Raw genomic sequence first — 57,372 nt, forward strand, 5'->3', positions numbered from 1 at the left:
TCGTCATTACTTAGACAATGCCACAAAAGGAGAAAAGCTGATTGTTATTTGATGGATAAAGGATATGATTCTGAAAAGATACATACTCTAATCAATGAAGAATTGAAAGCAGAAGCCATCATACCTGTAAGATACAGAAAAAGGAAGAAGATCAAAGGAAAATACCGTCGTAAAATGAGAGATGAGTTTGATGAAGATATCTACCATTATAGAAACCTAGTAGAGACGATGTTTTCTGTTTTGAAAAGGAAATATGGGGAAGAACTGAGGGCAACAAAATACAGAAATCAGGTAAAAGAGGTCAAGTTCAAATTATTAATCCATAATATAGACAGGGCAACTTCTATTTCAGTGGTTATTCAAATGAGGATTTCTACAGAGCCAATAATTGATATATTAAAAAAGTATGAGGAAGATTGGGGCTTTATTCAATATTTAGATTTCATCAAATGATTACTCTGTATTTCACTCATTTTTGCCATAAATACCATATACTACTGCCATTCCTCTGGAACTTATATGGTATCATCTCTGATGCGGTCTATTGAGATAAAACAACTAGAACAGCGCATTATATCTCTTTTTGACAGAACTTTCAACAAGGCTGCGAATGTCAGTACACTGGATTATCGGGACGAATTGCTACGGAACACACGAAGGTGGTTCCAATCAAAAACCTTTGAAATCCAGTTCGATCTCCTGCTGACTGAAATAATAAGACTCGCACTGTCACATGCCGATGCGAACCTGCAGGAGGCACAGGTTGCTGCCTCTATTCCCCATATAAGCAAATCTGCAGCCGATAAACCATATCCCCTGACAGCCGAAGCGGTCCGGCTCTCCACCGATCTGACTGGTAAAGTCGCAAAAAGCATTATTGCTATGCTGGACAATGAGGAGATCTAATACAGGAATTCCAACCAACTGGCCAACAACATCAAGAAATACTGGATAAACGAACCCTTTCCTACAGTCAGGTTTGCCAGGACATTTACAGCAGATGTAGCATTTAATTCGGAATTATACAGGTATTCTAAGCGTGGCGTGCAGGTTGAGTTCTTTGCAGAGATCGATGACCGGACTTCACCACAGTGCAGGGCCCTGCATGGCACGGTTTTCGATGCCAATTCTGGTGAAGCAAGCAGAATGAGACTGCCGCTGTATCACAACTGCCGCAGTGATCTGTTGCCTGTGCCTGTCAGTAGTTCTGTTGATACGGACAGAAACCTATGCGCTAAGGCTTAAGCCTACAGTGGCTAGGAAGATTACAGAGGAAGTTAATCAATGGTTAAATAAACGTGCTAAATACAGGGATAAACAGCATACATGGAGTGCTATATTGCTCCTGAAGACAAGAGAAATGGCTCAATACCTTGTTGGCAAACGCAAAACTATTGATTTCGTATCTCATGTATATGAAATTGAAAGACAGGACAACATGGAAATCAGGCAGTTGTTACTTTATATTTTCTATTTTTAGTGGAAAAATTGGTTTTCTCAAAGGGTACCCTACATGATTTGAAACGTGGAACCAGGATATGCTTTGTGTCGAGCAGGCGCAGAACGTTATCGTTGACTGGCTTGAAGAACACAGGTACCTGTCAGAGAACGAGGATATCGCTGCAGTCGGGCTTGGTATCAAGACACTGGACGCAAACGGCAGTCTTGATGTGCAGGATTCCCGCAGGAAGGCGAGCAGTGATATAAGAAATAATTGAAATATTGTAACTCGATTACTGGAAATCAAAATATTTCAAATAGATAACATCTTCTAAGGAAGTATTGGCCACTATCAACTTTTTTCTTGAAACAATATCCCTGTAATCACCAGTAATAAAAAACATCTGTTCAACATTCAAGCCAACATGATGTGCGTCGATAATAATTTCAAGGTCCATAAATTCTTCTTCTGCCAAACCATCTGCTTCCAATAACCTATAAATGTCGTTATAGGGATTATCACGGGCACATACTTTACTAATTTATTTATATTCTGATAATTATCAAGACATCTTTTTTCCATGTCTCGCTGGAGATTTCTCAAATGATTTTTGGCTTCTTTTATATTTTCTACGGGGTTATTTTTAAAATACTCAATTAAGCAATCCCCGATCTGGTATCTTTTTAATACAGATGATGCTTTTTTTAAGCTGAATGATTGTTTTCTGTTAAATTCTCGGATAATGTGTTTAAATTCTTTCTTTATAGTTCCCAAGTTCTTTTTGTATATATCCCTACATTCCTGACAAACGGTATTACTTGAATATCGATCTAAGGAGCAACGCATCACATCTAGAGATTTTAGATTCCAGTTATCGGTTTCAAAAATATAACCAATTAACACATTGTTATCAAGAAAAAGATTCATCCATGCGCTTCCCCCTTATGATTTTCGTATGCGCATTTCAGTAGTTTCTTAACAGTATCTTCGTTTTTATTTGAAAATTCATAATTGTCAGAAAGAATCTCTTCTCTTAGATCTTCCAGTTCATGATAAAAAGCAGGAATTGATTGTTCATATTTTCTCTCCCATTCATCAATGATGCTTTTTTCATCAGGAATATTTTGGTGATGTATTATTCTGACACAATTTGAAAAGACATCCCAGAATTTGTCCCTTAGGTCAACAATAAGACCATATTGTTTTTCGGAAGATGTACAATCCAAAATAAGACGTACAGTGTCATCCCATTCGAGATACAAATCAAATAGTTCAGGGAAATCATCTTCAGGAAAATTGTTGAGTAAATCATCCAACAACGGTTCCAGCTGATCCTTTCTTGAACCAAATCCCCTTTCTTTACGATTCACAACATCAATATAATCCTGAAAAATAGTATTGAAATCATATGGACTGTTTATTTGATATGAATCTCTTTTGACCTTTTTACCGTAATCTGATTTGTATCCATATTGTTTCCAAAGATAACGAACTATTGAATCGATCGTTTTTTTTATATCTGCTTTAAGTCCATAATCTCTTTTTGGGTGCATGGGTGGAACGACTGTGTCGTCTAAAGTATAATATTCAGTAAATTTTCTGGGAAGGGCACTATCCAGAAATCGGGGTTCTATATAAAACCCATATTTATACCAGTATCCTGGTAGTTCCATATCAATTCCTTGTTTTCTCAATCTCGTGTCAAGTAAATTCATCAATTTAGAAAAATGAGAATGATTTAAGACCGGTTTTCTATAAGTATTGAAGGCTTTTAACAGGGAATCTATACTATACTCCAATATTGGATTCGGTTTTGTTACCATCTTTCACCACAAAAAAAGTATTTCGTCTAATTGTTATCAATACTCACATGTGAGTATTGAGAGCATTTGGTATAAACCTTTTGAATTAATTTCATAATCGATTTTTGCCATAAACCCTATATTCCCCTGTCATTCATCCGCCAACACTATATGGCAACTTCCCTGCTGCAGGCAGTCGAAATCAATCAACTCGAGCAGCGTATAATATCTCTTTTTGACTGGACCTTTATCAAGGCAGCAAATATAAGATCACTGAACTACAGTTAGGATCTGCCTAATGAATTCATGGGAATGATCAGACAACACAACCAAAGCAATAATATAAAAAGACCCTCCAAAATGTGTATCAGTATCTCATAAGGGAATTAATATGATCAAAAAGGATATTATTCTGGGAAGACTTGATGAGCTGCTTTTGGAATTGAAAAAGAACTATAAAGTAAAGGAAATAGGCCTTTTTGGGTCGGTGGTGAGGAATGAATACAAAACCGGCAGCGATATTGATTTCCTTGTTGAGTTTGAGAAAGGTGCGGATCTTTTTGATCTCGCAGCTCTTGGAATTTTTCTTGAAGACGAGTTCGGGACAAAGGTAGATATCATCTCGAAACGTGCCGTAAGGGATGAATTGAAGAGCAGGATTTTTTCAGAAGTGGTTTATGTGCATGCATGAGGTGGTTTTCATGCGTGAGTACAGGTTCTTTTTAACTGACATTGTTGAAGCGATTGATGAGATTGAAGATTTCACTTCAGGGATGGACTTCACTGAATTTCTCAACGATAGGAAAACCCAGAAGGCAGTTGTGAAGAATATCGAAATCATTGGTGAAGCCGGCTACGAATGTGCCGGCTGAGATAAAGGCAAGTTATCCTGGCATTCCGTGGCGGGTGATTGCCGGTATGCGGGACCGCTTAGCTCATGGTTATTTCGGAATCGATTATGTGATTGTGTGGGATGTTGTTGGCAATCGTCTGATTGGTTTAAGGGATTCTATCCAGGCAATTCTGGTTGAGATAGATTGAGCAGGAAATAACTTAACCCATCCTACCGAAAATCAGGCGTTAATGCTAACACTAACGGAGCAACAACCAAAAACGTCACACTCGTAAATGCGAATATTACTGCAGATGTGGCGGTCAATAATAAGTATCATATCGATAAGTTCATCCTTGATTCGGATCTGGAGAGGAGGATTGCCGGGGAAAAGGGTTTGCTGGATTCACTTAGCATTTCCCGGACACCTGCAAGGGGGAACATCGATGACATAATCAGGAAATATGAATCACAAATACGTGATATGCCATATGAAAACTGATATGCTTTCTCATCAAATGGCAATGTTCTGTTTAGAAAGTCAGGAAGTAAGAGTGCGATTACAATTACAATGGAAGAAAGCAAAAAACTAAAAGGATCCGTTTTCACGCACAATCACCCGGACAGCAGTTCATTTTCCCCCGCAGATATCCTTACTGCCTGCAATCTGGAGATGAAGGAAATCAGGATAACAGCGACAAAAAAACTCCTACACCATGAAAATGAAAGATGGTTCCAACTTTGAAAGTAAGATGTGGAATGAAAAAATAGAGAAATCTATGAAATACCATAATCGCAATGTTAGAAAAGAGTTTGAAAACAAAATCTTCTCAGGTGAACTTTCTACAGATGATGCTAATTTAATGCATTGGCATGAAGTCTGGTCCCGGGTCGTAAAGGATATACCCCAGTTAGAATATATCAGGAGATAAGAACAAATGATTGATATGGTAAACGCAGAAGGAGATATCGTAATCGACGACAGTACCGATTCAGAAATAATCTATAGTCCTGTCTGTATACACTGCAAACATCTCCGTAAGTCGCAGTTGAATCCCAACGGGACCCATCATAATACATGTGATGCTTTTCCTGAAGGAATTCCCGATGAGATCTGGAGAGGGGACAATGACCATCGTGCTTCGTATCCTGGAGATCATGGGATCCGGTTTGAGAAAAAAGAATGATTGAAGATTTCAACAATATTTCTTATACATGCTCAAATGGCACAATTCAAGTGAACAAGATTTACAGAATTCAGGCAGTATCCTCTTCAGTAATTGCCCGATAGACGTTGTTGAATAACTTCTCCTTGATAATCTCGGCAAATTCTTCCTCATTCTTGATCTTGGAGAACAGTTCAAAATTCACATCGATCAACTTGTTCAATTCTTCTCCAAAAATCTCGTTATATATAAGTTTGACATCCTTCTTTTCGTTCACTTCAGAAGATGAAGCCTGACGCATCCGCTGGTTTGCGATCATGTTGGATTGCATGTTTCCCAGTACCTGGGCAACCTTGTCCTCGTCTGTCAGCATCTCTGCACCACTGGCTTCATTGATCTCTTTCACAATCTCCGAAAGCGGTGTCATCTCATCCTCTGGATTCATGATTGCTCCTGGCTCGGGTACAGGTTCCAGGTTTCCTTCGTCATCTGACAGATATATTTGTCCATTGCTGGTCTCCTGCAATCTGAACGAACTCATCTTGACCTTGTCGGTGACCTCCTTTGGCAGACGGTCATATTCTATATGCAACTCTTTAATGAGGAACCTGGAGAACTGATAGAATTTCTCAAGTTCGTCATCAAAGAAGGATATTATCTGGGACAGGAAGGCATACTGGCGTACAAAAACGGTCATTTTCTTCTTGAAATCCCGCCTTTCATCTTCCTCAAGTTTTCCCCATCTCCTGATTGGCTGGTGCAGGGCTGTATAGAGATTTGCCTGTTTTCCTTTAGAAGAAAAGTACTCTGCAGCGAAGTTGTTGATATCTGTATCATCAAAAACACCGAAGTCCCGCAATTGATTCTCATAATCATAGAGTTTGTTGGGATCTGTGGCTTCAGTGAGAGTGGTTTTGACATGATATTTTTCGAAAGATTCCTTGATCTTTTCTGCCTCGTTGACAAAGTCCAGCACCATCGTATCTGATTTATCGGGATGGATACGGTTCAAGCGACTCAGTGTCTGTACTGCATCCACTCCACCGAGTTTCTTGTCCACATACATGGTGTGCAGCAGGGGTTGATCGAATCCCGTCTGGAATTTGTTGGCCACGATCATTATCCTGTATTCGTCTTCATTGAACTTCTCGGCAGTCTGAGAATCGGGGAAACCGTTCTCTCCAGATTCGGTGAATTCCTTGCCCGTGTATTTCTTGTACACATCTTCTCCTTGCACAACTCCCGAGAATGCGACCAGTACAGCGAAGGGATAGCCCTTTTCTGCGATCTGTTTCTTGAATTCCAGTTCGTATCGGACTGCATTGGCCCTGGAACCTGTCACCAGCATGGCTTTTGCTTTGCCGCCGATCCTGTTTATGGTATTGGTTGCAAAATGATTGAGCATCAGTTCGGTCTTCTGCCTGATAGCATACTCACTTGAGCCCACATAGTTTTTCAGGAGGGATTTGGCAGCCATCTTCTGGTACCTGGGATCGTCCTCGATGCTTTTCATCAGTTCAAAATAGGTGGTGTATGTGGTGTAGTTCTGCAGTACATCCATGATGAAGCCTTCCTCGATTGCCTGCTTCATCGAATACAGGTGGAAGGGTTCGAAAGTACCATCTGCCTGCTCTTCCCCAAACATCTCCATGGTCTTGTTCTTGGGAGTGGCGGTGAAAGCATAGAAACTGATGTTTTTGGGCTGGAGCTTGAGATCGGTGGTGATCTCATCCATCTTTTCATTGATGGTATCCTCCACATCCCTGACCTGCTCGTCCTCATACTCCACGGTATCCTCGGTCACCAGCACCTTTCTGACATCTCTGGCGGTATTGCCTGTCTGGGAGGAATGGGCTTCATCGATCACCACGGCAAACCGTTTACCAGGGGTCTTGTGGAACAGTTCGATTGCAAAGGGAAATGTCTGCAGGGTTACGATTATGATCTTCTTGCCTGCTTCGATGGCTTCAGCCAATCTTTTTGACTTGTCCCTGTCAATGGCTTCCACCGTTCCCCTGACCTGCTCATGTGCCATTATGGTGTTTCGCAGTTGTTCATCAAGTACCCGCCTGTCGGTTATCACTATAATGGAATCGAAGATGTTCTCATTGTTTTCGTCATGTAATCCAGCAAGTTTGTTGCACAGCCAGGCAATGGAATTGCTTTTCCCGCTTCCTGCACTGTGCTGGATGAGATATTTTCGACCGACACCATTGATCCTGGTATTTTCCACAAGCAGATTGACTGCACCCAGTTGGTGATAGCGAGGGAAGATCAACTGGCGGGATACATTGCCTTGTTCATCCCTTTTGTCCACTATCTGCAGGAAGTTCTGTATGATATCCAGCAACAGATCCTTGCTCCAGATCTCCTGCCAGAGATAGGATGTATCGTAATCGTCATACATGGGCGGGTTGCCTGCACCATTTTGATATCCCCTGTTGAAAGGTAAAAATACCGTAGACTCATCCTGCAGTTTGGTGGTCATGTATACCAGATGCGGATCGACTGCGAAGTGCCCGAAACACCTGCCAAACTGCAGCAGGGGTTCTGCTGGATCCCTGTTGGTCCTGTACTGTTTGATCGCATTATCCACATCCTGCCCGTTCAGGGTATCCTTGAGTTCGGAGGTGATGATGGGAATTCCGTTGATGAACAGACACAGGTCTATAGATTTATTGGGATTTTTCCTGCTGTAGTGAAGTTGACGGATTACGGAGAACCTGTTGTTCCTGTACTTTTTCTGGTGGGCTTCATTGAGTGCAGTCTCGGGCTTGAAATATATCAGATCGAAATGACAGCCCGTATCCTTGACACCTTTCCTGAGTACATCCAGTGTACCCTGTTTCTGGAGGACCCTGGTCAACCTGTTCAGGAATTTGTCCTTTACCCTGTCATCACCATGCCTGGCTTTGAGTTTCTGCCATTCCTCGGACTGGGTGGAGCGGATGAAATCAAAGAGCATATCAGCATCCAGACAGAGTTCCTTATCGTAGTCCTGATTTGCACGCTGGATATACTTCTGGTCTCTTACAAGCGATTCCACTATATCGGTTTCGAATTTTTCTTCGGCTGGATCAGTCACTTACAGTCCCCCTGACGTCAATCTTCCCCGTGACAGCACTGGATATGAGTGCAGTACGATATTCCTTCAGGTATTCAATGGATTGTTTCGTTTTTTCGATTAAGTTGTCAATCTGTGATGTTTCTCTGTCGAGATAATTGGCTATGGCTTGTTGTTCTTGGAGAGGTGGAACTAAAAATGGCACTTCTTTCAGTCTCTCTCTTGTTAAATGAGCAATACTAACTCGATTTACAATTGAATCAAAATATCCAATTTTTCCTTGAGATATAAATTGATAAAGAAAATAAATTGGATTATGAGGGTCTTTTAAGGTTACTTTATGAACTGAATTTTGTATATAACATTCATCTAATTCATCTAACCATATTGCAGTTCTCCCAACTTCTCCTCCCTCACTTACAAGTAAATCATTTGCATAAAGTCGGTATTGATTAATTTCATTGTCAGAAAACCACATTTCTTTTACATCATTAACATCTACTTTACCCCATCGTATATTTTTGGCTCTTAAATAATTCTTTTTATTATATCCTCCTTTATCCTTGGGTGTTAACATTTTTCCTAATACAATTTTTCCAATTTGTTTCAGTTTCGTAACATCCCAGTGTTCGGGAATCTCCCCTATCCACTCAATCCCCGAATCCTTCATCGGCACATCTGGATCGAGTCCCCTCGTGACCGCATGGCTGATCAGTGCCGAACGCCTCTCTTCCAGCAGTTCGATGAATTGCTGTTTCTTCTCCACAAGGGCATCGATGCGGGATGTTTCACGGTCGAGGAAGGTGGCTATGGCTTTTTGATCCGACAATGGAGGTAATATGATGTTAATTCTTAGAAATTCGTCAGGATACAAGCGCAATCTTGAATCAATAATGCCTGTAGAATGGCACTTAAATTCCGTAATGTATTTATCAGTTCTTAAAAGGTAGTGCAAGTAACGTGCATCATTTTCAATCATAGGTTTAAAGACGGCATATGAAGGGCTTACTATTCCATCATATGCAGTAACACCTAAACCACGTTTCCAGGCAAGCATTATGTTCATAACTAAATCGTCTGGTTTACATTTTTTGTAGCCTTCCAATGTTTTTGCACGAGTTACAAACTCGCCCTCTTCCATTACTTCAAGTCGAGGCTTAATTCCATAATACTCAGATACAGACAATAAATTTTCAGAACCATTTATTGACCTGTCATTTCTTTCTTGATAGACATATTTGGATCTTCGAACATCCCAATGCTCTGGAATCTCCCCTATCCACTCTACTCCCGAATCCTTGTACTCGGTGTATGGTTCCATCCCCGAAGAGTCCATATATTTGACATGGGATGAACTCATTGCTTCATCACTTCCAATATCTCCAGGATCTCGTTTTCCAGTTTGTTGATGTCGTCCTCGATCTCCTGCAGGGGACGTGGGGGCTGGTATTCATAGAAATACTGGTTAAAATTGATCGTGTATCCGACCTTACCAATCTCTCCGTCCTTTTCATCGGTCATGGATTCATTGATCCATGCATCAGGAACGTAGGGCTGTACTTCTCTCTCGAAATACTCCTGGATGTCCTCATCCAGCGGTACATTCTCATAATCCCTCAACTGGGTATCAGCCTCGATATTGCCTTTATTGTCCCTGCAGATCTCGCCATTTTCATCCTGTTCGGACATCACAGCCAGTATAGCCTTTCTTACAGGTGCTTTTATCGACACCTTTGCCCGCTTGAGAGATGACTCGAGGTCTTTGAGAAACTCATCGCGGCTCATGTATATCTTATCATGATCCATTCCTGCAAGCACGTCAATAACTAAGTCCTGCAACTTCCTGCCTGCAGCCTCTTCCCTCTCCTTCTCTGCAGTATCCTTGCGTTTTTTGCTTGTAGCAAGACTCTGGAAAGCCTTCTGCTCCTTCAACTCCTCGATACGTTCCTCGGTGATCTGACATTTCAGGCGCAGGGGTCGCTCAATTGTGATCTTGCGATAACCAAACGCAGTATTATCAAAGATCTGGGAAGATTCATTTTCCTCAAACCTGGCATGCAGGCGTGTCAGGGTCTCGATCTGTTCCTGAGATATTTCATGTCTTTTATCCCCGAGACTCTTCCGCATATTAATATAACAGGAAGTCCCGTCGATCAGCTGGACCTTGCCCTTCCTGACTTCATCCTTACGGTTTGTGCATATCCAGACATAGGTATTGATTCCCGTATTGTAGAACAATTGGTCAGGTAATGCCACGATCGCTTCCAGCATATCATTCTCCAGAATCCAGCGTCGAATTTCACTTTCACCCGAACCTGCATCTCCCGTAAACAGCGGCGAACCATTCATGACAATTCCCATTCTGCCTCCTCCTTCCCCAAGAGGACGCATCTTTGAAATCATATGCATCAAAAACAGCATCTGACCGTCACTTGATCTGGGCAGTCCTGCACCGAACCTGCCACTGAATCCCCTGTTCGCTTCAGCCTCCACTATCTTCTTATCCTTCTTCCAGTCCTTCCCAAAGGGTGGATTGGAAAGCTGGTAGTGGAAGGTCATGTCAGCATGCTGGTCATTGGATAACGTTGACCCCAGCATAATATTCTCTGAATCCCTGCCATTACCCTTGAGCAACAGTTCTGCCTTGGCAATCGCATAGGTCTCGGGATTGACCTCCTGTCCGTACAGGTGCATATCAACATTGGGATTGATCTCCTCATGTACATAATCCCTGGATACGGTCAGCATCCCTCCAGTACCACATGCAGGATCGTAAACCGTCCGCACAGGATGATTGTGACCGATGATATCCATATCCTGATGGAACAGCAGATGCACCATCATGGTTATCACCTCACGCGGGGTGAAATGCTCTCCAGGATTCTCATTCATGTTCTCATTGAACCGCCTCAGCAATTCCTCGAAAATATATCCCATTTCCATATTGCTGACAGCATCGGGATGCAGGTCCACATTCCCAAACTTCTCCACAAGCATGTAGAGCAGATTGTTCTCATCCAGGAAATCGATGTAATTGTCAATATTAAATTTGGACAGGATCTCCTTGACATTATCCGAAAATGAGTCCATGTATGCCAGGAAATTCTTCTTTATATTCTTCGGATCATCAAGCAGTTTTTTCAGATCATACTGAGAAGTATTGTAGAATCGGCAGTCTGCTACATCACACAGGGCACTGTACTTGTCCTTGACCTTCCCTTCCAGTATTTTATTTCTCTCAAGTACATCCTCCTTAGTGGGTTCAAGGACGCATTCAATCCGTCTGATTACGGTAAAGGGTAAGATGAGGTCCCTGTATTTCCCTGCCTTCAGGTCGTCCCTAAGAACCTCGTCCGCCACACTCCAAATGAAATTCGCTTTTTCCTGGAAATTGCTCACATTATCACTGCTCTTCAGTATGTATTTGTTTATTATATATTTGATGATTTTATTTTGTTGAAATCTATGAACAAAGGCAAGTAATTTGTTGTTGGGTGGTAGTGTACGAAAATGAAAAAATATGCAGTAACACGAATATGTGACAAGTTTTGCGATTAAGAATAGGGTGGGAATATAGGTAAGTCTAAAAATGGAATTGTTGGTAAAATAATTCACTGTATACGTGGCTCATATAAATTATTTAAATTAGGAAATCTATTAATAATATTTACATCTAATAAATTGTAATATGATTTATTTTAATGGTGTCATACTATCTTTTCTGGATTTACATCTCGATAACTTATATAGCAACATCATAAACATATTCCATAGTATACCTCCATATTCACAATATTTTAATTCTATAGTTTTGTCATTAATTTATGCATTGGCGATTATAGGTGGTCTTTTTTTATTTGCTCTAAAGAAAAATCAATACAAACTAGAGAAAAACTCAGAACCAGAATTCATTCAAGATCTGATACAAAGAGGATTAGGGATTATAAAGCCATTTAGAGAGATATTAAGAACTATTAAACCTTCTTTAATTATTGTAACATTTGTGCTGGCTGTTCTATTGGCAGCTGGCACTTTATTATTTAAATTGCCTCTTGAAGCAATTGAAGTCTTATGCGTGCACATTCTATTTTTAGATGTAATTATATTACTAAAATTAAGTACATTATTATCTAATATACAAACAAGATTAGCACAAAAAAATAATAATTATTTATCTCCTTACTTAATTCTTAAATCTTTAAATGAGTTAATTAATTATTTAATAAGCAAATTTAGCCTTAGATCTTTCACAAGTAATAGTATCAAATATGTATTACTGCCTCTCTTTATAGCTTTTTTTTGGCAAGAATTATTTTATGTTACTATTTTTTTTCTTGTCGGATGGAATGTGCTAATCTATATTTTTAATTCCATTAAATCTAAACCGATGATGAGCCGACCTAAATGGGTTTCAGTAGAATATTTATCAGGGTTAGAAGTACATGATTTAATTCTATATCAATCAACAGCAATGGATTATAGGTTTAAATATATTGATAACGATGATGAGCTAATAATACCAGTTACTGCTATCAAAAAAATAGTTTATGATTATAATTTTGAATTAACCCAGTGGAAAAAACTTTCTGAATATGAATTTGAAATACCCTACCTTACATCTGATTTTGCTACTAAAATTATAAACATGTCCTATAAATTAACTGGATTGAATATTTATAAACAGTTAGCATTATATAATTGCACAAAAATATATTCAAAATATGATCAAAAAAGAGAAGCAGAGGATTGCTTTAAGGACTTAGTACAGGTAACAGATGGAAATGTCATAAAATTTAACTTTGAATCCACTGATTTTGATAATATCCGAAATGAAGAATGGTTTCAAAAAAATACATGTAACTGATAAAGGATGAACAAGCGACACGATACGAGGAATTCAAACCCTCAAACTCCTTCCAAAAACAGATCTCAACTGAAGTAAGAAATATCAAAGGCAAAGTTGGGTCGGGTGGATTCAGCAGTTCGGGTTTCTCAAGTGCTATATTTTTTGATCGAAACACCAGCATTGAAAGGTAAGTAAAAATTATGCCAGTGCCAGGGTGGTTGACCCCGGGGATAAATTCATCTCGTTGTTACCTGTAACGGAAACAGTCTTTGCAACGGGATGGTTCCTTTTTACAAAAGTCATTTTCAGATTGAGAGTAAGTTTACTGTCTTCTACTTCAAAATTAACATTCAGTTCCACAGGTTCACGCATCTCATATTTACTGATATTGAATTTCCTGGATGCGTCAAGTATCTCAATGCCGACAAACTTGTTATTTTCGTCCACGTCAAGGATGATATCATCTAACATCAATGAGGATTTGTATTTGCGGTCCTGAGGATAGATGTACATACTGTCATTTATCCAATCGTAATCAAAATGGCTATGTTCATAATGGACTACATCGCCGCTCATTTACTTTATCCTCCTTTCAACTTCCTGTGGAAAACATGTCACCAATGAAATATTTTTAATTATATTAATCAATTAATGCTTTATCTATAATTCCCTGTATTGTGTGATGGCAACATTTACCTGACGGATTATTTATTTGACAATTTGGATTAGTCATTGCTCCTGTGATTTCTAAAACTTCTTTCATATTAGTTGCCTTATCATTAATCACAGCATTTATAACTTGTTCTTCTGTTACTTTACTACAATAACAGGCATATTTCGGGTTTGCACCTTTTTTAAACCATATTGGTACTTTTACATCACTTTTTTCGAATTTAACTCTGAAATCATTGTTATAATAAGAAATCTTGCAATCTTCATTCATACATAAATAATAGTCAAAATCACCTATATTTTCTAACAGATCATCACATATCATATGTCTTACAGTAATATTTTTTACAAAACCACCTGGAACGTTACAAACTGGACAGGGACTACCATTGTCCTTAATATTGGTTTTTAAATTTGTTTCACATGGTATGACATTAAGGTTGATTCCGTTCATTTCTGTGTGTCTCCTTTTGTACCTGTCATTATCATTCTTCCCACATCTCCAACCTTTCCTTAACATGAGTATTAAGAGTAAATGGCTTATCAATTTTAGCATTCTTCTTCATGCAATGTAAAGTACCCTTAGAGAACCATCCAGAACATAAGTTTGAGGTGAGATTGGTATTCTTGCAAGGAAGCATATTGATGTTGACGGAGCGATTTACCTTGGCAAAGAAGCCAATGGAATTGATGAGCAGGAATTGGATGTGAGAAAGACACAAAAGTTCATTGATGAAAAAACAGTGGAGAAGTTTAATCTTGATTTAACTCCAGAAAAAGCAAGAGAGATTGGAATTAAGCATAGAAGTGCTTTGGCTTACTTGAAGAAAAAAGCAAAGGAAACAGAGTTGAATTTTAAAGTTAGAAATGTGGAAAGAATTATTAATTAGCCGAGGTGATGATAAACTAAACATTCGTATTTTGTCGACCATTCTTAGAAGTGCGGATGTGCTTATATATTTAGATCTTGCAAATATTTTCTACGCCACTTGCAATAAATAGAGTTCATGTTCTCTATATTTTCACTACTTAAAGATTTCTTTTTTATAGTACCGTCATATAAACCATTTATATTATCTTTGCAAGTTGAAATCACATAGCCGATGAAGATTTCAATATAAGTATCTTCAATGGCTGAATTTTGTATAAAACGAAAAACATTGTCCAAATTAAAAAAAGGACTTTCACAAACGTCGGTGGCTAAAGAGAACATTATCCGTGATTTTGAATAATCGTCTAGGGTACCATCGTCGTCTAGGGTGCCATCCAAACTTTTTAAATCTTCAATAACATTTCTTAACCTTAGCATTGAACAAGGAACACATTCCGGGGGGGATTTTTTTAGGATTTCTTTTTCTAATATGTTATATTTTTCATCTTCTTGTTTCAAAAGTAATAAACCAGTCTTAAGTAAAAGATCTGTTTCACGTTGACGTGATTTCTCTGTGTTTGAAAAAAAACTAGTTCCGAAATCAATTATTTTTATACTATTATCTGGTTTTATTAGTACATTCCGGTCATGCAGATCACCATGATAAATTCCCATTTTATGTACATTTCTCATTTCATGATATATTTGTTCTAAAATGGAACAACGTAACCAAAATTGCTGTCCTTTTTCTAACCATTGTCTCAAAGTTTCTCCTTGGACAAATTCATATACAGCATAAAAATAAGTATCATCTATTGCACCAGCATGATGAATTCTGACAATTTTGTCACTATCCAATTGGGCAATTTTTTGAATTTCATTGCGGAATCTATCTAAATCTGGTTTTCTCTGGTTTTTATAAGGTAGCCAAAATTTGATTGCCACTGTTCTCTCCAAAAGGGGATCCTTGCCTTCTAAAACAATACCGTTAGCACCTTGGCCTATTTCCTTGTTAAGTTCATAACTCAAATCTGCTATGTTGATTTTCTCGCCAGAAATAAATAATTCTTTTGTATTTTCATCAAAGTGATATTTAGTCATTGTACCCCTCTGCTTGTTCATTGATAGTAACAAAGCAATATATGTAATATATTTTATCAATTATATTTTGTAGAGACCTTTAATTTTTATTTTTTAAAGCCTACTCATGATTGTTCACTCTATTACAGAAAACTAATATACACATATACAATTAATATTGCTTGGCTATAAAAAATATATTATTTATTCCCACAAATTAGCGTACAAAAAATTAGAGATACCTATATCCCAAAAAAGCGATGCGAGGGGAGGGATTCGAACCCTCGAATTCCTTCGAAACCGGATCTTAAGTCCGGCGCCTTTGACCGGGCTGGGCAACCCTCGCAGGAAGATGTGTAGAATTAGCCTTTGCCGGTTGGTTGGATGAATGAGCTTTATAAAGCCATTCGGAATCCATAATTAGAGTTAAGTTACTTAAACCTTATTATGGTAGGCATGAAAATACAATTCCTTGGTAGCGGTGTGGCAATCCCCCGGCCCGGCAGGGTGCAGTCCGGGATTGCAGTTGAGACTGAAAACGGCCGTTTATTACTTTTTGACTGCGGGGCCGGGGTGCTGCAGCGCCTCTTTGAGAGCGGGCGTGATCCCCGGGATGTTGATGCAATCATCCTGACCCACCTGCACCTGGATCATGTGGCCGATGTCCTGCCCCTGCTCAAAAGCCGCTGGTTGTGTGAGAAAAGCGATTGTGTCATCTACGGGCCACAGGGCACCCGGGAATGGCTGGACGGCCTGTTCGGGCTGTATCCCTATTTACAGGCCAGGTTTGACCTCTCCGTCACCGAACTCAAACCCGGCCGGCAAATCGCACTTGAAGGTGGTGATTGCCGGCTCAGCTGTGCCGCAGGAGTGCACAGCGTACTCTCCCTGGGTTACAGACTCGAGGACGGAGGGAAAATAATGGTATATGCCGGGGACACCGAACCCTGTGACTCCCTCATGGAACTGGCACAGGGAGCCGATATTCTCATCCACGAATGTTCGTTTCCCCCAGGCTTTGACATCGACTGCCACACCACACCGGATATGCTGGGCCCCTATCTCGAAAAACTTGATGCAGGCAAACTCTACCTGACCCATCTCTACCCGCAAATGCAGGGCCATGAACAGGAATCACTGGAATACCTGCGCAGCCGATTCAAAGGTGAAGTGCACATCGCCTCGGACCTGCTGGAAATCGACCCCTGAGATCAGACCTGCAGCATCTCGATATCCAGTTTGCCCGATTTTTCATCCAGTTCGATAAGGGCAGCCGATCCTTCCGAAGCCATACCGGTGTTCACGACAGTTGTACCGGCCACTTCCATGACTCCCTTGTCCTCATGGATATGGCCACAGACGATCAGGTCCACCTTGCCCAGCATGTCGGCTACAGCTTTACAGCCCACATTACCGGCTTCGATGCGATCCAGTGTGCAGTAAGGGGGTGAATGGGATAGCAGCACCAGGTAATCGCCCTTCTGTCTTCCTTCAGCAGCCAGTTTGTCCAGGGTTGTTGCAATTTCCTCTTCTTCGATTTCATAGGGAGTTTTGAAGGGTGTGGGGTTGGATCCACCCATCCCTATGAAAGCCACATTTTCCATGATCCACAAACGCTCGTGGAGATTTATGGCCTTTGACTCATCCAGAAGATTGCAGATACTTTGCAGGTCACAGTTGCCCGGAATGGCCAGGGTTGTTTTGTCAAACATTCTCATCATCTCCAGGGCCTGCTCATCCGGCCCGAAGTTGGTGATATCTCCTGCAACCAGTATCAAATCCACATCCTCTGCCCTGTCAAGTATGGCAGGGATGCGTGTAAAATTCCCGTGTGCATCGGACATTGCAAGTATACGCATCATTTATGCTCCTTAGAAGTTCTTATCGCCGCCGAGGATACCGCTCAAACCGCCACCGGTTGAGGCCTGCATTTTGATATCCTGGGCCATATACATCATGGCACCAACCTCTGCCCTCACACTTTCGGAAGGATCAATTTCGATCTCCACAAGCTGCATCTCATTCCCAATGATATCATAATCGATTTCGTCTGTCATTTGTGTGACTCCTGTTGAATTTACAATAATTTAATATTCTTTAAATTTATATACCTGCTTCATTGGCAAAATACATAATCAAATTTAAATAGTACTGCACATTTTATCGGCATCAGAAATTGAAAGGATAACCACTATGAAACACTTTCTCATTATTGCCCATAAGGCGCATACCGCCGATGATTTTTCCCTGAATGACCTGCCTGGTTCTGCCGGCAGGATGGATATACTGTGCAGGTGCGTAAATTCAGCCCTTTTTCTCTCCCATGACCTGCGCCGGGACGTACAGATTCACCTCCTGCTCCTCGGAGAACCCGACCCTGGCAGGGTTATCAAATTTGACGGGGAGACCGTACGTTACCTGAATCCGGATGAACGAAGTAGTGGCTCTCTTATCAAAAAAGCCCTGGATAAGGATTCTTCTGACTTTGAGATTCGCTCCACACCCGGTGTCACCGTGCGTGATGCAAACCTATCCACTCTCCTTTCGGAATTCAAGCAGCAGGGTTGCTCTCTTTATTATCTGCTTGAAGACGGCAAGGAAATCCGTGAAGAAACCCTTCCCAGAGGGGATATGGTCTTTATTCTGGGTGATCACAGCGGTGTTACCGAAGAAGAAGAGGCAGAGATAGAAAAAGCCGGTGCAATAAAACTTAATATAGGCCCGATCTCGCTTCATTCGGACCATTGTATTACAATTTTACACAACGAACTTGACCGCAGGGAAAAAGAATATTAACCTTTTTGCTATTGGAAGTGAATACATGACCATAATGCAAACAGCAGCCCGAATCATTGAGGAAGGTCCAATATGCGACAATTGTATGGGCAGGCAATTTGCCCGCTTGCTTACCGGCCTGACAAATGCTGAAAGAGGAGAGGCTATCAAACTATCCCTCTCATTAGAAGCTGCACGCCTGATGAAAGAAGAAGGCTATAAGGATTTACTTGAAAAACTCGCTCTTTCCAACTCCTACGCATGTAAGACACTGGATGCCTCCTGTAAAGAAGAGGAATGCTGGGTATGCATTGGGCTTTTTGACAATCTGGATGAATGGGTGGATAGAGCTATAAAGGCTCTTGAAGGAATCGAGTATTCCACTTTTGTCGTGGGTACAAAGGTTAGCGGACTGCTGGCTGAGAATGAAGAGATCCTCTGGGCTGAATGCGGGGCTGATTATGCCGAGCAGCTGAAAACCGAACTTAACAGGGAGATCGGAAAACGCCTGGCAGCCCGCAGCGGCAAAGAAGTAGACATCAAAATGCCCGATGTTGTTGTTATTCTTGACATAGCAAAAGAAGATATTATACTGGAAATCCGCTCGGTTTATGTTGAAGGTCGCTATCGCAAACTTGTGCGTGGCATACCCCAGACCCGATGGCCCTGCCGCAAATGCAAGGGAAAGGGATGTCAGAGCTGTGATAATACAGGAAAACAATATCCCGAATCCGTGGATGAATTGGTTAGTGAACCTGTAATTGAAGCATTTGACAGTGATGATACTAAATTCCACGGTGCTGGAAGGGAAGACATAGACGCCTTAATGCTCGGTGCAGGTCGCCCATTTGTAGTTGAAGCTATAAATCCGGGTAAGCGTAACTACAATCTTTCTGATCTGGAAGAGCAAATAAACAGTAAAGCTGACGGGAAAATTGAAGTTGAAGGTCTCAAATTTGCGGACAAGGCCAGAGTTCAGACCCTCAAGAACTCTACGGCGGATAAAGTTTATAAGCTTAAAGTTACATTCAATGCCCCTGTTACGGAAGACGCCATCAGGACTGCTCTTGAGGACCTCCAGGGTAATCTAATCGAACAGCGCACGCCTCAAAGGGTGTCGCATCGAAGGGCTGATCTTGTAAGGAAACGTCAGGTGCATTCGATAGAACTTCTCGAATATCATCAGGATCATGCAATAATCAGGGTTGATTGTGAAGGCGGGCTTTATGTGAAAGAGCTTATATCCAGTGACGAGGGACGCACGACTCCGAGCCTCACCGGTCTGCTTGGAATTGATGCAGTGGTTGAAGAACTTGATGTGGTCGATGTGAAGATTTAACCGGATTATAATTTATATATCATCAACGGAGGAACATTATGCCAAAATCAAATGGTGAAAGATACTGTACAAGATACAAGCTTAAAAAGTCAATCAGGGAAAGAGGACTCTCTCCTGTGAGCAAAGCCATCCAGAGTTTCAGTGAAGGACAGAGAGTCCATATAGATATTGATCCCAGTGTCCAGAAAGGAATGCCAAATCCCAGATACCAGGGTAAAACCGGTAAGGTACTCTCTCAGCGCGGGCGTGCCTATATCCTTGAAGTACGTGAAGGAAATGCCAATAAGCAGGTAATTGTCCTGCCACAGCACCTTAAACCCCAGAAATACTGATTTCTGGTAAGAAATATAAATATCAGAGGCAAAGCAGAAATAGCTATATCTGCTTTGCCTCTGATAGTTGTCTGTTGCATTATTCCTGCCTTAAAGGCAGGTTAACTTAAGGCAGAATGGATGAGTGCTTTCCAATGATAGTTAAAAAAGTTCTTGATGAAGAATTACTTACGTTACCTGAGGTCAGGGGAATTCTCCACCAGATTCTGGAAGAACGTGTCAATAACGAAGAAGAGCTTGGATATGAGCTGCGTAAAGCCATAAACCATGCAGACATGTTCTCAAGGACAAGTGCTGAAAAAGCACGCGAGTTTGTCAACAAATTGCTTGAAGTGGAGAAAATGAAACCGGAGATTGCAATTCGGATAGTGGACACAATGCCACTTTCCAGGGATGAACTCCGTACCCTTTATGCCAAAGAGAGATACACTCTCTCAGATGAAGAGCTTGACACCATCCTTGAACTCGTAATGGATTATATGGAATAAATTTATATTCCATATACGACTTTTTCTTTTAGATAATATCAATAGTCTTACGTGCACCATGGAGGATATAATGACTACAAAGGGGAATAAAACTGAAAGAGAAGAGTACGCATGGGTTCTGGATTATCTTCCTTATGGAAATCCTAATGATCCACGTCCCACATACCAGAAAACACCCTTAGCCCAGGCAGTAGGTGATTCTAAATTCGTACTCATGGAACTTGTCCCCAAGGAAAAAGTCACTCCTCAGATACAGTCCAGAGTTTATATCGGAGAGGGTGACAGGGAAGTAATTGATCATGTCAAGCATCGGATTCATTACAATGATCTTACAAGTGGTGCACAACTTGAGCTTCCGTATGTACTGGAGCAATCGGTAAAACATCATGAGGAGCGTTTTGTAAAGTTTTTCAATGAAGCTCATCCCATAACGACTCGCCAGCACATGCTAGAGCTTTTACCCGGTATTGGCAAAAAACTCATGTGGGCGATAATCGATGAACGTAAGAAGGGTGAGTTCAAAAGTCTTGAAGAACTCCATGAACGTGTGGGAGGAGTACATACGCCCCAGAAGGCTATTGTCAATCGTATCATGGAAGAACTTAAAGATGATAATATCAAGTACAGACTCTTCACAAGACCACATCGCCGCCCCCACAATGAATAAAGGGTATAGATGTGGTATACTCTATTCTTAAAAAATATGGGATCAGGGGTGGTTCCCTTGACCAACATTTTTTGGTAAATGAACCTATACTGGACTCAATAGCAGAAGCTGCAGACCTGCAAGGTGATGATGTCGTTCTTGAGATAGGCGGCGGTATCGGAAATCTGACAGAGCGTCTGGTAGCCAGGGCAGGCAGGGTTATTGTTATAGAACGGGATCCCCGTCTGGTGACAGTGTTGCAGGACAGGTTCCACGACGTATCCAATATTGATATAATTAAAGGGGATACAATGAAAGTTGAACTCCCTGCCTTCAATAAAGTTGTAGCAAATTTACCTTATTCAATCTCTTCTCCCATAACATTCCGTCTTCTTAACCACGGTTTTGAAAAAGGGATTTTAATGTATCAGTACGAGTTTGCCAGAAGAATGGTAGAAGTGCCGGGCTCTAAGAATTATGGTCGGCTTTCAGTGGACACACAGTATTTTGCTGATGTCAGGCTCCTTCGCAAAATTTCTCCCTCTGCTTTTACTCCTGCTCCAAAAGTCTGGTCTGCAGTAGTTGAAGTGGTACCCAGGCCACCGGCTTTTGAGGTGAAGAATGAGCAACTCTTTTTCAGGGTTGTCGAGGCTGCATTTGGCCAGAGGCGCAAGAAAATGAAAAATGCTCTTACGAAATTCAATCCGCCCCTGGCAAACCAGGAATCCATTCTTCGTTTAATTCCTGAAGATTTCCTGGGAAAACGTGCTGAACAGCTTTTTCCTGAAGATTTTGCAACCATATCCAATATTCTCTATGAAGCAAGGGATGACTAATGGCTCCCATTTCATATCGCAATGCTTATGTTAACATTGAAAAAGATGTTTATGAACCTGCGGAAGATTCTTTCCTGCTTGCAGATGTTGCGATAGACCGTATCAGTGACGGTATGCATGTGCTGGAAATGGGTGTGGGAAGTGGCTTTGTTTCTGCAGTGGTTGCTGCTAATAAGAATGTAGAACCCATAGGTTGTGACATAAATCCTGATGCTCTTGAATGCGCATATAAAAACGGCATCCAGGTTTTCCGCAGTAACCTTTTCGCAGGGCTCAGGAAAAAAGCATATTTTGATGTCATACTGTTCAATCCTCCCTATCTCCCGACCTCCGAAGACGAAAAGTTAGAGGGTTGGCTCAATTATGCTTTTGATGGAGGAGTTGAGGGAAGGGATACTATAGCAACCTTTTTTGCTGAAGTATCTGACTATCTCAAACCCGAAGGGAGTGTTCTGTTATTCATTTCTTCCCTTACAGGTAAAGGGGAAGTATTTGATATCATGGAGCGAGAGAGGTTCAGTGCCTATGTGGTAGCTGAGACCCGGTCTTTTTTTGAAAAATTGATGGTTATTGAATGTACACACAACCGCTGAAATACAGGTATATTTTCAGTAGTTCATTATGCTTAAAAGGAAAAACCACCTTTTGTTACTTCAAAGCAAAACGAAAGGTTTATTGTTGTGCAGGTTGACGGTATTGTTGCGTAATAGAAATTAAAAAAGTTAATCTTAAATTGAATATAATAGTTTTATATTTAAAAATTGCCAGAGGGTTACAAATGAAATACAGTCTTGGTATAGATGCCGGTGGAACATATACAGATGCCGTAATCCTGCGGGATTCGGATGGGAAGATTATTGATCATGGAAAGGCCCGCACGACCTATCCTGATTTGCTGGATGGAATTCAGGAAGTACTTGACGGCCTGGATCAGTCATTTCTGGAAAAAGTCTCTCTGGTATCGGTCTCTACCACTCTTGCAACCAACACTATTCTGGAAGGTACAGGTTATCCGGTAGCTCTTATCATGATAGGGGGAGAGGTTCCAAACGATTCATCAATCAAGTATTCAATATCTGTACAGGGCGGCCATTCTTCCGGAGGGAACGAAAAACAATCCCTTGACATGGATTCTATAAAAGAATTTGTAGGAGAAGTTCAGGATAAGGTATCAGCATTTGCGGTTTCTGCCTATTTTAGTGTAAGAAACCCGGACCATGAATTGAAGGCAAGGGAAGTTATAGATGAAATGACCGGTTTGCCTGTGATCTGTGGCCATGAACTTTCCCAGTCCCTGGGGGCATATGAAAGAGGTGTTACAGCCTATCTAAACGCCCAGCTTTTGCCCATATCGACCCGGTTTATGGAAACAGTTGCATCTGAGATAGATCGAAGAGGAATCGATGCAAAACTTATGATGCTCAAATGTGATGGTTCCATAGTGGGTATGAAAGAAGCTCTCAAACACCCGATCGAATCAATATTTACCGGTCCTGCAGCAAGCCTTGTTGGTGCTTCATATCTTGCCAAAAGCAAAGATTGCCTGGTCATTGATGTCGGAGGTACAAGTACCGATGTAGCTATGGTTATTGACAATCTACCTGAAATAACCGATGAAGGGGCAACTGTTGGGGGTTGGCCAACCAAGGTGGAAGCCATAAGAATGGAAACCTCTGCAATGGGTGGAGACAGTCATGTGTGGGTTAAGAATCATAATGTTTTCATAGGTCCACGCCGGGTCGTTCCTCTCTGTGTGGCTGCCAGTAAATATCCGGCAATTACTACAAAACTCAAGAAAGGACAGAGTATACTGAAAAGCCAGCTAGGGGAAAATATCCAGCCCACAAAATTCTTTATTAGAACCAAACAGGAACCCATTGAACTTACAGATCGCGAAGAAGACCTTCTTTCCCGCATAAAGGATGAACCCCTGACCGTGAGTGACATCTACTGGGACAGTAAAGCATTGCCATCGCCTATGGTCATGGCAAGCCTGATCCAGAAACGTCTGGTACAGGCCATAGGTTTTACTCCAACCGATGCCCTTCATGTTCTTGGGGAATATAATGAGTGGAACAGTGAAGCTTCCAGGGTCGGTGCAGAAATACTTGGATACTTCGCAGATCTGGATGCTGATGAAATTGCCGGTAAAGTTAAAGATGAAGTTGCAAAGAACATGGCACAGAACCTTCTTTCCTATGTCTTTAATGACCTCGAGGATTCACAGATCAATAAAGTTGTCCGTGGCAATCATTATGGCGGATTTCATGTGGATGTTCCCGTGGTACTGCTTGGAGGTCCTGTACAGGCCTATGTAAATGATATGCAAAAGCTAGTAGATGCGGAAATAGTCCTGCCTGAATATGCGGATGTGGGTAATGCAGTAGGAGCGCTTGCAGGTAAGGGGATAAAGCGTATTGAAGTGCTAATTCGCCCGAATTTTGGTGAATCTAAATATAATCTGCGTCCTTCTTCAATATCATTGTTCTATCCCGGCGGAAATGAAAATTTCAAGTCCCATGAAGAAGCTGTGGAGGCTGCCCGGGAGATCGGTCATAGATTGATAATGGATTACATGCATGAAGCTGAACTGGACGAAGGTGAAATAACTATAGATGTTGATCGCAAGGATGTTCAGGTGCATGGAGTCGGTATTCCAATGGAAACAAGGTTTACTTTTCTGGGTGTAGGGGATATTAAAATGGGGAAGAAGGATATAAGAATATAATTTTCCTTTTTCTTCCCTTGATCAATTTTAAATAAAAGGTAGCTTTATTTCCATCTATGCTGGAATTTAGAAAACAAGAGCCTTACAATTTGCGTACCAGGCCCGATATTGTAGAATCTGAATATGATTTTCGACAAAATCTGGACATTTCGGATGTAAATGGTGTATTGTTCAACGTTCTGGCTTCCCGCAATTCATCCACTCTTGCAGAATATGATGCAGTCTGGTGGAGGGAAAACAGGGTCTGTTTTCTGGAATATAAAGATTCAACTGCTGCCTATCGGCGTATGAATGCAAAACGGGCACAACAGGTTCAGGATACATCCAAAAACCTGGCTCGTACATATGGTTTTTTGGAATTCAATTATTCACTTATAGTTAAAGGACTGGATGCAAAGACTACAAAGGGAAGTGTTGCAGTAATACCTCTTGAAGATTTGTCTTCATACCATCCGGAATTTACTTCTGCTCATGTCGAACTGGATTTTATTGATAAGTTGACGGATAAATACAGCAGGGAGCAAAATTCCGTTGAATTAGAACGGGATACAATTATTGCTGATATTAGTAAACTTAAAGAAATGTTTGAACAGCAACTCTGATAGAAGGAGATATTTTTCATGACTGTAACAGGATATGGGCAAGCTTTGGGTGCAGGTACCATCCTCAATGCAATTTCTACCTGGAAAGGTGCAGCTTTTGGATTGGACCTCAAGACATTTGCCAGGGTTGAATTATCACAGGGCGATGGTCCTATAGAAGGTATCATTGAAGAGAATGGGGATATGGATACCACTCTGATCGAGAATGCAGTTGGTATAACTCTTGACCTGTTTAATTTGAAAATGCAGGGCACGGTACAAACAAGAAGTGAAATTCCCCATGCTAGCGGACTAAAAAGTAGCAGTGCTGCGGCTAACGCTGTTATTATTGCTACTCTGGATGCCATAAAAGAATCAATGGAACCTCTGGAGATGGTAAAATTAGGGGTCCAGGCAGCTAAAAAATCCGGAGTGACAATCACAGGGGCTTTCGATGATGCCTGTGCATCTTTTTTTGGTGGTGTGGTAGTAACTGATAACAAAGAAGATATTCTTTTCAACCGCATCAAGAAAAACAGTGAAGTACTTGTTTTTGTTCCTCCTCAAAAGGCATATAGTTCGGAGACTGACGTAACAGGATCAAAATTAATTGGACCCTGGATAGACATGGCTTATGACCTTGTAATCCATCGGGAATTTGAGAAAGCAATGACATTAAATGGTTTTCTTTATTGTGGTGCTTTGGGTTTTGATACCAAACCAATGATGGTAGCCCTTGAAAGTGGTATTGAAGGCGTCACCCTTTCTGGCACAGGTCCTGCATATGTGGCAATTGGGGATAGCTCCGATCTGGACAAACTTGCAAAGGCCTGGGAGAAGCGTATTACAGGCGGAAATGTGATAAGGACGAAGATCAATAATGAAGGAGCAATTTAAACCAGGTAATTGTTGGTTTTTATGACAATCGAAAATGTAAGACAGGAGATCGAAAATATTGATAGGGAACTGGTGAAACTCATTGCAAAAAGAGTTGAATTTGCAGATGATATTTTAAAGTACAAACACCAGGCCAATCTTCCTATCAATGACGACACGCAAAATGATGTGGTAATAGATAGAGCTGTTTCTATTGCTACTGAAAAAGGTTTAGATTCCACTGTGGTAAAACAGATTTTCAAACTCCTTATACAAATGAATATAGAAAGGCAACATGAATTAAGCGGTGAAGGTAATCTTCCTTAATAAGAGGTACAAAAATGGTAGATATTGCAATAGTGATGGGGTCTGAATCGGACCGGGCAATTTCGAATCGTGTAACCAATGTATTGGACAACACAGATTACAGTTATGATGTACAGGTAATTTCTGCCCACCGCAATCCCGATGAACTGGATGAATATGTAGGTAAGGACGAGGCTATCGTTTACATTGCGATAGCCGGACTTTCTGCCGCACTTCCCGGCGTGATAGCATCAAAGACTGACAAGCCTGTTATCGGGGTGCCTGTGGGTGCCAAACTTGGGGGACTGGATGCATTATTGTCCACAGCACAGATGCCACCGGGTGTACCGGTTGCAACTGTTGGTATTGATAACGGTGCAAATGCAGCTCATATGGCAATCCGCATCCTGAAACTCAAAGGAGAATGAATTTTCATTCTTCTTCTAAACAAATATGAAAACAACAGTGGTCGTCCCCATTACCCATTGTTTTATCTACGATAACTTCGCCGTTGGTGACTCCGTTAACCATCTTTGAGAAAACTCCGGTGGTGAGGTTGCACATTATGGGGTTTATCTTACATTCTTCTCCCCATGGGCACCTGTGTGCTTTTATGATCGAACACCCATTATTGTCACTGTCATCCTCTACAAAATAACTGGCTCCCAGTTGATTCATAGCCCCGCAGCAAATTTCGGCTACATCTTGCGAATCTGCAGTTTTCCTCTCACAATCACTACGTACAATATCTTCCACCATATCAACCATTTGACGAATAATTATTTTCTTCTGTTCAGGTGGTGCACTACTAAGTAGGGAGGGAATAATTGAGGTTAAAACTTTTCGAATGCGATTTTGCATTTTAAGGTGCTCTTTTTCAGCCACCAGCTCATCATGGAGGCTTTTGATGCGCAACAATGACTTTACACGGGTTAGAAGTTCCACCCGGTTTACAGGTTTTGTAAGAAAATCATCTGCACCAACTTCAATACCTTTAATGCGGTCCTCTTTTTCAGATAGTGCAGTTACCATAATAATCGGGATATGGCGTGTATTTTCTGATTCTTTTAATTTTTTAGCAACATCATAGCCACTCATACCCGGCATCATAATGTCAAGAAGAATAATATCTATGTCATTTTCTTTTACTTTTTGGAGGCATTCTTCTCCACTTTCAGCCAGAGTAAGCTCGTATAAGTGTGAGAGGTATGCTTCCATTAAATCCAGATTCTGTGGTTCGTCATCCACTATGAGTATTTTGGGTGTGATTTCGCTTTCCATATTTTTCTGTGTTACGTTAGGAATACTGGCTAATAAGCCTTTTTAGCAAAAGATGGTATCAAGTATCTTTCTTGCCCTTTATATCGATGCCTTTTGATGTAATCTCAAACGGCACGGGGTCAAGAGAAATGGCTGTATTTCTCATCTTTGGTATAAAAATAAAACGCTCCATTTTCCCTGTGTAGGGATTTTCCTTAACCAGTAACTTGATGTTTCCAAAAGTCGAGTAATCTGCAACCTCATGGGTCATTTGGTGGGCAGCTTCATCCATCACAAAAAGTGTTGTAACATCCTTTTGTGAAAGTAAAAGATTCAATGTATCAAACTGGTCACGAAATTCACGCGGTGTTAAACCAATTGCGAAAACTCCAATGTTGTCCATTACTACTACTTCGGCATCATAAGGTATCAGTTCAGGTATGTTTATGAGGTCAACCTGTTTAAAACTCAACCCATCTATCATTTCAGCAGCCTTAGTTACGCTCCGACTTCTCATTTCCAGGATTTTCACAATTTCAAGTAAACCACCTTTTATATATTCCTCGAAAGGAAAACCAAATATTTTTGCCTGTTCGGTAATATCTTCCTCGGTCTCTTCTGTTGCCATTATTACAGTTTTTTTCTCATCTATACATGCCTGATTTATTGTGTGCATTGCAAAAATAGTTTTACCTGATCCCGGGGCACCGGTGATAAGAATCCCTCTTTTCTCCGGATATCCATCATCAATCTTTTTGTCAAGACCCTGAATTCCTGTAGATAGCCTTTCCATTGGTACACCGCTGGTCAATATACAAGTCTTTATATATAGAGTGTTTCTTCCCCTTAACTAAATCCCTGCACGTTATGTTTATTATGATTATGTTATGAGTCTGGAAATGAACAAATATAATTGTCACAATATGTCAGGCACTTTTTCCCGAAAAGGACAGGTTGGACGGTTAAATATATTTATCAGGAATGAGTTTATTTCATGCATTATACCAATCTACTGATTATATACTTTTGATAGACTCTAGAGATTGTGAACTTTTAATATTGATTTAAACGTGAGTAAAATATGGCGGAAGAAATGGCTTCTAAAGATGAGGAATTGGAAGAATCATTTGACACCACCAGTTCCATTGAAGTGCCTAAACTACTGATCGATCAGATTATTGGGCAGGATCATGCGGTGGAGGTTGTCAAGAAAGCTGCAAGCCAGAGAAGACATGTGATGATGATCGGTACTCCCGGTACCGGTAAATCCATGCTTGCAAAGGCAATGGCAGAATTGCTTCCAAAGGAGGAACTGCAGGATATCCTTGCATATCCCAATGTTGAAGACAACAACAATCCACGTATCCGTACCGTCCCTGCCGGAAAGGGCAGGGAGATTGTTATGGCTCATAAAATGGAGGCCAGAAAGAAATCTCAATCAAGGAACATGTTGATGATGTTCCTTATTTTTGGTATTGTGATGTATTCTTTCTATGTGGGTCAACTTCTCTGGGGTATCATTGCAGCTATAATGATGCTAATTCTTAGCAGGCAATTTATGCCAAAAGAAGAAATGATGATCCCAAAGCTGCTGGTTTCAAATTATGAGCAGGACAATGCTCCCTATATTGATGCCACCGGTACCCATGCAGGCGCCCTCCTTGGGGATGTCAGGCACGATCCATTCCAGTCAGGAGGACTGGAAACCCCGTCTCATGACAGGGTAGAGAGTGGAGATATTCACAAGTCCCACAAAGGTGTACTCTTCATTGATGAGATCAATACTCTCAGGATCGAATCCCAGCAGAGCCTGCTTACGGCAATCCAGGAGAAAGAATATCCGATTACAGGTCAGTCAGAGCGCAGTTCAGGTGCCCTTGTGAAAACAGAACCGGTTCCATGTGACTTTATAATGGTAGCTGCAGGTAATCTGGATGCTGTGGAAAAAATGCATCCTGCACTCAGGTCACGTATAAAGGGTTATGGATATGAGCTCTACATGCGTGACACCATGGAAGACACTGCTGATAACCGCAAGCATCTTGTTCGGTTCGTGGCACAGGAAGTTAAGCGGGACGGCCATATACCCGATTTCGATCAGTCCGCTGTTGAAGAAGTCATTCAGGAAGCACGCAGGCGGGCCGGAAGAAAAGGCCATCTAACTTTGAAATTACGTGATCTTGGAGGACTTGTGAGAGTAGCAGGAGATATTGCACATGCTGAGGGTACAAACATCACCTCTGCAAAACATGTACTTGCAGCCAAGAATATGGCACGCTCCATAGAACAACAGCTTGCTGACAGTTATCTGGAAAGGAAAAAAGATTACCAGTTGTTTTCCAAGAAAGGTGCTGCTGTCGGTAAGGTCAATGGGCTTGCTGTAATGGGCGGAGATTCTGGAATAGTCTTGCCTATAATGGCAGAAGTAACTCCTCCACAGTCACAGGCTGAAGGCAAAGTAATTGCCACCGGTATGCTCAAGGACATTGCCAAGGAAGCGGTCCTCAATGTGTCAGCTGTGATCAAAAAGGTGACAGGCCAGGACATAATGAATAAGGATATTCATATCCAGTTTATCGGTACCTATGAAGGAGTTGAAGGAGACAGTGCTTCTGTGTCCATTGCAACGGCCGTGATTTCGGCACTTGAAGGCATACCTATTGATCAGAGTGTTGCGATGACAGGTTCCCTGTCTGTAAGAGGTGATGTATTGCCGGTGGGTGGTGTAACCTACAAGATTGAAGCCGCAGCCCAGAGTGGAATTAGAAAAGTTATTATACCCTGGACCAATAAGGATGATGTCTTGATTGAAGAAGCTTACAAGGATCAGGTTGAAATAATTCCTGTCAAAACAATATCCGAAGTTATAGAGCACAGTCTTGTGGGCACCAAAAAGGAAGGAATTAGGGAAAAACTCAAGGAGCTGACAGATATGAAAGTTGATCTGGAAATTCCCGAATCCATTCCCGGTTAAACAACATTTAAAGGGAATCCAGTAAATGAGAGAACCAGAATTTTATGATGTGAGGTGGATTGAGGGTGAATCAACTTCTATCCTTCTCGATAACGGTAAAATAGAAGACATAAATACCAACTACGGTAGTGGTTGTGGGGTACGTGCTCTTTGTGGCGGCTCATGGGGTTATACTTCATCTGAAGGGGTTGATGGTATTGATACTGCAATAAATGCAGCGAGAGAGTTGGCTTCTGATGTAAATAAACACAGTCCAGGAGAAAAAGTAACTCTTGCATCTTACTGTGAACCCAATGTTGACAATCTGCCGTCTATAAAGGAAACCCCCCGGGATGTTCCGGTTGAAGAAAAAGTTGAGTTGTTGAAAGACCTTTCCAATAATGCTTCATGCAAGGGAATTAGCAGTACATCCGCATCATACTCTGAATCAACCTTTAAGGTTCATTATACAAATTCTGAAGGTGCGGATTGCGAATATGAACTTACCAGAGTCGGATTTGCAATTTCAGCCATTGCTTCAGATGGTGCAGCCTATCAGGTAGGAAGAGAAAGCAATTTTGACGTATGCGGTTATGAAATGTTCCGTGACCCTGCAATTCTGGAAAAGGCACAATCTGCCGGAAAGACAGCTGTGGATTTGCTGGGTGCCCGTCAGGCAAAAGGAGGAAAGGGTCCTGTAATTCTTGATCCTGAACTTGCCGGAGTATTTGCCCATGAAGCAGTTGGGCATGCTTCAGAAGCCGATCTGGTGCTGGAAGGAAGTTCAATTCTGGCAGACAGAATAGGTGAAGAAATCGCTTCACCACTTGTTAATATCGTAGATGACCCTACCCTTCATAAATTCGGTTACTATCCCTTTGATGCAGAAGGAATGCAATCTCATAGAACAGATATTATCACGGATGGAGTATTGAATTCCTATCTGCATTCCAGGGAAACCGCAGGTAAACTTGGTGGTACATCAGGTAACAGTCGCAGCCAGGGATATTCTGCACCTGTTGTCAGAATGAGTAATACATATGTTGACAACGGAAATTCAAATCTTGATGAAATGCTGGAAGAACTGGGTGACGGAATGTACCTTGCGGGTACCCGTGGAGGACAGGTTAATACAGGTGAAGGAATCTTCCAGTTCAATGCCGAAAAAGGTTATATTGTGGAAAATGGGGAAATCGGAGACCTTGTGCGTGATGTGTCCCTGTCTGGTAATACTCTGGAAATCCTGAAAAATGTTTTACTGGTAGGAAATGATCTTAAAATGCATTCGGGCAGATGTGGCAAAAGCGGTCAGGCAGTTCCGGTATCAGACGGGTCTCCTCATCTTCTTATTTCAGATGCCCTTGTGGGAGGTGTCCAATAATGCAGAATTACGATATTGGCAACAAAGTCCTTGAATTTGCCAATAAATATGGAGCCGATGAGGCTGAGGTCTTCATCTCAGCAAATCAAGTGACTTCTGCAAGTGTCCGTCACAACCTTATTGAAAGTGCCAGGAATCAACAAAGTCAGGGATTGGGTGTAAGGGTTGTTAAAGATAGTGCAGTGGGATTTGCAAGTACTAACATTTTCAATCGGCTTGAGGAAACTGTGAAAAGTGCTATTGCAATGGCCAAGGTACGCGATTCAGATGAAGATTGGAAAAACCTGCCTTCAAGTGGTAAATATCCTGCCGTAAATGGCATTTTCAGTAAGAAAGTCAATGAACTTGAGCTTGAGGATTGCATCTCCCTGACAAAGGAAATGATTGATGGTGTTTGTTCTTTTAGCGATATAATAGCTCCTTCAGGTTCTTTTTCCCGTATGAATTCCAACCAGCTTATCATGAACACTAACGGTGTTGAAGTTGAGGAAAAGGGTACTGCAGTATCGGGTTTTATTGATGTGATCACAACTTCCGGTATTCCATCTACAGCATACGATTTCCGTATATCCCGGGATATGGATATTGATTTTTATGGGATCGGGAAAGAAGCCGCAAACCTGGCCAATTCCTGCAAAAATGGCGTTTCTGTGAATAGTGGACAGAAAGATGTCGTATTTCATCCCTTTGCCTTTTCGGACATAATGGAATCTTCATTCTTATCTTCAATAGAAGCGGATAATATACAGAAAGGCAGGTCCAGCCTAACGGGAAAATTGAACACCGATATTGCAGCCCGAGGTCTTACAGTAACTGATGACGGTATCCTGGATGGTGGTATTGCATCTTCGGTTTCTGATGATGAAGGTACTCCTTCACAATCCACCGGAATAATCAAAGATGGTTTACTCAAATCTTACATCTATGATTCCTATACTGCTGGTAAAGAAGAAAGATACAGTACCGGCAATGCTGTCAGAGGTTCATATACTTCCACACCCAGTGTTGGCACCCGCAATGTTGTCTTTGATCATCCAGCATCTGACATAATTTCTGAAATAAAAGATGGGGTATTTATTACAAATGTAATAGGTGCACACACTGCAAACCCGATATCCGGGGATTTTTCAGTGGAAGGCCGCAATGCTTTTGTGATCAAGGATGGCCAGATAGAAAAACCGATCAAGTCTCTTATGGTGTCCGGCAATATTTTTGAGTTGCTCAGGAATGTGAAAGGTGCCGGAGATGATGTCCGAATGGTTGGTAGTATTATTACCCCTTCAATATGGGTATCTAATATGAATGTAATAGGCTGACTGCTGATTATAATCAGTAATCATTATATATAACCCTCTCTAACTATGTATATATAAGATCAAGTACCAAAAGTTTTTCAAATTTACTTGATAAATGCTGTTCATACGGAACTATAATAACCAGGTGTCAATATGACAGATGAGGGGATAAGGACAAAAATTCTTGTAGTCGACGATGAGCCTGATAATGTCGAATTACTTACGGCTTATCTATTGAATGATTATGACATTATTCCTGCTTATAGTGGTAGTGAAGCACTGGACATACTGAAATCCTGTGAGGATGACCTGCCGGATCTTATTCTCATGGATATAATGCTCAAAGATGGTATGGATGGTGTAGAAGCTGCTCATTTCATAAAACTCAATTATGATATTCCTTTAGTCTATATTACGGCTTATGCAGACGACAATATAATGCGAAGGGCCAAACTCACGGAGCCCTTTGGTTATATCCTCAAGCCATTTGAAGAGTCCGAATTGCGTACAAACATAGAAATTGCGTTATACAAATATGAAATGGAACGCAGGCTCAAAGAAAGCAAGAAATGGCTTACTGCTGTGCTCAATAGTATCGGGGATGCAGTAATTGCAACAGATGAAGAAGGCCTGGTCAAATTCATTAACCCATTTGCAGAAGCTCTAACCGGTTGGGATCAGGATGAAGCAATTGGTTTGCCCTTGTCAGAAGTTTTTGTAGTTGAGAATGAAGTTCCTGGTGAAAAGACAGATGACCCGATCCAGAAAGTCATGAAGGAAGGTATGTTTTACGGCCTTGGAAGTCATACAGTGCTTGTTACTAAAAGCAAAACCCGGATTCCTGTAGATGTAATTGGTTCTCCCATTCGTAATGAAGCAGGTAAACTACTGGGTACTTTGGTGTTGTTCTATGATATCTCTGACCGCAAACGTGTCGAGAATATGATTTATGACCAGAATAGTCGCAAAGACATATGATCTTATATAAATAAAGGAGTTCTATCCTTTATACCAATTTTCTTCTTACAATAAACGCTATTATCAAAATCCATACAGTAAACATTTTGTCCATTATTTTTTCTGAACCCAATGTATTTTTCTCTGCTTCTTCTGATATATTTATTAGTTTGTTATTTTGATTATTTTCCCATACACATGCGCATCCACATATGGGCAATTAATGCTGCATGTGGATTATCAGGATCAATCTCTTTTGTAAGTGCCCAGGCAAAAAAGATAGAATGAGCAGATCTACCAGCCCCTATAATCGCTTCACTCAGATGTTCTCCTGAAAAAATCTGATATGAGATCTATGCAATAAATATCGCAGTAGAAAGATAAATGATTATCCGGTTGGCCGGATAATCCATATCAATGGGTGGTCGTGAAAGGGCTGATATAATTTCCATGGTGATATCAGAGGTTCTCAGAAGCCCATTTTGCTCCTTCTTTCAATATTTGCTGGTTGAGAGGTATGAGTTTCTGCTTTGCTGCAAAAGTCTCCTCAATGGCTTTCATATAGTCCTCAACATCAAGACCTGTTACCCCAAGATGCATCAACACACCTATTATTGCAGTATTGGCAGCCCTTTCAGAGCCTCCCTCCTTTGCAATCTGGGTGGCAGGCACCTTAATTGCCCTTACACCTTCAGGTGCCTTGAAGTCACCTATCGTGGTATCATAAAGGATAATTCCACCCTGTTTGACATCAGAGGCAAATTTTTCCAGTGACGGCAGGTTCATGGCCACCAGGATATCCGATTCATACACTACAGGGGAGCCGATTTCCTCTCCTGAAATGACTACAGAACAATTTGAGGTACCTCCCCTCTGTTCAGGACCATAGGATGGATACCAGGAAGTGAATCGTTTGGCACTACATCCTGCACGGGCCAGGATCAGGCCCATACTGAGTACTCCCTGGCCTCCAAAACCTGCAATCTTGGCAAGTACACGTGTAAATTCAGGATCTTCCACAGCGTCAGGAGATGTGGAATCGTCGATCTTGTAAATATGATCGATACTTTCCTTTGAGAAGTCACTTTTCGGAGAGGGAAGAGGCTCCCTTTCTTCAGCCAGGTCCCTGAGATTACCCAGAGGGAATTCCTTCTCCATTTCCTCATTAATGAATTTAGTACTCTGCTCGGCATTTTGTTTAAGGTTTGTCGGACAGGCAGCAAGTACTTCCACAAATGCATAACCTATGCCTTCTTTCTGGATCTCAAGAGCCCTTTTGACTGCTTTTTTCGCCTTGCGGATATGGGAGATGTCTGACACCGATACCCTTTCGATAAAGACAGGCCCGTCCAGGTTATTGAGCAGTTCACACATATGCAGGGGATATCCTGCAAACCTGGGGTCCCTGCCTGTGGGGCAGGTCACTGTTTTTTCGCCGATAAGTGTGGTAGGTGCCATCTGGCCTCCGGTCATTCCGTATACGGTATTGTTGACGAAGAAAACCGCCATCTTTTCCCCGCGGTTGGCAGCCTGGATTGTTTCATTCATACCGATAGAGGCCAGATCACCGTCACCCTGATAGGAAATAACAACTGCATCCCCTTCCGATCTGGATAGGCCAGTTCCGACTGCAGGTGCCCTGCCATGGGCTACCTGGAGATTGCCACAATTGAAATAGTAATAGGCAAAAACAGCACATCCCACGGGGCTGATCATAACTGAACGTTCCTGTATCTCAAGATCGTCCATGGCTTCAGCAATAAGTTTGTGGAGGATGCCATGTCCACAACCCGGGCAATAGTGGGTAGCAGTCGGAGCGGCTCCGCCCTTGCGTGTGAATTCATCGTAGAGGGAATCCGGTTTCTTTATAACTTTTTCTTCCATTTTTATTCCTCCTTGCCTGCGACTTCCCTTATTTTACCCAGTACCTGGTCCATTGTAATGAGATTGCCACCCATGCGATTAACCAATTCCACAGGTTTTTTGCAACATGTTGCCAGTTTTATGTCATCCATCAATTGTCCGTTGCTCATTTCCACTGAAATGAAATTGACACCTTTTCCGGCAAGTTCAGCCAGTTCTTTTTCAGGGAACGGGAAAAGGGTAATTGGCCTGAAAAGTCCTGCCTTGATACCTTCCTTGCGGGCAAGCTCAACAGCAGAACGACATATCCGGCTGCTAATTCCATAGGATACAAGGACGATTTCGGCATCATCCATCATGTATTCATCGACATCGACTTCCCTTTTCTTTATCGTTTCGTATTTTTCCTGCAGCTCATAATTGAATTCTTCCAGCTCATCAAAGTCAAGGAAAATGGAAGTTACAAGGTTCTGGTAGGTCTCTTTATTGCCACAAACAGCCCATGAAGTATCAATTTCCGGTTTGACTACTTTTTCAGGGAATTTCAGTGGTTCGACCATCTGTCCGAGTACACCATCGGCCAATACCACTACAGGATTTCTGTATTTTGTAGACAAATCAAATGCCTTGATGGTCAAATCACACATTTCCTGGACTGAATTGGGTGCAACCACGATGTTGCGATAATTCCCATGTCCGCCACCTTTTACGACCTGATTATAATCGCCCTGTTCCGGGCCGATATTCCCCAGACCGGGTCCCGCTCTCATAATATCAACGATTACACAGGGAAGCTGTGCACCTGCAAGATAGGATACACCTTCCTGTTTCAGGCTGATTCCCGGGCCTGAGGATGCGGTCATAACCCTGTGTCCAGCAGAAGCCGCTCCGAACACCATGTTTATTGCAGCTTCTTCGGATTCAGCCTGTACGAATTTACGCCCGACCTGGGGGAAGGTTCGGGATGCTTCATGGAGAATTTCACTTGCAGGGGTTATGGGGTAACCAAAGTAGCAGTCACATCCTCCGTAGAGTGCCCCAATTATCACTGCATCATTACCTTTTGTAAGTTGTGTGGCCATATCTTAACACCTCTTTTTAGCAGGGATGTGTATTTCTATTGCAAGAGGCTCCGGGCATGTGTAATAACAATTAGTGCAGCCGGTACACCCTTGACCTTTATACTGAGCATAATGGTAACCTCTTCTGTTGAGTTCATCACTCATTTCCAGCACGTTTTTTGGACAGGCAGTAATGCATCTGGCACAGCCTTTGCATTCAATAATATTGATTAGAGGATATGGTTCTGCTTTTTCTTCCTTCATAAAATCAACTCTTGATGCCTTCTTATTATCTGAAGAGTAGAAAAGGAAAAGAAATATAAATCAATTGTCTTCCTTTTCGTCGTCGTGTTGTCTGATTTCCACCCGGCGAATCTTGCCACTTATGGTCTTGGGAAGTTCGGGTACAAATTCCACTATTCTCGGATACTTATAGGGTGCAGTAACCTTCTTTACATGGTCCTGCAACTCTTTCTTGAGCTGCTCACTTGCTTCATAGTCTTTAGTAAGTACAATGGTGGCTTTTACAACCTGCCCACGTACAGGATGGGGGGATGCAGTGATTGCACATTCCAGGACTGCGGGATGCTGTATAAGTGCGCTTTCAACTTCAAATGGCCCTATCTTATAACCGGAACTCTTGATGATGTCATCTGCTCGTCCTACAAACCACATATATCCGTCTTCATCTTTCCATGCCATGTCACCGGTGTGGTAATACCCGTCATGCCAGGCTGCCTCTGTCTTTTCAGGATCTGCACGATAACCTGCAAACAAACCTGTAGGCCTGCCCTTTGATGTATCGATTACAATTTCTCCTTCTTCTCCGACATCGGCAAGTTTTCCGTCAGGACGCATCAACTGGATATCATAGATAGGTGAGGGCTTCCCCATAGAGCCGGGTTTTGGTTCCAGCCATGGATAGGTTGCAATGGCTACAACAGTTTCTGTCTGGCCGAATCCTTCCATTAGTTTGAGATCGGTATATTCCAGGAATTTTTCATAAACCTCGGGATTCAGCGGCTCTCCTGCAACCACACAGTAATTGAGACTGCTAAAATCATACTGGCTTATGTCTTCCTTTATCAGGAAGCGATATACTGTAGGTGGTGCACAGAATGTTGTAACACCATAATGGCTGGCTTTTTCCAGCATATTCCGGGCATCGAATCGTGCATAATCATAAGCAAAGACAGCTGAGCCACAAATCCATTGACCGTAGAGTTTGCCCCAGGCACATTTTGCCCAGCCGGAATCTGCTACTGTAAGATGCAGACCATTGTCCATTACATTTTGCCAGTAGCCGGCTGTGAGTATGTGGGCAAGGGGATATGTAAAATCATGTTGTACCATTTTCGGGAAACCGGTTGTGCCGGATGAGAAATACATCAGGGATATGTCATTGTTCTGTGTTGCTTCCTTTCCTTTTGGACGTACAAATTCAGCGGGTGAATTTTCCAGTTTTTCTGTAAAGTTAATCCAGCCGGGACGATTGTGGTTAATCACAAATTTGTGCCTGAGCACATCTTTGAAATCCTTGTGTGCCTCATCTATGTGATCCAAAAGCCCTTCATCAGCATCACTGACGACCATTTGTATGTCTGCTCTTTCAATACGATACTTAAGGTCTCTGGTTGTTAACATATGGGTGCCGGGAAGAGCGATGGCACCAATTCTGTGCAATCCCAATATACATATCCAGAATTCATATCTTCCCTTTAAGGTAAGTTTTACCACATCACCCTTTTTTATTCCATACTCACTGAAAAGGTTGGCAGCTTTTTCACTGTAATATTTCAGATCAGCAAAAGTGAATATCTTTTCTTCGCCATCATCGTTACACCAGACAAGAGCCTTTTTTTCAGGCTGTTCCCTTGCGTACCGGTCAACAACATCATATACGAAATTGAAATTTTCAGGGATATTGATCTTAAAATTAGCGTAAAAGGCATCGTATGATTCAAAATCGATTTGTTCCAGGAAATTATTTATAAGTGAGGTCATTCTTGCACCCGTTTTGTTCATTTTGGAATTTAGAAGATTATTGCGAGGAATTTTGCAGTTTTGTCTCCGACTGCCTGCATTGAATGGTTGTAATTTGAATCGAAGTATATTGAGTCACCTTCATTGAGAATTATTTCATTATCATGAATGATAACTTTCAGGGACCCTTCAAGTACATAATCAAATTCCTGGCCGGGGTGGGAATTGGGGATGGAATCCTGGTTGGATTGGGGTTTAACGGTAACTACGAATGGTTCTGCCTTTTTGTGAATGAAATTTGGAGCCAGTCCTTCGTATTGGTACTGTTTTCTTCTTTCTACACTTACTCCTTCATCTTTACGGGTAATGGTGAAAATATGCATCCTTGGATCTTCACCGGTAAGTAGCACCGTCATATCAACTTCGAGCAATTGTGCAATTTCAAAGAGGATACTAGCAGGGATATCAAGTTCCCCTGATTCGTATTTACTATATTCTTCTAATGCGATATCAAGGGAGGAGGCTATTTCCTCTGCACTTATACCGGATAATCCACGCAATTCTTTGACACGTAATGAAATTTCTTTTATTTTTTCCTGCATTTTGAGCCTACCTTTTAAACTGTCATGTTTATCCATGATTTAAGTTTTAATCATTTTCACAACAATATCTTAAATATATTTGTGAATTGTGGAAGCGTGACTCATGCTAACAAGTAACAGTAATAGCACTTATTGCATATCCAAAATGTAACAAACTAAAAACTAAATCTGGATTATTTATCAGCCAGTATCGGCCAGATGAGCAGGAAAATGATAAAACTTAATAGAAATACAAAAATCGACCCTGCAACAATATCAACATCTGCAAATTTGTCCGGATTTCCATTATTGATTGAGATGGCAACTCCCGCAAAAAGGGCTGTTGTAATCATGGAACTTGCAAGAGCCAGGATTCGGTTTTTATTTTCATTTTTCTTATCCATAATTAATCTACCTTTTTCCTTTTCATTAACAGGGAATTTGTCATCACAGAGACCGAACTCAGGGCCATGAATGCTGCTGCCATTGCCGGTGTAATGAGTATTTGCTCAAATATTGGGAAGAGTACACCGGCTGCAATAGGTATACCAAGTGTATTGTAACCAAATGCCCAGAAAAGGTTTTGTTTGATCTTTTTCATTGTCAGTTTACTTAAATTCAGGGCCTTTAAAATATCCTTCATATCATTTTTAATAAGGACGATATCCGCAGACTCGATGGCCACATCCACTCCTGCACCCATAGCAATTCCAACATCAGCTTGGGTAAGGGCCGGTGCATCATTGATGCCATCTCCAACCATTGCTACTCTTTTGCCCTGGCTTTGCAGCTTTTCAACCTCCGCAGCCTTATCTGCAGGTAGCACTTCTGCAAAGACTGTATCAATTCCTGCCTGTCTTGCAATTGCATGTGCAGTTTTGCTGTTATCACCTGTAATCATGGCAACTTCAAGCCCCTCTTTCTGCAGTCGGGATATTACTGATGGTGCCTCCTCTTTCAATACATCAGCAACAGCCAGGACACCGGCAATTGTACCATCGAGGGCAACCATTATTGCTGTTTTTCCTTCATCTTCAAACTTATTCGAATCGCGGGATACATCTCCCATATCGATTCCTTTCTCTTCCATGAGACGTTTGGTGCCGATAAATACAGAATGATTTTCCCATTCTCCTACAACTCCTTTGCCGGATAATGATTCAAAACCGGATACATTTTTTAGCTGAAGTTTTCTGGATTTTGCTCCTTCCACAATTGCTTCAGCCAGCGGATGCTCGGAAAGGATTTCAACTGAAGCTGCTGCCTGAAGCAGGTAGTTTTCTTCATAATTACCTGTTGTTGCAACATCTGTAAGGAAAGGTTTACCGATTGTCAGGGTACCGGTTTTATCAAACACGATAGTGTCTATTTTTGGAGTAGTCTCCAGACTTTCCCCATCGCGTATGAGGATTCCATTTTCAGCACCCATTCCGGTACCTACAATTATGGCAACCGGTGTGGCAAGCCCCAATGCACAGGGACACGAAATTACAAGCACCGTGATGGCAGCCAGCAGGGCAAAGAGGAAAGGACTGGCAACACCTGTAAGTTCAGCAACATTAAATGTTCCGTAGCCTATGAAAAACCAGAATAAAAATGCCATCAGGGCAATGGACATCACAATGACAATAAAGTATCCTGCTACAATATCTGCAAGGCGCTGAATGGGTGCCTTTGATGTCTGGGCTCTTTCTACCATTTTTATGATCTGTGACAGGGCGGTATCAGCACCGACCTTTGTAGCTTTGAACCTGAATGAACCAGTCTTATTTATCGTTGCACCGATTACTGTATCTCCTGTGCTTTTTTCAACAGGGATGCTTTCCCCCGTGATCATGGATTCATCAACAGCAGAATCCCCCTCTATGACTTCACCGTCAACCGGTATCTTTTCCCCGGGTTTTATAACGATGACATTTCCAGGTTTTACTTCTTCGACAGGAATATCTTTTTCTTCCCCATCCACGATTATCCGGGCAGTTTTTGCCCGCAGCCCCATAAGCTTACGTATCGCTTCCGAGGTCTTACCCCGGCTTTTGGCTTCCAGGTAACGTCCGAAAAGGATGAATGTAATAAGCATGGCAGCCGAATCAAAGTACGTATGTTCATATCCCGCCCCCAGATTCAGGAAGGCTGCTGCAGTGCTTGCAACAAAAGCGGCTCCGGTACCCGAGGCCACCAATAAGTTCATGTCGGCATATCCGTGCTGCAATCCCCTAAAAGCTCCGGTGAAAAACTGTCTGCCGGGAAAAGTCAAAGTGAGGGTTGCCAGGGTGAATTGAACAATATTGTTGGCGAGAATATCAGGCACATAAGGGTCAATCCTCAGCATTCCCTGCATGGCACCAAGCGTCAGGGGTAATGTCATAGCAAAGGCTATCAAAACATTTTTTTGTTGCTCAATTCTTTCCTGTTCTCGTTTGTCTTTCAAATTATTTTGTGTACCATCCGGTATTGAAGCGCCGTAACCTGCGTTTTCTATGACTTTGATGAGACCTTCCTGATTGATTACGGAACTATCGAAAATTATATCCGCTTTTTCCAGGGATAAGTTTACATTTGCTTCAAATACGCCGGCTTGGTTTTTAAGCGCCTTTTCTACGTTGGATACACAGGAGGTGCAGCTCATCCCGGTAATATCCAGAGTCAGGCGATCACTGCGAATTCCGTACCCCAGGGACTCGATCTGCTCACGTATGTCATTTAAATCCAGCTTATTAACATCATATGTTATAGAGGCTTTTTCCGATGCAAAATTAACTGAGACTTCTCCAATTCCATCTACTTTTGCAAGGCCTGTTTCGATACGTTTGGCACAGGCAGTACAGGACATACCTGAAATATTCAATGTCAGGGTCCTATCGGAATCTCGGGTTGATATTTCTTCAATGTTTACAGGACAGGTTCCTTCACATGCATTCTCTTCCTGGCCTTCGACAGAATATCCGGCCTGGCTAATAGTATCCTTCATGGTTTCAACACTGGTGGATGAAGGATCATAATTCACTCTAGCAATACCACTTTCAAGGTCCACCTCTGCAGATTTCACTCCTTCAAGGCTTTCAAGAGCATCGCGGACACTTTTTGTGCAGTGTCCGCAACTCATACCGCTTATATGTAAAAAAATCTCAGCCATGGTTATATTATGCCTCGTAACCTGCATCCCTGACAGCTTTTTTCAGCTCTTCTACATTTATATCAGGTTCATATTCCACGTGGACCTCGCCTTTTTCAAGATCTACTTCCGCTCTGGATACTGAAGTAATATTTTGTAAAGCCTTCTCAACTGCCATCTTGCAATGGCCACATGTCATTCCTTTGACTTTAATATCTATCTTTTCCATAAAATATCACCTGTTTAGGTTATCGTCCAACAATTTAATATATTTGCCTCTCAAATATAGTTAACGCCGTGAATTAGAGATTAAGATGATTTATATGGATCAAATAATTGCTAAAATCGAAGAACTGAAGACAAAAATGAATGCTGTTATTCTGGCCCATAATTACCAGCGATGTGAAATACAGCAACTGGCAGATTATGCTGGTGATTCACTTGGACTGAGCCGTCAGGCAGTGGAACATGATTGTGATGTCATTGTCTTTTGCGGAGTGGATTTCATGGCGGAGAGTGCGGCCATTCTTTCCCCGAATAAGCAGGTACTACTGCCTGCAAAGGATGCTCATTGTCCCATGGCAGCAATGGTTGATGTGCCATCCCTCAGGAAAGCAAAAGCAAACAACCCCGATGCTGCAGTTGTATGTTATGTTAATTCCTCAGCGGTTGTCAAGGCAGAAAGCGATATATGTTGTACTTCCTCAAATGCTGTCAATGTGGTAAATTCTCTTGAAGAAGATAAAGTGATATTTGTGCCGGATAAGAACCTGGCACATTATGTCTCCCTTCACACAGAAAAACAAATAATCCCCTGGGAAGGTTATTGTCCGGTTCATCACCAGATAATGCCGGAAGAAATCAGAATGGCAAAACAGGAGCATCCTGATGCTGAATTCCTGGCTCATCCGGAATGCAGGCCTGAAGTTGTTGAAATGGCAGATGCAGTACTCAGTACCTCGGGAATTATTGAAAGAGCGGGCAAAACAGATGTAAATGAATTTATAATCGGGACGGAAAATGGTATTCTTTGCAGGCTCAAGGAGCAGCATCCTGATAAAACGTTCTATTTTGCTTCTGCCTTTGCCTCATGTGCAAACATGAAAATGGTTACACCTTCCATTTTGCTGGATTCAATGGAAAAAATGCAATATGAAGTGAATGTAGAAGAAAGTATAAGGGAAAAGGCAAAAAAATCCCTTGATCGAATGCTTGAAATTTAATCTGCATTCTTGTACTTAAAGGGCATCAGGCGCTTTTCAAGGGCCGCCTGTATATATTCGATCAACATGTACTTATCATCTCAAGCGATTATCACTTTTGGGATTGTATATAGCATTGTTTATTTCAGATATTTAGTAATTATCCTCCCTTACGACAGTTTGTTTTTTGAGTTTACTGCTTATTAGAAATAACTGACACTCATCAATGGAAAGAAATGCATCGATCATCTCTGAGATATAAAGTAAAGAACTCTCATAAAACCACCATCTCTTTCAGGAAATTATCTTGCATCCTGGGATGCAGGGCTCGTTTTGACACCACGTCCATAGGCAATTCGAGCAAGTCTTCAAGGTAGTCGGCAAGTCCCACAAGGTCAAACAGGGTGGCTTCGGTATCAAAATTGACCAGCACATCAACATCACTTCCCGGCTTTTCTTCTCCCCTTGCATAGGACCAGAAGATTCCGACAACTTCGGCTTTGTACTCCTGCCTGGTCTCTCCCCGGTGCTCTTTAATCAGGAGTTTTATCTCATCCAATCTTGGTGGGATTCTTTTGCTTCTCCTCGTCCAGAAACTTGCTCCATAACTGCACTCATTATCGCCAAATATGCAAGCCCAGCAGTTCCAGTCCCTGTTCTATGAAAAACAAAGCAAAGAGGAGATACAGCACTCCCAGACTTCGAAATAGATGAAGATAGTACTTGCTTTTCAAAAAATCCCTGCTTTTGCCTACAAACAAGGCAATCATAACTTTAGAACCTACAAGCAGGGCATAGAATCCGATAATAAACATTATCCGTGCGAGCCTGTCAACCTCTGCAGTCCTGAAGAGAATCGGTCCTCCGATTGCAATCCAAAGCAGGTAGGGATGGGGGTTCAGGAAATTTGCCAGTATGCCTTTTTCTGGGATTCCTTTTTCTGGTTAGTTATCTCGATATTGATATTTTTGGTCCTTAAAGAAGTAATTCCCAGATGCATCAGGTAAAGTGCCCCTGCCAGGCTTATAAAGGCGATCACCGAATTTTGCTACTGGAAATGTATTAGTATGTAAATCACAGCTGATACTATCAGGAAGTCTTATTAAAGGAGAAATAGCAACCTTAAAACCTTCTTTTGACCCGTGTTGCAGGCTTCCGGAAATTGTTATGACCATCAGTGGACCCGGAGATATGCCTGCAGCAAAACCAAGAAGGGTCCCTGTCATCAGGATTTCTGCAAATTCATACATCATTCTCTCTTCTTATTTACGGGAGGAAGCCATTTACCGGCGTGAAAATTCAGTGTAGTTTGATAATTTCAGTCTGTTCTGCGATTGTCAGTTCAAATTCATCTGCGGGAATGGCCCTGGTAGAAAGGACTTCTTCAAATTTGCCGCTCTCAACCTTTATGTTCCTGCTGGCGGTTACCGTGAGACTCACCTGAGACTGGCCATCTGCAGCATTACCTTCGATCCGGATATCGTATTTGCCTGAAGGTACATCGCATTCGCAGATTTCCGCTACACCCTCTGAAGCTCTTGCACGTCTGGTTATCCATAACAATATCTTTACCCTGACCTTCAGGTCCTTCACTCTTTCGGCTCTCACCGTTAAACGATTGGGCCTTTCTGGTACTTCTGTGTCAGGCATACGACATTTGTATTTTCCACCCTTCACCGGCACGGTCTTGGTAAAGGTCATTGCTACATCCACTGATTCCGCAGAGGATGTGCCACGTATGATGACATCATCTCCTGCCCTGGGTTCTGGTGGTATAATCTCGAAATCCTTGTTTTCTGGAGTATCCATTGTAATTAAAAATGGCTGGTAGTCCTTTATGTTTCTTTCTGATTGCTCGTTACAGAAGCGTATAATAATTATTTTTGTAATTATTATTTTTATAACTATTTGGCTCTGTAGAAATTATCATTTGAATAATTATTAAAGCAGAGATCACCCTGTCTATATTATGGATTAATAATTTGAACTTGACCTCTGACCTGATTTCTGTATTTTGTTGCTCTCAGTTCTTCCCCATATTCCTTTTCAAAACAGAAAACATCGTCTCTACCAGATTTCTGTAATGATAGATGTCTTCATCAAATTCATCTCTCATTCTACGACGGTATACCATTAAATCACAGATTTAATGGGAGTTCCAGATTTCCAATCTGGAACAAAATATATCCATCCCCTTTGTGTTTTGTCTATCCAGAATCACATTGGGGACCTCTTCTTATAAAAATGATAATGTATTAGTGGAAGTTAGAGGAAAGGGTTTCTACAGAGCCGTTTTTTGGAAAGCTTGATCCATGTTTTTTTCATACAGATTATATCCCAGAGGAGTTCGATCTTCAGGATAGCCGGAGACAATGGTGCCGCATTCATCGATATACTCAAGAGCATAAAATCCCTGCGACCTTTCGTACAGGGCTTTGAAGAACCTCATATAGAAGTCATCAGGAACTCCATTTTCAGCGCCTGCTATTACTTCCCGGGCTACGACCTTCTCATTCAGAAACTCTGTGACAGCCGATGATATTTGTTTTGTATTGAGGGTCTGTTGTTCTGTATATTGTTCCTCACAGATTTCCTGGACCCCGAGGTTTAAACGTACCCCCAAAAAAAACAACAGAACCTATAAAAAGAAGGGTAATGAAAGTTATGATTATTGTGTTATATCGTCGATTACTGAAAAACATGGGAATGATCAGTCTTGTGCCCGGCGCAATACCATTCGAATGCGGGCCTTCAGTTCTCTCAGGTTGAAAGGTTTTGCAATATAATCGTCTGCACCTGTCTCGATTCCTTCTACCCGGTCATCAACTTCCCCTTTTGCGGTAAGCATTATTATGGGGATGTGGTTATGCAGTTCATCCTCTTTCAGGTGTTTGCACACTTCAAAACCATCCATATCCGGCATCATGACATCCAGAAGAATAAGGTCTGGTGTTTTTCCTCAATATCTTCAAGACCAGTTTTCCCGTTATATGCCTCAACAACATTATATCCTTCTGCCTGCAATGCTCTTTTTGCAGCAATTATGGCATCGGGCTTGTCATCTATTATCAGGATGGTTTGCCTGGAATCTCCCAGCTCTTCAAGTCTTGTTTGTACTGTTTCTTCAGATATTTTCAGTACATCTGCCAGTTCGACTGCAGAAAGGGCCGGATTCTTTTCAAGAAGACTGAGTATTTTATCGTCAAGTTCTTTTTCGGGCATAATGACCACTAAATAATAGTATTCCCATCAAATAGTCTATGCCATTAAAGCCTTTCCAAATATATGGAAGACCTGTTATTCAGAGATATAAGTTGACCATAATTAGAAAGACTTATAAAATATAATGTTGTAAGTAAGCAGGATGGATGTTCTCGAAAAGATATTCGGCAGGACTGCACAGATGACTGTTCTCAAAAACCTGATATCCCATAAGGGGGACTCTACCTATCTCTCAGGAATTGCAGAAGAGACAGGCTTGTCTCATTCGAGTGTTGCCCGTGTAATAGCACCTCTTGTAGAAACAGGTATTGTTAAGGAGAAACCCCTGGGAAAACAGATACGCACTTTCAGTCTCAATATGGATAGTGAATTGACACAGCTTGTCCTTGAATTCTATGATCATATCCACAAGTTTGCCGATTGATTCTTAATAATATTTTTGTTCATCCAATGTGTCCGGATGTACGCTACTGTTATTCTTTCCAAGCATAATTCTTGCAAGACTGCCGGATATGGCCGCAAGGATATTGGATATGTGAAGTGTATAGAATGCAATTATTATTTCCATAATGGAGGTTAGAAGTGCCTCGGCAAACTGTCTATCAGGATTCCTGAATTTCCTGACTACCAGTAGATAGTGGTAAGCGGTGCGAATATAAGTCCAACGATCAGGGTGAAGCAGATAGTCAGTATTATAAGTGTAAAGGTTCTCCTTCAAAATAATTGTCTATCAGAGTATTATTATCCACAAGCACTGTGATTCTCATAAAGAAAAATTGTGGGCCTGTTATTTAGTATTAACTTTCAGGGCATCCTGTACTATTTTCAGGGCGCAGAGTTCACCACACATGGAACATGCATCACTTCCTGTCTTGCGGCTCTGGCGTATGGCAGCAGGTTTTTCACTGTCAATTGCAATGTCAAATTGTTTCTCCCAGTCAAGGTCACGTCTGGCTTGTGCCATCTGGAAGTCTGTTTTTCTTGCCTTTTCACGCTGTCCCTGCCGTGTAAGATCGGCAGCATGTGCTGCTATCTTTGTGATAATCGCTCCCTCTCTGATATCATCTGCGGTGGGAAGGGCAAGGTGTTCCGCGGGAGTGGTCATGCACAGGAAGTCCGCTCCAGACATGCCGGCAATGGTTCCACCAATTGCACCTGTAATATGGTCATAGCCGGGTGCAATATCTGTGACAAGTGGTCCAAGCAGGTAGAGGGGAGCTTCGTGGCATAGTTTTTTCATGCTTTGCACACTCAGCTGCACCTCGTCAGCTGCCACATGACCGGGCCCTTCCACAAAGGTCTGGACATTGGATTTACGTGCCTCTTTTACAAGTTCACCCAGGGTTATGAATTCCATGAATTTTGCATTATCCGAGGCATCATGGATACAACCCGGACGCATTCCGTCACCCAGGCTCAGGGTCATATCATATTCTCTTGCTATCTCTATCAGGTAGTCAAATTCACTGTAGAGGGGATTTTCCTGCTCATTGTGGATCATCCAGGCAATTGTAAATGAACCTCCTCTGCTGACAACATCCATCACCCTTTCCCCTTTACGCAGGCGTTGCAGAGCGTTCTGGTTCACTCCTGCATGAATTGTCACAAAATCGACACCGTCTTCTGCATGTTTGCGCACAGTATTGATGATATCATCGGATGTCATATCAACTACAGTTTTTTGGGATGAAGCCGCCTGATAGATTGGCACTGTACCAAACGGTACATCTACGGTTTCCATGAGAAGTTTGCGGGTGGAATCAAGGTCTCCCCCTGTGGAGAGGTCCATTATGCTGTCTGCCCCGTACTTAACAGCAGTTTTTGCCTTTTCAACTTCATCTTCCACATCAACAAAATCTCTTGAGGTTCCGACATTGGCGTTGACCTTGACACCCATACATTTTCCGATGGCTTTGGGGGATGTTTCCCTCAACACATTTTTTGGAATAGTAATAAGACCCTCTGCAACATACTTTCTTACGATTTCGGGATCAATACCCTCTTTTTCTGCAACCTTATGTATCTGAGGGGGAATGTTTCCCTTCTTTGCTTCATCCATCAATGTCATTTTTAACGCCTGCCGTGCTTAATTCATTCCAGAATAATCCGTATTCGCATATATAGGTTTCACAGGTAAAAAAGGAATTAAAATGAAACTCTATCGTTAACATTTCGCTCCATTAAATAGGTTGGATTGGAATTGTGAAAATGAAGGTATTTCCCGCCCCGGGTTTACTTTCCACTTCTATCTCTCCACCATGTAATTCTATATACTCTTTAGCAAGTGAAAGGCCCAGAATACTGTCATGTGGTTTCATTCCGGATTTGGAATATATTTCTTTAAAAGGTCTGAATAATTCTTCTAAATGGCTCGGGGAAATGCCGAGTCCGGAATCATTTACTTCGAACTTCAGGTCATAACTGCTGTATTCCATACTGATATGTACATCTCTTCCTTCAGGGGTAAAGTGTATTGCATTGACGACGAGATTATACATTGCCTGCTTGATTTTTACTTTGTCCACACTCATTTCCGGTATGTATTCAGGTACATCAATAGTTATTTCAATATTCCTATCCTCTGCAAAAGGTTTAAGGAATTTTAAAATTTCACTGAGTAACTCACCAATGGAAACCATTTCAATATTGAGTTCCATCTTTCCCGCTTCAACATCTGATATTTCCAGAATGGCATCAATTAAACCTATCAACTGTTCCGCACTTTTTTGTATATCATGAATGTGCTTTTGCTGTTTTGGATTGAGTTTTCCATATATATCATTACGAAGCATCTGGCTAAAACCAATTATGTTACCTAATGGAGTTCTAATTTCATGACTCAAATTGGCCTTGAACTCAGAGTTGGTTTTGCTTACTTCCCTGGCATGAAGCCTGGATTCTGCAAGTTCTGCCTCTGCACGCTTGTGGTCTGTAATGTCCTTTACGAATTCGACCGTACCGGTAATTTCACCGGTGGTGGAGTCTTTCAATGGATACCCCAGGAGTTCAAACCATTGTGGTTCTGAGTCCGGCAAACCCTGTACAATATTTCTTTCTGTCTCTCCTGTTTCCATGCATCTCATTATAGGGCAGGGTTTACATGGGCAGTCCCTGTCATGATAAGCTTCATAACATTTCTTGCCTTCAAGGGGTGTATTCCTTGCGTACCACTTATTCATGGCATCATTTACATGTACGATATTCATGTCTGCATCAAGTATGCTGACCCCGTCCTTTATGCTTTCAATGATGCTGTTCAGGAACAACTTGCTCTTAATCAATTCCTCTTCCATGAGTTTGGATTTTGTGGTATCCTTTGCGAAACCTAAATAATAGGTATCTGGAAGTTTAGTAGCAGTTACACGCCACCATCTTATGTTTCCGTCCTTCCTTACAAAATGGAATTCAGTATCAGCAAATCCTTTTTTACCGAAGGTTCCAAAAGTTTCAATGACCCTTCCATGATCTTCTGGGGGTATGAGGTCCATGAGGTTCATCGAGAGGAGTTCCTCTTGCGAATATCCTGTTGTTTCACAGGCTGCTTTATTGACTTCAATATAATCTCCGTTTTTATCTGCGACAAAAATACCATCAGGAGCATTATTAATGTAACTCCTGAACTTCGATTCACTTTTCTTTAGGGCATTTTCACTTGCAAGTCTCAAAATCAAATTCCCAATCTGACGGGCAATTGATTCCAGAATTATTTTTGTATCTTCAGCAATTCCTTCCTGAGTAAAAGAAGAGACGACAAATGAAGATATTGCCTCTCCATTTTCTTTTTTTATGGGGATTATGCCAATTGTTTTCATTTTTTTGATATACTCTTTTTCCTGAAGGGTTCCTGCAATTTCTTCAGGTGGCATATAACGAATTTTACCTTCTTTAACGATTTTTGCCTGTAATGAATCCGCAGGGTAATGCTGGATATTTTTCAATATATCTTCAGGAATGTCGCCCCCACAGGCTATGAAGTCAAATCCACCATTTTTTGATCTAAGGTATATCGCTGTGGCATCAATATCTTTCAGGGAAAGAATATGTTTTGAGAGGGAATGAAAAGCAGTTTGTAAATTATTTGATGAACCAAGTTCAATAGCAATATCCCTTTGGAGGACTAGAAGTCTTTCCTTTTCCACTAAAAGCACTCTCCGGTGAGAGAATAACTATTTATAGGCATATAATATTTTACATAACTATAGGTTATGTTTTGTATATACAAAAATTTATATCATTTCTAATTTATATTGCATTTGTTTATATATAAGTGCACATTGTTATTTTTATCTTAATGAATACCAAAAGAACCGTTCCCAGCTACCTTTATGTAATCATGGCAACATCTAGTTGCCCTGTATATGACTATTGTTGTATTTGCTGAAAAAAACAAGGCTGCAGCCAAACTTGCGACTATTTTGAGCGGAGGAAATAGTACGAGAGAACATGTGGCTGACCTGCCGGTATATTCCTTTGTAGCTAAAGGAGATAAATACAAGATAATCGGTCTTGCCGGACACATTACATCCTATGATTTTGATCCGGCTTACCGGGACTGGAAGGCAATTGACCCTGCGGTCCTGCTGACAGCTGACCCGATCAAAAATATCACCAAGAAAAATTATGAACGGGCTGTCAGGCAACTTGCAAAACAGGCAGATTCCATTGTACTTGCATGTGACTATGACCGGGAAGGAGAGAATATCGGTTTTGAGGCACGTGATATTGCTTTGCAGGTCAAAAAAGTACCGGTAAAAAGGGCCAGGTTTTCTTCCCTGTCTGCAAATGAGGTCCAAAAGGCTTTTAGTAATCTTGTAGAGCCGGATACCAATCTGGCCCTGTCTGCGGATACCCGCCAGATACTTGACCTGAGAATGGGTGCGGCTTTTACCCGTTTTATGACCCTTGCTGTCCGGGAGAAGGCATACACCAAAAGTATCCTGTCAATTGGTCCCTGCCAGACTCCAACATGTGGTTTTGTATATGAAAGAGAAAAAGCCATCCGTAATTTTAAACCTGAGGATTTCTGGAAGATAGAAGCGGTTTTCCAGGCAGGATCCAGTGAATTTGAGGGTGTGCACCGTAAAGGCAACATACGGGATGTTGGACTTGCAAAACAGATATATGAAAAACTGCAGGGTACCAGAGAAGCAACCGTGTTTCGCCTCAATATCAAAGAAAAACAGATCAATCCTCCTTATCCTCTAAATACGAATGAATTCCTCAAACGGGCTTCCAAATTCCTGGATATCAGTCCGGAAAAAGCCCTGGAAATAGCAGAGCAGCTTTACCTGGCCGGCTTTATCAGTTATCCCAGGACAGAAACAAACCGCTATCCTGAAGATCATGACTTTAAATCCATGCTTAAAAACCTTCTCCGGATAGGGGAATACTCCTTCTTTGCAGAAAATTTACTCAAAACGACAGTATCTCCACGTAATGGGACAAAGGATGGCCATGATCACCCGCCTATCCATCCTATAAAGGCAGTTTCCGAAAAACAGGTCAAAAATGCAGTTAAACTGGATAATTCCTGGAAGGTATATGACCTGATTGTGCGTCATTTTCTTGCCAATCTTATGGATCCTGCCCTCTTTGAAAAAACTCACATGGAAGTGCATGTGAAGGATGAGCCTTTTGATTGTAAGGGTTCGGTTATGAAATCCGAAGGATGGAAACAGGTCTATCCGTTTGAAATATCAAAAGAAAAACTTCTTCCTCCGGTAGCAGAAGGGGATAAGGTGGCTGTAAATAAGATCACAAACACCAAATCCCAGACCACACCCCCCAAACGTCTAACTGAAGCCGAACTTCTGACCCTTATGGATAAACATGGTATCGGAACCAAGGCAACAGCCCCTTCACACATCGAAACAAACAAGAAAAGAGGCTATTTTGAGATTAAAGGCAAAACCATTTCTATGCTGGATACCGGCTTTAATCTCATGGATGCACTGGGGATTTCAGTACCTATATTGATACAACCTGAAATCAGGGCAAAAATTGAAGGGTTGATAGAGGATGTTGAAAAGGGAAAGAAATCTTTTGACGAGGCCATCAGTGAAGGTACTGTCCTTATACAGAAAATGTATACCCGGCTCAAGTCCGGTAAAGGCGATATTGTGCTGCGTATTGCAGGTTCTATAAAGGATGAAAAACTGGCTGAAGATAAGAATAATCACATTGGCAAATGCGATAAATGTGGCAGGACACTGAGCATTATACGTACTGATAAGGGTCGTTTTGTAGGTTGCAGCGGCTATCCGGATTGTCGCAACACGTATCCTCTTCCCCGAAAAGGTTCCCTGGATGTAATGCGCTCCCGGGAGTGCAAAATGGGCGGATTTGCCGTACTCAAGGTCGGTGGTGGAAAATATTACTGGAGTGTTGGAGTAGGTCCATGCTTTAATTGTGAAAAGCAAAAACTATGCTTCCCGCCTACTGTGATAGGAAAATGTCCTTCCTGTGGCTGTGACATGGTATTGATTGAGACCAAAGATTCGAAATTTCTGGGATGTGCAAGACGCTGTGGTTTTACATGTTCATATCCCCAAAAGGGTCGTGTTACACTGCGCAAGGAAATCTGTGAAGAATGTGGGTGGAAAATAGTCAGAGTAAAGGAACCCAAAAAGGATGCCAGGCATTATTGCATTAACCGCAAATGCAATAAAAAATTCAAGAATCTTCTTTGAGGTTATATTATGTGTGCCAAAGGGACCTACTGCCTTATACTGAAAACGGATGGATGTACTGTTGGTGTAGGCAGTCTCAAATCCATAGTATTTGAAGCAGGCTATTATATTTATGTGGGGTCTGCACTTGGCCCCGGCGGACTCAAACGTATGCATCGCCACCAAAAGCTTGCCCGTCAAAAGGACAAAAAACCCAGATGGCATATTGATTATTTACTTACCCATTCGGATTTTGAATATGTGGATGTTGTCTACACCTGCGCTGAAAAACATATCGAATGTGGCATTGCTGCCAATCTGCAGGGAACTTATGTGTCGAAATTCGGTTGTTCGGATTGTTTCTGTCAATCCCATCTCTTCCACAGGTTAACCTGTCCTGTAAATGAAATAAAATCAGCAATCGAGGATATCGGGCAAAAACCAAAAATATTGAGTGAAAATGATGATTTCTGAGAATCACCATTCATTCTCAAAATTATCCCTGTATGTAATTTCTGCAAGGGATTTCCTCGTGGATGACCTTTCTTCATCTGTCGGATGGCCTATTGCGATAACTGCCATAAGTTCCATAACTGCCGGTGCTTTGAGAATTGAGTTCACTTTCTCTTCCTGATTGAGTATTTCTCCCACCCAGACAGCACCCAGGCCAAGTTCATTGCATGCAAGGAGCATGTTCTCTATCGAAGCACCTATGGACTGGATGTCCTTGGTACGATTGTATCCGCTTTCCTTATCATAATAGAATGCAACAAGTACTTTAGCTCCTTTCACAGTGTCACTGTAATGGGTACAACCGGCTAGTTGCTCGATAGTATCTTCCCTGCGAATCACCACAAACTTCCAGGGCTGGTTATTGAGTCCTGAAGGAGCCCAGCGGGCACATTCTAACAGAGTTGTGATGGCCTCCTCATCCACATCCTTTTCCGTAAAACGGCGTACACTTCTGCGGTTGTATATATTATCTAACGTGTTCATGTTTTCCTCCAAAAAAGGAAAAGAAAAAATGGGGTTATTTTTCGTTGAGTTCACTGTTGAGCCAGGGCATCATGGCACGCAGTTTCCTGCCTACCTCTTCCACCGGGTGTTCCCGATCCTGCCGTTCCATTGCTTTGAGGACAGGATTGTTGGCTTTTTTTTCCAGTACGAAATCTTTTGCAAATTCACCATTCTGGATGCGCTCCAGGGCTTCATACATTGCCAGTCTGGATTCATCGTTGATGACCCTGGGTCCCACTGTCATTCCACCGTATTCTGCTGTGTTGGAGACAGAGTACCACATTTTTTCCAGTCCGCCTTCGTGGATGAGGTCTACGATAAGTTTGACTTCGTGCAGTGTCTCAAAATAGGCCATTTCCGGTTTGTAACCTGCTTCGACAAGAACCTCAAAGGAATTCTTGATCAGGGAAGCAACGCCACCACAGAGGTCTACCTGTTCACCAAAAAGATCGGTCTCGGTTTCCTCGCGGAAAGTTGTTTCAATGACACCTGCACGGGTACATCCCACACCCCGGGCATGGGCAAGGGCCAGTTTCTTTGCATTGCCTGTAGCATCCTGGTAGATAGCGATCAGACCGGGCACACCGGCATTGTCCATGTAGGTCCTCCGGACCAGATGTCCCGGACTCTTTGGAGCAACCATATAGACATCAACGTCTGCAGGGGGGATGATCTGATTGTAGTGGATGTTGAACCCATGGGAAAAGACAAGTGCATTACCTGCTTCAAGCCCCGGCTCGATTTTATCCCTGTATACATCAGCCTGTACTTCGTCGGGCATAAGAATCTGGATAATGTCGGCTTCCCTTGCAGCATCTTCAACAGACATAACCTTCAGGCCGTCTTCTTCTGCCTGTTTCCAGCGTCTGCTACCAACCCTCAGGCCGACCACTACATCAAGACCGGAGTCATGAAGGTTCTGTGCCTGGGCGTGTCCCTGGCTGCCATAACCGATAACTGCAATCTTCTTGCTATCCATCACTGAAAAATCAGCATCTTCATCGTAATATAGGTCTACCATTTATTTCAATCTCCTGTTACATATTATAGTTATGAATTTTTTGAGCCCCTTGTTAGGGCAATTCTTCCTGTTCGGACAAGTTCCTTGATTCCGAAGGGTTTGAGAAGTTTCTCGATAGCTGCAATTTTTTCTTCATCACCGGTAACTTCAATGATAATGGATTTTGAAGCCACGTCAACAATACGTGCACGGAAGATATCAACTATCTGGATAATTTCGGCCCTTGTATCCTTATCGGACTTAACCTTGATAAGAGCCAGTTCCCTTTCCACGGATTCGTCAGCATCAAGATCTGTAACACGAATCACATCGATCAGCTTATTCAGTTGTTTGCTAACCTGTTCTACGACATGGTCATCTCCGCGGACCACCAGGGTCATTCTGGAGACGTTAGGATTTTCGGTAACTCCTACTGCAAGACTATCGATATTATAACCGCGTCTTGCAAAGAGCCCTGCCACCCTTGACAGCACTCCGAACTTGTTCTCTACCAGAACTGCAAGTGTGTGTCTCATTCTTTCCTCTCCAGGTCAAGTATTTCATTGATAGGTGCACCTGCAGGCACCATTGGCGATACGTTCTCTTCACATTCCACAATAAAGTCTATAATTACCGGTTTTCCGGAATCCATCGCTTTTTCAAGAGCCGGTTTGACTTCTGAAGTTTTCTCGACCCTGATACCAACCGCACCATAAGCTTCGGCCAGTTTCACGAAATCAACACTGTCCCGGATGCAGGTATGTGAATAACGCTTTTCAAAGAATAATTCCTGCCACTGCCTGACCATTCCCAGATAACCGTTGTTCATTATTGCTACGATCACCGGAATGTCATTCTGGACAGCAGTTGCGATTTCCTGGGAATTCATCTGGAAAGAACCATCACCTGCAATATTGAAGACAACTCTATCCGGCTTTCCGACCTTGGCACCGATTGATGCAGGATAGCCGTATCCCATTGTCCCAAGTCCCCCGGATGTGATGAAACTGCGAGGTTGGCTAAATTTGTAATATTGGGCTGCCCACATTTGGTGCTGGCCGACTTCAGTAACTATGATAGCATCTTTGCATGCTTCATAGATCTGCTCAATAATGTACTGGGGTTTGAGCCCG

General features: G+C 41.9%; 68 protein-coding genes, 1 tRNA gene and 1 pseudogene (1 of these 70 only partly in view). 34 read left to right on the top strand and 36 right to left on the bottom strand.

Annotated elements, in window-relative coordinates:
• The 5 genes from A9957_RS09120 to A9957_RS09140 all read left to right on the top strand — a co-directional run.
• On the top strand, nt 1–453 hold a 453-nt coding region (locus A9957_RS09120), incomplete at its 5' end, for a transposase (RefSeq protein WP_292343997.1).
• A 66-nt stretch (nt 454–519) separates the two neighbouring features.
• On the top strand, nt 520–906 hold the full coding sequence (locus tag A9957_RS09125; protein ID WP_096711436.1) for a hypothetical protein: 387 nt from the start codon (nt 520–522) through the stop codon (nt 904–906).
• Nucleotides 907–924: 18 nt separating this feature from the next.
• Nucleotides 925–1,245, top strand: coding sequence for a minor capsid protein (locus tag A9957_RS09130; RefSeq protein WP_128754109.1), 321 nt, complete (start codon nt 925–927; stop codon nt 1,243–1,245).
• 7 nt (nt 1,246–1,252) lie between these two features.
• Complete coding sequence (locus tag A9957_RS09135) at nt 1,253–1,480, top strand: hypothetical protein (protein ID WP_292344000.1); 228 nt, start codon at nt 1,253–1,255, stop codon at nt 1,478–1,480.
• A 58-nt stretch (nt 1,481–1,538) separates the two neighbouring features.
• Entirely contained in the window at nt 1,539–1,718 is a 180-nt protein-coding gene (locus A9957_RS09140) for a hypothetical protein (protein ID WP_128754048.1), read from the top strand.
• Between the two features lie 15 nt (nt 1,719–1,733).
• Here A9957_RS09140 and A9957_RS09145 read toward each other — a convergent pair whose 3' ends face one another.
• Nucleotides 1,734–1,916: a hypothetical protein gene (locus tag A9957_RS09145; RefSeq protein ID WP_128754047.1), complete on the bottom strand. Its 183-nt coding sequence runs from the start codon at nt 1,914–1,916 to the stop codon at nt 1,734–1,736.
• Nucleotides 1,917–2,364: 448 nt separating this feature from the next.
• Nucleotides 2,365–3,264, bottom strand: coding sequence for a hypothetical protein (locus A9957_RS09150; RefSeq protein WP_132130888.1), 900 nt, complete (start codon nt 3,262–3,264; stop codon nt 2,365–2,367).
• Nucleotides 3,265–3,634: 370 nt separating this feature from the next.
• Between A9957_RS09150 and A9957_RS09155 the strand changes: the two genes are divergently transcribed.
• From A9957_RS09155 to A9957_RS09180, 6 genes are all read left to right on the top strand, one after another.
• The gene (locus A9957_RS09155) at nt 3,635–3,934 is read left to right on the top strand and encodes a nucleotidyltransferase family protein (protein ID WP_128754045.1); all 300 of its coding nucleotides are present in this window, start codon (nt 3,635–3,637) and stop codon (nt 3,932–3,934) included.
• Nucleotides 3,927–4,115, top strand: coding sequence for a DUF86 domain-containing protein (locus A9957_RS09160; protein WP_292344001.1), 189 nt, complete (start codon nt 3,927–3,929; stop codon nt 4,113–4,115). Before A9957_RS09155 ends, A9957_RS09160 begins: the two co-directional genes overlap by 8 nt.
• Nucleotides 4,105–4,284 carry a DUF86 domain-containing protein gene (locus A9957_RS09165; protein WP_292344003.1) on the top strand — a complete coding sequence of 60 codons (180 nt, stop codon included), beginning with the start codon at nt 4,105–4,107 and terminating at the stop codon, nt 4,282–4,284. Before A9957_RS09160 ends, A9957_RS09165 begins: the two co-directional genes overlap by 11 nt.
• Nucleotides 4,285–4,391: 107 nt before the next feature.
• Entirely contained in the window at nt 4,392–4,577 is a 186-nt protein-coding gene (locus tag A9957_RS09170; RefSeq protein WP_128754044.1) for a hypothetical protein, read from the top strand.
• Nucleotides 4,578–4,791: 214 nt separating this feature from the next.
• Complete coding sequence (locus A9957_RS09175; protein ID WP_128754043.1) at nt 4,792–5,007, top strand: hypothetical protein; 216 nt, start codon at nt 4,792–4,794, stop codon at nt 5,005–5,007.
• A 6-nt stretch (nt 5,008–5,013) separates the two neighbouring features.
• Entirely contained in the window at nt 5,014–5,262 is a 249-nt protein-coding gene (locus A9957_RS09180) for a hypothetical protein (RefSeq protein ID WP_128754042.1), read from the top strand.
• Between the two features lie 70 nt (nt 5,263–5,332).
• On the opposite strand, the gene A9957_RS09185 is transcribed toward A9957_RS09180, so the two are convergent.
• Genes A9957_RS09185 through A9957_RS09195 form a run of 3 tightly spaced genes read right to left on the bottom strand, consistent with a single transcriptional unit; the run spans nt 5,333 to nt 11,704 of the window.
• Entirely contained in the window at nt 5,333–8,326 is a 2,994-nt protein-coding gene (locus A9957_RS09185; protein WP_292344005.1) for a type I restriction endonuclease subunit R, read from the bottom strand.
• A complete protein-coding gene (locus A9957_RS09190; protein ID WP_292344007.1) occupies nt 8,319–9,665 on the bottom strand; it encodes a restriction endonuclease subunit S in 1,347 nt (448 codons plus the stop codon). The genes A9957_RS09185 and A9957_RS09190 overlap by 8 nt, the downstream gene beginning before the upstream one ends.
• On the bottom strand, nt 9,662–11,704 hold the full coding sequence (locus A9957_RS09195; protein ID WP_292344009.1) for an N-6 DNA methylase: 2,043 nt from the start codon (nt 11,702–11,704) through the stop codon (nt 9,662–9,664). The genes A9957_RS09190 and A9957_RS09195 overlap by 4 nt, the downstream gene beginning before the upstream one ends.
• A 430-nt stretch (nt 11,705–12,134) precedes the next feature.
• On the opposite strand from A9957_RS09195, the gene A9957_RS09200 reads away from it, so the two are divergent.
• Nucleotides 12,135–13,169, top strand: coding sequence for a hypothetical protein (locus tag A9957_RS09200; protein ID WP_292344010.1), 1,035 nt, complete (start codon nt 12,135–12,137; stop codon nt 13,167–13,169).
• 180 nt (nt 13,170–13,349) lie between these two features.
• Here A9957_RS09200 and A9957_RS09205 read toward each other — a convergent pair whose 3' ends face one another.
• The gene (locus tag A9957_RS09205; protein WP_292344012.1) at nt 13,350–13,727 is read right to left on the bottom strand and encodes a DUF2283 domain-containing protein; all 378 of its coding nucleotides are present in this window, start codon (nt 13,725–13,727) and stop codon (nt 13,350–13,352) included.
• Between the two features lie 64 nt (nt 13,728–13,791).
• Nucleotides 13,792–14,277 carry a Csac_0668 family 2Fe-2S cluster-binding (seleno)protein gene (locus A9957_RS09210; RefSeq protein WP_105460617.1) on the bottom strand — a complete coding sequence of 162 codons (486 nt, stop codon included), beginning with the start codon at nt 14,275–14,277 and terminating at the stop codon, nt 13,792–13,794.
• Nucleotides 14,278–14,530: 253 nt separating this feature from the next.
• Between A9957_RS09210 and A9957_RS09220 the strand changes: the two genes are divergently transcribed.
• Nucleotides 14,531–14,713: a hypothetical protein gene (locus A9957_RS09220; protein ID WP_105460616.1), complete on the top strand. Its 183-nt coding sequence runs from the start codon at nt 14,531–14,533 to the stop codon at nt 14,711–14,713.
• Nucleotides 14,714–14,775: 62 nt separating this feature from the next.
• Here the strand turns inward: A9957_RS09220 and A9957_RS09225 are convergent, their stop codons facing one another.
• On the bottom strand, nt 14,776–15,795 hold the full coding sequence (locus tag A9957_RS09225; protein ID WP_292344013.1) for a protein kinase: 1,020 nt from the start codon (nt 15,793–15,795) through the stop codon (nt 14,776–14,778).
• Between the two features lie 240 nt (nt 15,796–16,035).
• A tRNA-Leu gene (locus tag A9957_RS09230) sits at nt 16,036–16,120 on the bottom strand.
• A gap of 101 nt (nt 16,121–16,221) precedes the next feature.
• Between A9957_RS09230 and A9957_RS09235 the strand changes: the two genes are divergently transcribed.
• Nucleotides 16,222–16,983, top strand: coding sequence for an MBL fold metallo-hydrolase (locus A9957_RS09235; protein WP_292344015.1), 762 nt, complete (start codon nt 16,222–16,224; stop codon nt 16,981–16,983).
• Nucleotides 16,984–16,985: 2 nt separating this feature from the next.
• Here the strand turns inward: A9957_RS09235 and A9957_RS09240 are convergent, their stop codons facing one another.
• The gene (locus tag A9957_RS09240; RefSeq protein ID WP_292344017.1) at nt 16,986–17,636 is read right to left on the bottom strand and encodes a metallophosphoesterase; all 651 of its coding nucleotides are present in this window, start codon (nt 17,634–17,636) and stop codon (nt 16,986–16,988) included.
• Between the two features lie 9 nt (nt 17,637–17,645).
• Nucleotides 17,646–17,831, bottom strand: a complete 186-nt coding sequence (locus A9957_RS09245; RefSeq protein WP_308736816.1) for an AIM24 family protein — start codon at nt 17,829–17,831, stop codon at nt 17,646–17,648.
• A 136-nt stretch (nt 17,832–17,967) separates the two neighbouring features.
• Here A9957_RS09245 and trmY point away from each other — a divergent pair, with 136 nt between their 5' ends.
• From trmY to A9957_RS09305, 12 genes are all read left to right on the top strand, one after another.
• A complete protein-coding gene (gene trmY / locus A9957_RS09250) occupies nt 17,968–18,570 on the top strand; it encodes a tRNA (pseudouridine(54)-N(1))-methyltransferase TrmY (RefSeq protein WP_096711454.1) in 603 nt (200 codons plus the stop codon).
• A 25-nt stretch (nt 18,571–18,595) separates the two neighbouring features.
• Nucleotides 18,596–19,888 (top strand): tRNA pseudouridine(54/55) synthase Pus10, encoded by a 1,293-nt coding sequence (locus tag A9957_RS09255; protein WP_292344018.1) that lies wholly within the window; start codon nt 18,596–18,598, stop codon nt 19,886–19,888.
• 38 nt (nt 19,889–19,926) lie between these two features.
• Complete coding sequence (locus A9957_RS09260) at nt 19,927–20,220, top strand: 50S ribosomal protein L21e (RefSeq protein ID WP_072361122.1); 294 nt, start codon at nt 19,927–19,929, stop codon at nt 20,218–20,220.
• Nucleotides 20,221–20,354: 134 nt separating this feature from the next.
• A complete protein-coding gene (locus A9957_RS09265; protein WP_072361120.1) occupies nt 20,355–20,708 on the top strand; it encodes an RNA polymerase Rpb4 family protein in 354 nt (117 codons plus the stop codon).
• Between the two features lie 70 nt (nt 20,709–20,778).
• A complete protein-coding gene (locus tag A9957_RS09270; protein WP_096711456.1) occupies nt 20,779–21,375 on the top strand; it encodes a DUF655 domain-containing protein in 597 nt (198 codons plus the stop codon).
• A gap of 11 nt (nt 21,376–21,386) precedes the next feature.
• Nucleotides 21,387–22,190 carry a 16S rRNA (adenine(1518)-N(6)/adenine(1519)-N(6))-dimethyltransferase RsmA gene (gene rsmA, locus A9957_RS09275; protein WP_096711457.1) on the top strand — a complete coding sequence of 268 codons (804 nt, stop codon included), beginning with the start codon at nt 21,387–21,389 and terminating at the stop codon, nt 22,188–22,190.
• Nucleotides 22,190–22,783, top strand: a complete 594-nt coding sequence (locus A9957_RS09280; RefSeq protein WP_128754028.1) for a HemK2/MTQ2 family protein methyltransferase — start codon at nt 22,190–22,192, stop codon at nt 22,781–22,783. Before rsmA ends, A9957_RS09280 begins: the two co-directional genes overlap by 1 nt.
• Nucleotides 22,784–22,968: 185 nt before the next feature.
• Entirely contained in the window at nt 22,969–24,918 is a 1,950-nt protein-coding gene (locus A9957_RS09285) for a hydantoinase/oxoprolinase N-terminal domain-containing protein (RefSeq protein ID WP_096711459.1), read from the top strand.
• Between the two features lie 56 nt (nt 24,919–24,974).
• Nucleotides 24,975–25,520, top strand: a complete 546-nt coding sequence (locus A9957_RS09290) for a hypothetical protein (RefSeq protein WP_292344019.1) — start codon at nt 24,975–24,977, stop codon at nt 25,518–25,520.
• A gap of 18 nt (nt 25,521–25,538) precedes the next feature.
• Nucleotides 25,539–26,396 carry a shikimate kinase gene (locus A9957_RS09295; protein ID WP_096711461.1) on the top strand — a complete coding sequence of 286 codons (858 nt, stop codon included), beginning with the start codon at nt 25,539–25,541 and terminating at the stop codon, nt 26,394–26,396.
• A gap of 21 nt (nt 26,397–26,417) precedes the next feature.
• Nucleotides 26,418–26,702, top strand: coding sequence for a chorismate mutase (locus tag A9957_RS09300; protein ID WP_096711462.1), 285 nt, complete (start codon nt 26,418–26,420; stop codon nt 26,700–26,702).
• Between the two features lie 14 nt (nt 26,703–26,716).
• A complete protein-coding gene (locus tag A9957_RS09305) occupies nt 26,717–27,109 on the top strand; it encodes an AIR carboxylase family protein (RefSeq protein ID WP_096711463.1) in 393 nt (130 codons plus the stop codon).
• A 4-nt stretch (nt 27,110–27,113) separates the two neighbouring features.
• Here A9957_RS09305 and A9957_RS09310 read toward each other — a convergent pair whose 3' ends face one another.
• Nucleotides 27,114–27,962: a methanogen output domain 1-containing protein gene (locus tag A9957_RS09310; RefSeq protein ID WP_096711464.1), complete on the bottom strand. Its 849-nt coding sequence runs from the start codon at nt 27,960–27,962 to the stop codon at nt 27,114–27,116.
• A 58-nt stretch (nt 27,963–28,020) separates the two neighbouring features.
• Complete coding sequence (locus A9957_RS09315; protein WP_292344020.1) at nt 28,021–28,734, bottom strand: ATPase domain-containing protein; 714 nt, start codon at nt 28,732–28,734, stop codon at nt 28,021–28,023.
• A gap of 288 nt (nt 28,735–29,022) precedes the next feature.
• Between A9957_RS09315 and lonB the strand changes: the two genes are divergently transcribed.
• The 4 genes from lonB (at nt 29,023) to A9957_RS09335 (ending at nt 34,548) form a co-directional block, all read left to right on the top strand.
• Nucleotides 29,023–30,915 (top strand): ATP-dependent protease LonB, encoded by a 1,893-nt coding sequence (gene lonB, locus A9957_RS09320; protein WP_292344022.1) that lies wholly within the window; start codon nt 29,023–29,025, stop codon nt 30,913–30,915.
• 25 nt (nt 30,916–30,940) lie between these two features.
• Nucleotides 30,941–32,275: a TldD/PmbA family protein gene (locus tag A9957_RS09325; RefSeq protein ID WP_292344024.1), complete on the top strand. Its 1,335-nt coding sequence runs from the start codon at nt 30,941–30,943 to the stop codon at nt 32,273–32,275.
• Nucleotides 32,275–33,591, top strand: a complete 1,317-nt coding sequence (locus A9957_RS09330) for a TldD/PmbA family protein (RefSeq protein WP_096711467.1) — start codon at nt 32,275–32,277, stop codon at nt 33,589–33,591. The genes A9957_RS09325 and A9957_RS09330 overlap by 1 nt, the downstream gene beginning before the upstream one ends.
• Nucleotides 33,592–33,723: 132 nt before the next feature.
• Nucleotides 33,724–34,548: a response regulator gene (locus tag A9957_RS09335; protein ID WP_096711468.1), complete on the top strand. Its 825-nt coding sequence runs from the start codon at nt 33,724–33,726 to the stop codon at nt 34,546–34,548.
• 438 nt (nt 34,549–34,986) lie between these two features.
• Here A9957_RS09335 and A9957_RS09340 read toward each other — a convergent pair whose 3' ends face one another.
• From A9957_RS09340 to A9957_RS09375, 8 genes are all read right to left on the bottom strand, one after another.
• On the bottom strand, nt 34,987–36,411 hold the full coding sequence (locus A9957_RS09340) for a 2-oxoacid:acceptor oxidoreductase family protein (protein ID WP_096711469.1): 1,425 nt from the start codon (nt 36,409–36,411) through the stop codon (nt 34,987–34,989).
• A gap of 2 nt (nt 36,412–36,413) precedes the next feature.
• A complete protein-coding gene (locus tag A9957_RS09345) occupies nt 36,414–37,472 on the bottom strand; it encodes a 3-methyl-2-oxobutanoate dehydrogenase subunit VorB (protein ID WP_128754021.1) in 1,059 nt (352 codons plus the stop codon).
• A gap of 3 nt (nt 37,473–37,475) precedes the next feature.
• Complete coding sequence (locus A9957_RS09350) at nt 37,476–37,715, bottom strand: ferredoxin family protein (RefSeq protein WP_096711470.1); 240 nt, start codon at nt 37,713–37,715, stop codon at nt 37,476–37,478.
• Nucleotides 37,716–37,775: 60 nt separating this feature from the next.
• Nucleotides 37,776–39,455, bottom strand: coding sequence for an AMP-binding protein (locus tag A9957_RS09355; protein ID WP_105460601.1), 1,680 nt, complete (start codon nt 39,453–39,455; stop codon nt 37,776–37,778).
• A 29-nt stretch (nt 39,456–39,484) separates the two neighbouring features.
• Nucleotides 39,485–40,036, bottom strand: a complete 552-nt coding sequence (locus A9957_RS09360; RefSeq protein ID WP_096711472.1) for a helix-turn-helix domain-containing protein — start codon at nt 40,034–40,036, stop codon at nt 39,485–39,487.
• A 173-nt stretch (nt 40,037–40,209) separates the two neighbouring features.
• The gene (locus A9957_RS09365; protein WP_096711473.1) at nt 40,210–40,419 is read right to left on the bottom strand and encodes a hypothetical protein; all 210 of its coding nucleotides are present in this window, start codon (nt 40,417–40,419) and stop codon (nt 40,210–40,212) included.
• 2 nt (nt 40,420–40,421) lie between these two features.
• Nucleotides 40,422–43,151 (bottom strand): heavy metal translocating P-type ATPase, encoded by a 2,730-nt coding sequence (locus A9957_RS09370; RefSeq protein WP_096711474.1) that lies wholly within the window; start codon nt 43,149–43,151, stop codon nt 40,422–40,424.
• 7 nt (nt 43,152–43,158) lie between these two features.
• Nucleotides 43,159–43,359, bottom strand: coding sequence for a heavy-metal-associated domain-containing protein (locus A9957_RS09375; protein WP_096711475.1), 201 nt, complete (start codon nt 43,357–43,359; stop codon nt 43,159–43,161).
• Nucleotides 43,360–43,447: 88 nt separating this feature from the next.
• On the opposite strand from A9957_RS09375, the gene nadA reads away from it, so the two are divergent.
• Nucleotides 43,448–44,353: a quinolinate synthase NadA gene (gene nadA / locus A9957_RS09380; protein WP_373420709.1), complete on the top strand. Its 906-nt coding sequence runs from the start codon at nt 43,448–43,450 to the stop codon at nt 44,351–44,353.
• Nucleotides 44,354–44,606: 253 nt separating this feature from the next.
• On the opposite strand, the gene A9957_RS09385 is transcribed toward nadA, so the two are convergent.
• The 8 genes and pseudogenes from A9957_RS09385 to A9957_RS09420 form a co-directional block, all read right to left on the bottom strand.
• Entirely contained in the window at nt 44,607–44,891 is a 285-nt protein-coding gene (locus tag A9957_RS09385; protein WP_241645759.1) for a nucleotidyltransferase family protein, read from the bottom strand.
• Between the two features lie 58 nt (nt 44,892–44,949).
• A complete protein-coding gene (locus tag A9957_RS09390) occupies nt 44,950–45,264 on the bottom strand; it encodes a LysE family transporter (protein ID WP_096711478.1) in 315 nt (104 codons plus the stop codon).
• A 12-nt stretch (nt 45,265–45,276) separates the two neighbouring features.
• Entirely contained in the window at nt 45,277–45,585 is a 309-nt protein-coding gene (locus A9957_RS09395) for a hypothetical protein (protein WP_096711479.1), read from the bottom strand.
• 46 nt (nt 45,586–45,631) lie between these two features.
• Entirely contained in the window at nt 45,632–46,141 is a 510-nt protein-coding gene (locus tag A9957_RS09400; RefSeq protein ID WP_096711480.1) for a hypothetical protein, read from the bottom strand.
• Between the two features lie 49 nt (nt 46,142–46,190).
• A pseudogene (locus A9957_RS09405) lies at nt 46,191–46,460 on the bottom strand (IS5/IS1182 family transposase); the annotation flags it as partial.
• 153 nt (nt 46,461–46,613) lie between these two features.
• On the bottom strand, nt 46,614–46,964 hold the full coding sequence (locus A9957_RS09410) for a hypothetical protein (protein WP_132130889.1): 351 nt from the start codon (nt 46,962–46,964) through the stop codon (nt 46,614–46,616).
• A 78-nt stretch (nt 46,965–47,042) separates the two neighbouring features.
• Entirely contained in the window at nt 47,043–47,258 is a 216-nt protein-coding gene (locus A9957_RS09415; RefSeq protein WP_241645754.1) for a response regulator transcription factor, read from the bottom strand.
• The gene (locus A9957_RS09420; RefSeq protein WP_241645751.1) at nt 47,255–47,554 is read right to left on the bottom strand and encodes an AsnC family transcriptional regulator; all 300 of its coding nucleotides are present in this window, start codon (nt 47,552–47,554) and stop codon (nt 47,255–47,257) included. Before A9957_RS09420 ends, A9957_RS09415 begins: the two co-directional genes overlap by 4 nt.
• 142 nt (nt 47,555–47,696) lie before the next feature.
• On the opposite strand from A9957_RS09420, the gene A9957_RS09425 reads away from it, so the two are divergent.
• On the top strand, nt 47,697–47,978 hold the full coding sequence (locus tag A9957_RS09425) for a helix-turn-helix domain-containing protein (protein WP_096711482.1): 282 nt from the start codon (nt 47,697–47,699) through the stop codon (nt 47,976–47,978).
• Between the two features lie 3 nt (nt 47,979–47,981).
• On the opposite strand, the gene A9957_RS09430 is transcribed toward A9957_RS09425, so the two are convergent.
• From A9957_RS09430 to A9957_RS09440, 3 genes are all read right to left on the bottom strand, one after another.
• Nucleotides 47,982–48,122 carry a hypothetical protein gene (locus A9957_RS09430; RefSeq protein ID WP_164908987.1) on the bottom strand — a complete coding sequence of 47 codons (141 nt, stop codon included), beginning with the start codon at nt 48,120–48,122 and terminating at the stop codon, nt 47,982–47,984.
• 219 nt (nt 48,123–48,341) lie between these two features.
• Complete coding sequence (thiC, locus tag A9957_RS09435; protein ID WP_292344026.1) at nt 48,342–49,622, bottom strand: phosphomethylpyrimidine synthase ThiC; 1,281 nt, start codon at nt 49,620–49,622, stop codon at nt 48,342–48,344.
• A 112-nt stretch (nt 49,623–49,734) separates the two neighbouring features.
• Nucleotides 49,735–51,693, bottom strand: a complete 1,959-nt coding sequence (locus A9957_RS09440; protein ID WP_096711485.1) for a PAS domain S-box protein — start codon at nt 51,691–51,693, stop codon at nt 49,735–49,737.
• A gap of 219 nt (nt 51,694–51,912) precedes the next feature.
• On the opposite strand from A9957_RS09440, the gene A9957_RS09445 reads away from it, so the two are divergent.
• Together A9957_RS09445 and A9957_RS09450 are read left to right on the top strand one after the other, a co-directional pair.
• Nucleotides 51,913–54,243: a DNA topoisomerase gene (locus tag A9957_RS09445; RefSeq protein ID WP_292344028.1), complete on the top strand. Its 2,331-nt coding sequence runs from the start codon at nt 51,913–51,915 to the stop codon at nt 54,241–54,243.
• Nucleotides 54,244–54,252: 9 nt separating this feature from the next.
• Nucleotides 54,253–54,696, top strand: a complete 444-nt coding sequence (locus tag A9957_RS09450) for a DUF123 domain-containing protein (protein ID WP_096711487.1) — start codon at nt 54,253–54,255, stop codon at nt 54,694–54,696.
• A gap of 3 nt (nt 54,697–54,699) precedes the next feature.
• Here A9957_RS09450 and A9957_RS09455 read toward each other — a convergent pair whose 3' ends face one another.
• The 4 genes in view from A9957_RS09455 to A9957_RS09470 are tightly spaced (at most 34 nt apart) and all read right to left on the bottom strand, a layout consistent with a single transcriptional unit that may run on beyond the window.
• On the bottom strand, nt 54,700–55,218 hold the full coding sequence (locus tag A9957_RS09455) for a nitroreductase (RefSeq protein WP_292344030.1): 519 nt from the start codon (nt 55,216–55,218) through the stop codon (nt 54,700–54,702).
• Between the two features lie 34 nt (nt 55,219–55,252).
• Nucleotides 55,253–56,260 (bottom strand): ketol-acid reductoisomerase, encoded by a 1,008-nt coding sequence (gene ilvC / locus A9957_RS09460; RefSeq protein WP_096711489.1) that lies wholly within the window; start codon nt 56,258–56,260, stop codon nt 55,253–55,255.
• Nucleotides 56,261–56,289: 29 nt separating this feature from the next.
• The gene (gene ilvN / locus A9957_RS09465; RefSeq protein WP_105460589.1) at nt 56,290–56,775 is read right to left on the bottom strand and encodes an acetolactate synthase small subunit; all 486 of its coding nucleotides are present in this window, start codon (nt 56,773–56,775) and stop codon (nt 56,290–56,292) included.
• A protein-coding gene (locus tag A9957_RS09470; RefSeq protein WP_172425441.1) for an acetolactate synthase large subunit crosses the window boundary here: on the bottom strand, nt 56,772–57,372 show its 3' end. Its footprint extends 1,100 nt past the window's final position; only the last 601 of its 1,701 coding nucleotides appear in the window; its start codon lies off the right edge, out of view; it ends in the stop codon at nt 56,772–56,774. Before A9957_RS09470 ends, ilvN begins: the two co-directional genes overlap by 4 nt.

The sequence above is a fragment of the Methanohalophilus sp. DAL1 genome (genome assembly GCF_001683555.1).
Taxonomy (GTDB): domain Archaea; phylum Halobacteriota; class Methanosarcinia; order Methanosarcinales; family Methanosarcinaceae; genus Methanohalophilus; species Methanohalophilus euhalobius.

Coding starts and splice junctions, on each gene's coding strand:
- A9957_RS09125 (WP_096711436.1), top strand. CDS start 520: ATGGTATCATCTCTGATGCGGTCTATTGAGATAAAACAACTAGAACAG.
- A9957_RS09140 (WP_128754048.1), top strand. CDS start 1,539: ATGCTTTGTGTCGAGCAGGCGCAGAACGTTATCGTTGACTGGCTTGAA.
- A9957_RS09150 (WP_132130888.1), bottom strand. CDS start 3,264: ATGGTAACAAAACCGAATCCAATATTGGAGTATAGTATAGATTCCCTG.
- A9957_RS09155 (WP_128754045.1), top strand. CDS start 3,635: ATGATCAAAAAGGATATTATTCTGGGAAGACTTGATGAGCTGCTTTTG.
- A9957_RS09160 (WP_292344001.1), top strand. CDS start 3,927: ATGCATGAGGTGGTTTTCATGCGTGAGTACAGGTTCTTTTTAACTGAC.
- A9957_RS09175 (WP_128754043.1), top strand. CDS start 4,792: ATGAAAATGAAAGATGGTTCCAACTTTGAAAGTAAGATGTGGAATGAA.
- A9957_RS09180 (WP_128754042.1), top strand. CDS start 5,014: ATGATTGATATGGTAAACGCAGAAGGAGATATCGTAATCGACGACAGT.
- A9957_RS09190 (WP_292344007.1), bottom strand. CDS start 9,665: ATGAGTTCATCCCATGTCAAATATATGGACTCTTCGGGGATGGAACCA.
- A9957_RS09205 (WP_292344012.1), bottom strand. CDS start 13,727: ATGAGCGGCGATGTAGTCCATTATGAACATAGCCATTTTGATTACGAT.
- A9957_RS09210 (WP_105460617.1), bottom strand. CDS start 14,277: ATGAACGGAATCAACCTTAATGTCATACCATGTGAAACAAATTTAAAA.
- A9957_RS09225 (WP_292344013.1), bottom strand. CDS start 15,795: ATGACTAAATATCACTTTGATGAAAATACAAAAGAATTATTTATTTCT.
- A9957_RS09235 (WP_292344015.1), top strand. CDS start 16,222: ATGGTAGGCATGAAAATACAATTCCTTGGTAGCGGTGTGGCAATCCCC.
- A9957_RS09240 (WP_292344017.1), bottom strand. CDS start 17,636: ATGATGCGTATACTTGCAATGTCCGATGCACACGGGAATTTTACACGC.
- A9957_RS09245 (WP_308736816.1), bottom strand. CDS start 17,831: ATGACAGACGAAATCGATTATGATATCATTGGGAATGAGATGCAGCTT.
- trmY (WP_096711454.1), top strand. CDS start 17,968: ATGAAACACTTTCTCATTATTGCCCATAAGGCGCATACCGCCGATGAT.
- A9957_RS09255 (WP_292344018.1), top strand. CDS start 18,596: ATGACCATAATGCAAACAGCAGCCCGAATCATTGAGGAAGGTCCAATA.
- A9957_RS09260 (WP_072361122.1), top strand. CDS start 19,927: ATGCCAAAATCAAATGGTGAAAGATACTGTACAAGATACAAGCTTAAA.
- A9957_RS09265 (WP_072361120.1), top strand. CDS start 20,355: ATGATAGTTAAAAAAGTTCTTGATGAAGAATTACTTACGTTACCTGAG.
- A9957_RS09270 (WP_096711456.1), top strand. CDS start 20,779: ATGACTACAAAGGGGAATAAAACTGAAAGAGAAGAGTACGCATGGGTT.
- A9957_RS09280 (WP_128754028.1), top strand. CDS start 22,190: ATGGCTCCCATTTCATATCGCAATGCTTATGTTAACATTGAAAAAGAT.
- A9957_RS09285 (WP_096711459.1), top strand. CDS start 22,969: ATGAAATACAGTCTTGGTATAGATGCCGGTGGAACATATACAGATGCC.
- A9957_RS09290 (WP_292344019.1), top strand. CDS start 24,975: ATGCTGGAATTTAGAAAACAAGAGCCTTACAATTTGCGTACCAGGCCC.
- A9957_RS09295 (WP_096711461.1), top strand. CDS start 25,539: ATGACTGTAACAGGATATGGGCAAGCTTTGGGTGCAGGTACCATCCTC.
- A9957_RS09300 (WP_096711462.1), top strand. CDS start 26,418: ATGACAATCGAAAATGTAAGACAGGAGATCGAAAATATTGATAGGGAA.
- A9957_RS09305 (WP_096711463.1), top strand. CDS start 26,717: ATGGTAGATATTGCAATAGTGATGGGGTCTGAATCGGACCGGGCAATT.
- A9957_RS09310 (WP_096711464.1), bottom strand. CDS start 27,962: ATGGAAAGCGAAATCACACCCAAAATACTCATAGTGGATGACGAACCA.
- A9957_RS09315 (WP_292344020.1), bottom strand. CDS start 28,734: ATGGAAAGGCTATCTACAGGAATTCAGGGTCTTGACAAAAAGATTGAT.
- lonB (WP_292344022.1), top strand. CDS start 29,023: ATGGCGGAAGAAATGGCTTCTAAAGATGAGGAATTGGAAGAATCATTT.
- A9957_RS09325 (WP_292344024.1), top strand. CDS start 30,941: ATGAGAGAACCAGAATTTTATGATGTGAGGTGGATTGAGGGTGAATCA.
- A9957_RS09330 (WP_096711467.1), top strand. CDS start 32,275: ATGCAGAATTACGATATTGGCAACAAAGTCCTTGAATTTGCCAATAAA.
- A9957_RS09335 (WP_096711468.1), top strand. CDS start 33,724: ATGACAGATGAGGGGATAAGGACAAAAATTCTTGTAGTCGACGATGAG.
- A9957_RS09340 (WP_096711469.1), bottom strand. CDS start 36,411: ATGGAAGAAAAAGTTATAAAGAAACCGGATTCCCTCTACGATGAATTC.
- A9957_RS09345 (WP_128754021.1), bottom strand. CDS start 37,472: ATGGCCACACAACTTACAAAAGGTAATGATGCAGTGATAATTGGGGCA.
- A9957_RS09350 (WP_096711470.1), bottom strand. CDS start 37,715: ATGAAGGAAGAAAAAGCAGAACCATATCCTCTAATCAATATTATTGAA.
- A9957_RS09355 (WP_105460601.1), bottom strand. CDS start 39,455: ATGACCTCACTTATAAATAATTTCCTGGAACAAATCGATTTTGAATCA.
- A9957_RS09360 (WP_096711472.1), bottom strand. CDS start 40,036: ATGCAGGAAAAAATAAAAGAAATTTCATTACGTGTCAAAGAATTGCGT.
- A9957_RS09365 (WP_096711473.1), bottom strand. CDS start 40,419: ATGGATAAGAAAAATGAAAATAAAAACCGAATCCTGGCTCTTGCAAGT.
- A9957_RS09370 (WP_096711474.1), bottom strand. CDS start 43,151: ATGGCTGAGATTTTTTTACATATAAGCGGTATGAGTTGCGGACACTGC.
- A9957_RS09375 (WP_096711475.1), bottom strand. CDS start 43,359: ATGGAAAAGATAGATATTAAAGTCAAAGGAATGACATGTGGCCATTGC.
- A9957_RS09395 (WP_096711479.1), bottom strand. CDS start 45,585: ATGATGTATGAATTTGCAGAAATCCTGATGACAGGGACCCTTCTTGGT.
- A9957_RS09400 (WP_096711480.1), bottom strand. CDS start 46,141: ATGGATACTCCAGAAAACAAGGATTTCGAGATTATACCACCAGAACCC.
- A9957_RS09415 (WP_241645754.1), bottom strand. CDS start 47,258: ATGATGCCGGATATGGATGGTTTTGAAGTGTGCAAACACCTGAAAGAG.
- A9957_RS09420 (WP_241645751.1), bottom strand. CDS start 47,554: ATGCCCGAAAAAGAACTTGACGATAAAATACTCAGTCTTCTTGAAAAG.
- A9957_RS09425 (WP_096711482.1), top strand. CDS start 47,697: ATGGATGTTCTCGAAAAGATATTCGGCAGGACTGCACAGATGACTGTT.
- A9957_RS09430 (WP_164908987.1), bottom strand. CDS start 48,122: ATGGAAATAATAATTGCATTCTATACACTTCACATATCCAATATCCTT.
- thiC (WP_292344026.1), bottom strand. CDS start 49,622: ATGACATTGATGGATGAAGCAAAGAAGGGAAACATTCCCCCTCAGATA.
- A9957_RS09445 (WP_292344028.1), top strand. CDS start 51,913: ATGACTATTGTTGTATTTGCTGAAAAAAACAAGGCTGCAGCCAAACTT.
- A9957_RS09450 (WP_096711487.1), top strand. CDS start 54,253: ATGTGTGCCAAAGGGACCTACTGCCTTATACTGAAAACGGATGGATGT.
- A9957_RS09455 (WP_292344030.1), bottom strand. CDS start 55,218: ATGAACACGTTAGATAATATATACAACCGCAGAAGTGTACGCCGTTTT.
- ilvC (WP_096711489.1), bottom strand. CDS start 56,260: ATGGTAGACCTATATTACGATGAAGATGCTGATTTTTCAGTGATGGAT.
- ilvN (WP_105460589.1), bottom strand. CDS start 56,775: ATGAGACACACACTTGCAGTTCTGGTAGAGAACAAGTTCGGAGTGCTG.